A 55930-nucleotide genomic window follows, 5' to 3' on the forward strand; every position below is an offset into this window, starting at 1 on the left:
CACAGTGGAGGGTCACATCCGGTTCGAGGAGGTGTCCTTCACCTATCCCGGTGCGCCGGACCCTGCCCTCGACGGCGTGAGCTTCGAAATCCGGCCGGGGGAAACGGTCGCCGTCGTCGGCCGCAACGGCGCCGGGAAGTCGACCCTGTTCAAACTGCTGTGCCGGCTGTACGACCCGACCGGTGGACGGATCCTGCTCGACGGCGTCGACATCCGCGAGTACGACCCGGTGGAGCTGCGGCGGCAGATCAGCGCGATGTTCCAGGACTACGTGACCTATCAGGGCACCGCGTCCGAGAACATCGGGCTCGGCGATCTGACGCACCTCGTCGACCGGGAACGGATCGAGACGTCGGCGAAACGGGCCGGTGCCGACGAGCGGATCGAGCGCCTGCCCAGCGGCTACGACACCCCGCTCGGCCGCTGGTTCGACCAGGGCGTCAGCCTGTCCGGCGGCGAATGGCAGAAGATCGCGCTGGCCAGGGCGTTCCTGCGGGAGGCGCCGATCCTGATCCTCGACGAGCCCACCTCCGCCCTGGACGCGCAGGCCGAGCACGACCTCTTCTCGCGGCTGCGCGAACTTTCGGAGGGACGCACGACGCTGTACATCTCGCACCGGTTCTCCACCGTGCGGCAGGCGGAGCGGATTCTGTTGCTGGAGCACGGAAAGGTCGCCGAATACGGGACGCACGACGAGCTGATGGCGGCGAAGGCGGGCTACGCCGAGCTGTTCACGTTGCAGGCCGCCGCGTACCTCGACGAAGACTGACCATGCGGCGGATCATGGTCGTCGGCTGCAGCGGCGCCGGGAAGTCGACGTTCGCGCGACGGCTCGGCGCCGCGCTCGGCCTGCCGGTCACCCATCTCGACCGGCTCTACTGGCGGCCGGGCTGGACACCGGCGCCGGACGCCGAGTTCCACGCCGCGCAACAGGAGGTCACCGCGTCCGACGCCTGGGTGATCGACGGCAACTACGGATCGTCGATGCATCTCCGGCTCCCGCGAGCGGACACGATCGTCTTCCTCGACTACCCGCGCCGCGTCTGCCTACGTCGGGTGCTGATGCGATGCCTGCGCGAATACGGGCAGGACAAGCAGGCGCCCGGCTGCCCCGAAAGGCTGGATCTGGAGTTCTATTCCTACGTCTGGCGCTGGCCGAAGCACCATCGAGAGCGGACGGTGCGGCGGATCGCGGAGCAGGGGGCGCACGCGCGACGGGTCGTGCTGACCAGGCCACGCGAGGCGGAGGAGTTCCTTCGCCGGATCGGCTGACCGGGGGTTGGGAGCAAAACGGGCAAGCCGTACGTTGTCCAAGTATGGCTGTCGCGTTCCTGCTCTATGTCGTCGCCGAGATCGCCGCCGTGTGGGCGGTGGGCTCGGCCGTTGGCGTCCTCGGCACGATCGCGCTGCTCTTCGCCGGCGCGTTCGTCGGGTCATGGCTCGCGCGCCGTGAAGGCGGCCGCGCCTTCCGCGCGTTCGCCGAGTCCGCGCGGCTCGGCCGCCCCGCCGACGCGGAGAAGGAACTCACCGACGGGATGCTGATCGGGCTGGGCGGCCTGCTGATCCTGCTGCCCGGTTTCGTCAGCGACGTGATCGGCCTGCTGTTCATCCTGCCGCCGACGCGGAGTGTCGCGCGGAAGGTGTGGCAGAAGCGGATGGCACGCCGGGCGGTCAAGTTCGCCAACCGCACCCGCGGGCCGGTGATGGTCATGGACAGCGAGGTCGTCGTGGACGCGCCGCCCGCCGAGGCCGCCAAGAAGCAGCCGCCGGTGATCGAGGGCCGCATCGTCGAGGGCTAGGTACCGCTCGGCTTCGGGATGTCGAAGTACCCGCTGAACCGCACCGCCGGCGCGTACTCGCCCTTGACCTTCACCTTCCCCGTCACGAACATCGCCGCCACCGCCGCGTTGCCGGTGGCCATCCGGATGAAGTCGTCGACGGACAGCGTGATGGTGGTGTCCGGAGTGCGTGCGAGATCGGTGCTGGAAACGCAGACGCCGTCTTCGATGACCGTTTGAAAACGATCGAAACCGTCTTCTCCGTCACCATCGGTGAAACGCCACGCGACGACGAAGTCGACATGCCGTGCGCGTTCCGGAACGAAATGATCCGACATTCTGCGGAAAATCTCGTCGAGGAACGCCGAACGCAGTTCCGGATGATCGGCGATGGCCTTGAGCTGCTCCCGCGACGCGCGTTGCACGACGTCGACGAGCACCTCGGTCTCCAGTGAGCTCAGCTCGATGCCCGCACCGGTTTCGCCGAGCATGTGCAGGGTTTCCAGCACCTGGGTGAACTGCTCGGGGCTCAGTTTGGTGAGCTCGAGTTTCTCCGCGAAGGCGTTGACGACGTGTTCGCCGGCGGTGCGCGTTTTGTGCGGCCTCGACGGACGGGAAAGGCGTACCTTGTCCCGCCAGCGCCGGTTCGGAGAATTTCGGGGCACGGCACGGAAGTGTATCCGCTCCGCCGGGTTCAGGACGGTTTCGGAAGGTCGAAGAAACCGATCAGACCGGCCGCGAACGCCAGGTCACCTTTTACTTTGATCTTTCCGGTGACGAATAGCACAGCGGGCGTCGCCTGGTGGGTGATGAGCCGGAAGAAATCGACGGGCGCGATCGTGATCGTCACCCTCGGCTTCTCCCGCATGTCCCGGTCGACCGTGCACTCGCCGTGCGAGATCACCGTCTCGTAGCGGTCGTACCCACCCGCCCCGGTGCCGCCGGACAGCCGCCAGTGCACCACCGCGTGCAGGCTTTTCGCGCGGTCCTGCCGGATGTGGGCGCCCATACGGTCGAAGATCTCGCGCAGCACGCGTTCCCGGAGCGACCGTTCGGCGACGACGCTCTCGAGTTGCGCACGCGAGGCGCGCGCGACGAGGTTCGCGAAGCGGGCCGGGTCCACCTTGCGGAGGTCGAACGCCGGCGCAGATTCGGCGAGCCGTCCCAGTGCGGCCAGCAGCCGCCGGACGTCGTCCTTGCCGAGGTCCTTCGGGTCGATGGCGCCCGCGACCTCGTTGACGTCGAGAGAGTGCGCTTCGGCGGAATCCGGCTCGATCCGTTCCAGCACGTCGACCAGCGCGCGGCCGGTCAGCCCCACGATCTCGGTCATCTTCCCTCCAGTTCCCGCCTACCCGAGCGTAAGGCTACCCGCGAGTAGGTAAGCGGGCAAGCGTGCCGAAATCACCCTTGCCGGTGGTGGCCCGGTAGCGTCTTACGCGAACTAATGGGAGGTCCTGAGTGTCCGAGGAAGTGCCGCGTCCCGCCGAACGCGCCAAACGGCTGCCGAGAGCGGTGCGGGAACGCCAGATCCTGGACGCTGCGGTCTCGGTGTTCTCGCGCTACGGCTATCACTCCGCGTCGATGGACGAGATCTCCGAGGTCGCCGGCGTGTCCAAGCCGATGATCTACACCTACCTCGGGTCCAAGGAAGATCTCTTCGGCGCGTGCATCCGCCGCGAAGCCACCCGCCTGCTGGAGGCGGTGCAGGACGGGATCAAACCCGATCTGCCGCCCGACATGCAGCTTTGGCACGGCCTGCGCGCGTTCTACCGCTTCGTCGCCGACTACCGCGAGTCCTGGACGGTGCTGCACCGCCAGGCCATGACCGTCGGCGGCGCCTTCGCCGCGGAGATCACCGACATGCGCACCCGCGCGATCGAGCTGGTCGCCGCGCTGGTCGTCTCCGCCGGCACCCGCAAGGGCCTCGGCGAGCAGGCCGAGTTCTCCGGCGCCGGGCTGTCCGCCGCGCTGGTCGGGGCGGCCGAGTCGCTGGCCGACTGGGCGCTCGACCACCCCGACGTCTCCGACGGCGTGCTCGCCTCGTGGCTGATGAACCTGGTCTGGCTCGGGTTCAACGACCTGGTCGAGGGCGAGATCTGGAAGCCGTCAGAGAGCGACGACTGAGCCCTCCAGGTGCGGCTTCGGCTTGCGCGCGTTCCACAGTTCGAAAGCCCAGCCGTCGCCTTCACTCCAGGTGGTGAAAGCCGCCTTCGCGGGCAGCAGGACCGGCTGCTTGAACTTGACGTCGACGGTGAACGCCTCCGGGAGCCTGCCCTCGAACGCCGCGAGCGCGTGCGCCTTCGTCCACATGCCGTGCGCGATCGCCGCCGGGAAGCCGAACGCCTTCGCCGTGATCGGGTGCAGGTGGATCGGGTTGCGGTCGCCGGAGACCTCGGCGTAGCGGCGGCCGATGTCGCCGGGCACGTGCCAGATCGCGTTGGCCGTCGGCTGCGAGAGCTGGCCGCGCGAGGTCTTCTCGCCGCTGCCGCCGCCGCGGCGCAGATACGTGCTGACGTCCGTCCACGCAGGACTGTCGTTGACCAGCAGTTCGCTGACGACGTCGAACTGCTTGCCCTTCTCGTGCGGGCGCAGATCCTCGGCGCGCACGCGCAAGGTGAACGACTCGTCGAGCCGCAGCTGCCGGTGCTGGGTGATCCGGTTCGCGACGTGCACCATGCCCAGCAACGGGAACGGGAAGTCGGCCTCGGTCATCAGCGCCATCTGCAGCGGGAACGCGAGGATGTGCGGATACGTCGCCGGGAGCACGTCGTCCAGCCGGAATCCGCACACCTGGTTGTACGCGGCGAGGTGCGCCGGGTCGACGACGACGCCCTCGCGGACGAACTCGGTGCCCGGGAGCGTGTCCCCGCCGCTCTTGCGCAGCGAACCGAGCAACGCCTTGGGGTACAGCGAAGACAGACTCGGCGACTCGTGGAGTTCCTTGACGGCCATGCTCACGCCCCCAGCAGTGCCTGGCCGCAGACGCGGACCACGTTGCCGTTGACCGCGGCCGAAGCCGGGTTCGCGTACCAGGCGATCGTCTCGGCGACGTCGACCGGGAGCCCACCCTGGCCGAGGCTGGACAGCCGCCGCCCGGCCTCGCGGATGAACAGCGGGACGGCGGCGGTCATCTTGGTTTCGATGAAGCCGGGCGCGACGGCGTTGATCGTGGCGCCGTACTCGGCGAGCTTCGGCGCGCCGTCGTTCACCATGCCGATGACGCCCGCCTTGCTGGTGGCGTAGTTGGTCTGGCCGACGTTGCCCGCGATCCCGGCGATCGAGGAGACGCCGATGATCCGGCCGTTCTCGTGCAGCACCTTGTCGGCGAGGAGCTTTTCGTTCACCGCGAGCTGCGAGGCGAGGTTGACCGCGATGACCGAGTCCCAGCCGCCTTCGGTCATGTTGCCGAGCGTCTTGTCCCGCGTGATGCCCGCGTTGTGCACGACGATGTCGACGCCGCCGTGGCGCGTGGTCAGGTACTCGGCGAGCTTCTCCGGCGCGTCGGCGGCGGTGATGTCCAGCTGCAGCGACGAGCCGCCGACCTTGTTGGCCACCTTGGACAGGTCCGCGCCCTGCGCGGGGATGTCGAGCGCGACGACGTGGGCGCCGTCGCGGCCCAGCACCTCGGCGATGGCCGCGCCGATCCCGCGGGAAGCACCGGTGACCAGCGCGACCTTGCCTTCGAGGGGTTTCGTCCAGTCGGCCGGGGCGGAGGCGGTCTTGGTCTCGGTGCCCACGCGGATGACCTGGGCGTCCACGAAGGCGGACTTCGACGAAAGCAGGAACCGGAGCGTGGACTCGGTGGCCTCTTCGGCTCCTTCGGCGACGTACACGAGCTGGGCGGTCGCGCCGCGCTTCAATTCCTTACCGACGGAGCGAACGAAGCCTTCGAGAGCGCGCTGGGCGATCCGCTCGTGCCCTTCGGCCAGTTCCGGCGGCGTCCCGAGGACGACGACGCGGCCCGACGGCCCGACGCTCCGGATCACCGGGTGGAAGAAGTTGTAGACCTCGCGAAGCTGCTTCGGGTCCTTCACGCCTGTCGCGTCGAAGACGAGCGCGGCGTGCCTGTCGGCCGCCGTCGAGAGGACCTCGATGCCCGCGCGGTGCAGCTGCGCCTCGATCACCTTTTCGAGACGGCCGCCCGGCGCGGCACCCAGAAGTGCGGGACCCTCGAGAGCGGGCTGGCCGGGCTTGTACCGGCGAAGCGTGGCGGGGTTCGGCAGGCCGAGCTTCGGCACCACGAACTTCCCCACTGGGGATTTCGTGAACTGCTGGTACCTGTCAGCCATTACGTGCCTCCCGTGCAGTTTGCGTCACGTCGCAGTCTAACCTACTCGCTAGTAGGTTACAGTGTGAGAGAGCCTACGGAGGAGTGGAAAAAATGGCCACGAAAAGGACGGCACCCGTGCGCAAGGTCGCGATCATCGGCGGTAACCGGATCCCCTTCGCCCGCTCGAACGGTCCGTACGCGAAAGCGTCGAACCAGGACATGTTCACGGCCGCCCTCGACGGCCTGGTCAGCCGCTTCTCCCTGCAGGACGAGGTGATCGGCGAGGTCGCCGCCGGCGCCGTGCTCAAGCACGCGCGTGACTTCAACCTCGCCCGCGAAAGCGTGCTCGGCAGCAGGCTGAACCCCGCCACCCCGGCGTCCGACGTGCAGATGGCCTGCGGCACCGGCCTCCAGGCGATCATCAACGTCGCCAACAAGATCGCCCTCGGCCAGATCGACTCGGCCATCGCGGGCGGCGTCGACACGACGTCCGACGCGCCGCTGGCGGTCAACGACGACCTGCGCCAGATCCTGGTGCAGCTCAACGCCGCGAAGACGCTGCCCGAGCGGTTGAAGCTCGCCGCGAAGCTGCGCCCCGGCCACATCGTCCCCGAGATCCCGCGCAACTCCGAGCCGCGCACCGGCCTTTCCATGGGCGAGCACGCGGCGCTGACCGCGAAGGTCTGGGAGATCACCCGCGAGGCGCAGGACGAACTCGCCGCGACCAGCCACCAGCGGCTCGGCGCCGCGTACGACAAGGGCTTCTTCGACGACCTCGTCACGCCGTACCTGAAGCTGGCGCGTGATCAGAACCTGCGGCCGGACTCCAGCGTCGAGAAGCTCGCGAAGCTGAAGCCCGCCTTCGGTGGCCCCGAGGGCACGATGACCGCGGGCAACTCGACGCCGCTGTCCGACGGCGCGTCGACCGTCCTGCTCGCGACCGAGCAGTGGGCCAAGGCGCGGAAACTGCCGGTGCTGGCGTACCTGACGTTCTCGCAGACCGCGGCCGTCGACTACGTCCACGGCGACGAGGGCCTGCTGATGGCGCCCGCGTACGCCGTCCCGCAGATGCTCACGAGGGCCGGGCTCACTTTGCAGGACTTCGACTTCTACGAGATCCACGAGGCTTTCGCGTCGCAGGTGCTCGCCACCCTCAAGGCGTGGGAGGACCCGCAGTTCGCGAAGTCGAAGCTTGGCCTCGACGAACCTCTCGGCTCCATCGATCGGGCGAAGCTGAACGTCAACGGCTCCTCGCTGGCGGCCGGGCACCCGTTCGCCGCGACCGGTGGCCGTATCGTCGCCACCCTCGCGAAACTGTTGAACGAGAAGGGTTCCGGCCGCGGGCTCATCTCGATCTGCGCCGCGGGCGGCCAGGGCGTGACGGCTATCCTCGAGAAGTAAGCCGTTCGCCCGGAGCGGATCGGGGAAAAACCCCGGTGTCTTTGTCGGTGCCGGGGTCTAGGTTGGCCGCATGTTCGCAGTTCAGGCGAAAGCGCTGGTCAAAACCTACGGGTCCACACGCGCGCTCGACGGGGTCGATCTGTCGATCCCCCAGGGCAAGGTGCTCGGCCTGCTGGGGCCGAACGGTGCCGGGAAGACGACGACGGTCCGCATCCTGACCACGCTGCTTCGCCCGGATTCGGGCGAAGCGGAGGTGGCCGGGCACGACGTGCTGGCCCATCCCGACGCCGTCCGGCGGTCGATCGGGCTCTCCGGGCAGTACGCCGCCGTGGACGAGAACCTCACCGGCTTCGAGAACCTGTACATGGTCGGCAGGCTGTACGGGAGCAAGAAGGCCGCGGCGAAGTCGCGGGCACGTGAGCTGCTCGCCCGGTTCCGGCTGGAGGACGCGGCGGATCGTCCCGCCAAGACGTACTCCGGCGGGATGCGGCGGCGGCTCGACCTCGCGGGCGCGCTGGTCGCCGAGCCGACCGTGGTGATCCTCGACGAACCGACCACCGGGCTCGACCCGCGCGGCCGGATCGACACCTGGGAGGTCATCAAGGAGCTCGTCGCCGACGGCACCACCGTGCTGCTGACCACGCAGTATCTGGAGGAGGCGGATCAGCTCGCCGACTCGATCGTGGTGATCGACAAGGGGAAGGTCATCGCGCGCGGCACCGCCGACGAGCTCAAGCAGGAGATCGGCGGCGAGCGGCTGGAGCTCGTCGTGGCGAACGCGAGCGATCTCGCCATGACCACCCAGGTGCTGACCGAGGTCGGCTCGGGCACGCCGTCGGTCGACGAGCACACCCGCAAGGTCGACGTCCTGGTCGAGGGCGGTCCGAAGGCGTTGATCGAGGCACTGCGGCGGCTGGACGCGCAGGGCGTCGCCGTCCAGGACGTCGCGCTGCACCGGCCGACGCTCGATGACGTCTTCCTTTCGCTGACAGGGCACGCCACGGACGAGGGGGACAAGAAGTGAGCGCGGTCGCGAAGGCCTTTTCCGACGGTGGCGTGATCACCTGGCGGAACCTGAAGAACGTCCAGCGCAACCCGGACTGGCTGATGGCGGCGACCCTGCAGCCGATCATGTTCGTGCTGCTGTTCGCGTACGTCTTCGGCGACGCGATCGGCGGGGAAGCGGGCGGCCTCGCGTATCGCGAGTTCCTGATCGCGGGCATCTTCGCGCAGACGGTCGCGTTCAACTCGGCGTTCACCGTGATCGGCTTCGCGAACGACCTGCAGAAGGGCATCATCGACCGGTTCCGTTCGCTGCCGATCTCCCGGCTCGCGGTGATCTTCGGGCGGACGACGTCGGATCTGGTGATCAGCGTGGTCGCCCTGATCGTCATGTCGCTGTGCGGGCTGCTCGTCGGCTGGCGGATCCGCGGCAGTTTCCTCGACGCGGTGCTCGGCTACCTGGTGATGCTGATGTTCGCCTGGGCGCTGTCCTGGGTCGGCGCGTGGATCGGGCTCGTCGCGCGCAGCGTCGAGGTGGCGCAGAGCGCCGGGTTGATGTGGATGTTCCCGCTGAGCTTCATCTCGACGGCGTTCGTCCCGGCGGACAAGCTGCCGGGTGTGCTGAAGGCGATCGCGGACTGGAACCCGTTCACCGCGGTGATCAACTCGGCCCGTGACCTCTTCGGGAACCGCTTCGGCGCGGCACCGACGGGCTGGCCCGCCGAGCACGCCTCGCTGTACGCGATCCTGTGCTGCGTCGCCATCATCGCGATCTTCGCGCCGCTCGCGACGGCCCAGTACAAGAAGGTCGCGAGCCGCTAGGAAAAACTTCCGGGACGAAATGTCGAACCGCCGTCGAGCCGCTCGACGCGTCGGTGAAGGCGGGGTAGAAACAGCCCCGCCAAGACACTGAGGAGCAGCGATGCGGTTTCTGATGATGCACCGGCTCGACGAGAGCGCCCCGGAAGCCCGGAACCCGAGCAAGGAGTTCATCGAGAAGATGGGCGCCTTCATCGAGGACTCGTTCGAGAAGGGCATCCTGATCACGGCGGAGGGCGTGCACCCGTCGGAGAAGGGCGCGAAGGTCCGCAAGGGCCGCGGCGGCAAGATCACCGCGACCGACGGCCCGTTCACCGAGGCCAAGGAGGTCATCGGCGGGTTCGCGCTGTTCAACGCCAAGGACCTGGCCGAGGCCGTCTCGTTCGCCGAGTCCTACGCCGCGCTGTTCGACGAGATCGAGGTCGAGGTGCGCACCGTCGTCGAGGCGGAGGACATCGAGGCCCTCACCTCGTGACCCCGCGCGTTTAGTCCTCTGGATACGCCTCGCATCCAGAGGACTAAACGCGGGCGTTTACTTCGTGATGGCCTTCTCGGCCTTCTTCGCCAGCTTCTCGGCGCGCTTCTCCGTCTTGGAGGCGGCCCGCTTCGCGCGCCAGCCGAGCGACGGCTTGCCGGCGGTGTCGGCGGCGGCGAGCAGCAGGCCACCGGCCAGGCCGGCGTTCTTGATGAACTGGATCTGCTGCTGCTGACGTTCGGCCGGTTCGTTGATCTCCCAGAACCGGTGCGCGGCCAGCGTCGTCGGGACGAGGCTGCCGAGCAGCAGCAGCGAGGCCAGGCGCGGCGCCTTGCCGGCGGCGAGCGCGACCCCGGCCCCGACCTTCACCGCGGCGTCGATCCGGACGAGGGTGGCGGGGTCGCGCGGCACCGATTCCGGCACCACGCCCTCCAGCTTGTCGAAGGACTGGGTGAGGAACGGCTCCGCGGCTTTGGCGTGCCCCTGGGTGTCCCTCAGCGCGCCGATCCCACCGGAGATGAAGATCGCGGCGAGAAGCGGACGTGCGACGCGACGGAGAATCACGGTCGTAACCTTTCTGATCCGGACCCGGGAAACAAACCTAACCCCAGTCTTCCCGCCCGCCACGTCGCCGAACCGCGCTAACGGTGTATCCCGGAATATTTCTCTGGCACTAGATAGAGCTAGATTCCTCTAGCGGGCTCGATACGACTTCGGCAGCTTGAAACCGCGGTCCGCCGCGACCTCCCGCAGCCGGTCCGGGTAGTCGGTGATGATGCCGTCGACGCCGTCGTCGATGAGCTTGTGCATGGTGGCCGGGTCGTTGATCGTCCAGGGCACGACCTTGATCCCGGCCCGGTGCGCCTCGGTGACCAGGGCCTTCGTCGTGAAGGGCCGGTAGTCGGGGTCGCCCACCTTGCCGCCCTGCGGGTTGCCGTGCACCGGCGAGAGCGCCTTCGCGCCGAACGACTTCACCGCGCGGACGGGGCTGCCGCCGAAGTCGTCGATGTCGAGCCCGCCGAGCCACGGCGATTTGCCCGGCTGCCCGACCTGCAGGAACTCGGGCTGGGTCAGCGCGACCGTCGGGAGCCACGGCGCGACCTCGCGGAACCGCATCAGCGCGCCCCAGTCGAAGCTCTGGATCGAGACGTTGTGCGCGAACCCGCCGCGCACGATCTCGCGCACGGCCCGCTGGACGAACTGCTCACGCGGCGCCGTCTCGTGCGGCGCGGCGGCCTCGACCTTCGTCTCGATGTTGAACTTGAGACCCCAGGCGTGGTGGTCGCGGGCGAGCTGGAAGAGCTCGGCGAGCGTCGGCATCTTGGCGCCGGGGGAGAGCGTCTGGCCGGGATGCGCGGGCTGCCGGATCGAACCGCAGTCCAGCGTGCGGACCTGTGCGAACGTCAGGTCCTTCACGTATTTGCCGACGTACGGGTACGCCGGGTCGCCGGGCGTCGCGGGCGCGGTGTCGCGGCACTTCGCGGGGGTCGTCTTGCGGTCGTGGGTGATCACCTCGCGACCGTCCTTGGTGATCTGGATGTCGAGTTCGAGCGTGGTCACCCCCAGCTCCATCGCCTTGCCGAAGGACGCGAGCGTGCTCTCGACCGTGAGGCCGAGCCCGCCGCGGTGAGCCTGGATGTCGAAGGTGCGACGCGGATGCGCGTCGGCGACCCCGGCCGTCGTCAAGGTCAGCGCAGCGGCGATGACCAGCGCGAATGTCTTCATTCGTGAACCATGCCACGGACGGGTGAACTTCGATTGACTTTGACGCAACGTCAACCTCTACCTTCGTGGACATGCCGAACGAGAAGGAGTGGTCGATCCAGGACATCGCCCGCTCGGCCGGGACCACGAGCCGCACGCTGCGCCACTACGGCGACATCGGGCTGCTCGAACCGAGCCGGGTGGGGAGCAACGGATACCGCTACTACGACCAGGACGCGCTGGTGCGGCTGCAACGGATCCTGCTGCTTCGCGAACTCGGGCTGAGCCTGCCCGCGATCGGCGAAGTCCTCGAAGGGGAGCAGGACACGACAGCGGCGCTGCGCACGCACCTGAAGTGGCTGGAGCAGGAGCGACAGCGGCTCGGACGGCAGATCGAATCGGTCAGGACGACCTTGAAGAAGACAGAAAGAGGTGAACAACTGATGGCAACGGAAGTGTTCGACGGCTTCGACCACACGAAGTACGAGAAGGAGGTCACCGAACGCTGGGGCGCCGACGCCTACAAGCAGGGTGACCGGTGGTGGAAGTCGCTGAGCGCCGAGGACAAGAAGGCGCACCAGCAGGAGCAGAAGGACATCGCCGCCGCTTTCGGTGAGGCCCGTGCCAAGGGTCTGCCCGCCGACGGTGACGAGGCCCAGGCGATCACGCAGCGGCTGTACGAGTGGCTTCGGCCGGCCGTGCGTGCCGTGTCGAAGGGCTACTTCGCCGGTCTCGGGCAGCTGTACGTCGACGACCCGCGCTACGGGCAGTACGACGAGAAGCACGGCGAGGGGACCGCGGAGTACATCCGTGACGCGATGGCGGTCTACGCCGAGCGCAACCTGCGCGACTAGGAACGAGGGACGGGGCTGCAGACCCGTCCACTCGGAGTAACCGCAAGGTCTCCCGAAGGGCGCCCAGCGCCCGACGGAGACTTCATCGTCGCGCGCCTCTTTTTGGCCGAAGGCCACGGAAATGCGATGAAGAGGCGCCGATTTGATCAAGGTAGGGGCAGAGCGGAGCCGCGCCTCTTCGGCGCTTTTCCGTCAGCGCGACACGCCGTAGGCAAATATCACCGAATATCGGGCGAGAGCTAGAAACGCCGATAGCGTGTGAGAGTGGATCCCATCCGCAACCCCTTCGCCCCGGGCGCCGGTCAACGGCCGCCCGAGCTGGCAGGCCGCGTGCGCGAGCTCCAGGCCTTCGAGGTCGTGCTCGAACGGGTCGCCCGCGGGAGACCCGAACGCAGCCTGATGCTGACCGGCCTGCGTGGCGTGGGGAAGACCGTGCTGCTGGGCGAGCTGCGTTCGCGGGCCATCAAGCACGGCTGGGGCGCGGGCAAGATCGAAGCCCGCCCGGACACCGAACTTCGGCGGCCGCTGTCGGCCGCGTTGCACCGCGCGATCCGCGACCTCGCCGTGCGCCATCGCGCGCCGGACCGGGTCGAGCAGGTGCTCGGCGTGCTCAAGGCGTTCGCGCTGCGCGCCAACAAACCGGACGCGAAACTCCGTGACCGCTGGCAACCGGGCATCGACGTGCCCGCCGCTCAGGGCCGCGCAGATTCGGGCGACATCGAGATCGACTTGGTCGAGCTGTTCACCGAGGTCGCCGAGCTGGCGGCCGACGTCGGCACCGGGGTCGCGCTGCTGATCGACGAGATCCAGGACCTGCTGCCGGAGGACGTTTCCGCGCTCTGCGCCGCCTGCCACGAGCTGTCGCAGTCCGGGGCGCCGCTGGTCGTGGTCGGCGCGGGGCTGCCGCACGTACCCGCCGTCCTTTCGGCGTCGAAGTCGTACTCGGAACGCCTCTTCCGTTACGCGCGTATCGACCGGCTGGAGCGCGAAGACGCCGACCTCGCGGTGATGGCGCCCATCGAACGCGAGGACGCGGGCATCGAACCGGAGGCGCTGGACGCCCTGTTCGACGCGTCGGGCGGATATCCGTACTTCATCCAGGCCTACGGCAAGGCCGCCTGGGACGCCGCACCGGCGGATCCGATCACCGTGAAGGACGTCCAGGTCGCGGCGCCAGAGGCCGAATCGGAGCTCGCGGTCGGCTTCTTCGGCTCTCGCTACGAGCGCGCGACACCTGCCGAACGCGAGTACCTGCTCGCGATGGCCGAGCTGACCCAGGGCCGGGACGAGTCCGCCGGCACCGCCGATGTGGCCGTCTACCTGGGGCGGAAGCCTTCCTCGCTGTCTCCGGCGCGGGACAGCCTGATGAAGAAGGGCCTGGTGTACTCCGCCGAACGCGGGCACATCGCCTTCACCGTCCCGCACTTCGGCCACTACCTGCTCGGCCGGGACTAAGCCTCTCTCAGGCTGTATCGCGTAAATCCTAGAAAGCGGTAGAGAGTCCTACCGCCGCTTTGTCGCACCTTCGGCGTTACCAAGAAGTGACCGGCGCCACCAAATCTCTCCGGTTTTACGCTCTTGTTGCCGATGATTCATCGGCAGGTGTGCCAAGTCACCGGATAATCGTTGGCTTCCTTGTGAAAAAGGGTGCATACTAGAAGCACAGCCACGAAGACGCAAGATCTACTCCCAAGGGGATGACAAAACCGATGAACAACATCGCCGCCAAGCTCCGTGCCCGTCGCGCCGAGGCTCGTACTCGCCGGGCCCTGAACCGGGCGATCGACACCGCGGCCACCGCGACCGTTCGTCAGGAGCTCATCGCTATCTCCCAGGCGCGTCACACGCACATGCGCTGACCCGACAACAACCGTTGTAGGTGTCGCCCGTTCGAGTGACCTACGACACATAGTGCGTGAGGTGTAACGCCGCGGAACGCGGCGTCGATACCCACTACGACCCCGTGATGCTGGCGGACCCCCGACCTGGCAGCATCACGGGGTTTCCATATGTCCGGACCCGAAAGATTTCTTGCCTTCACCGCTTCGCGGGGTAACACTTGACCCAGTCAACGAATCTGTTGAGGTGGTCAAATGAATCGATCCGCGGACCGGGTGGCGACCGTCCGGGCCTTCAACCGCCTGTACACCGGCGTGATCGGCGTCCTCGACGAAGGACCGGCCGACGCCGAGTACTCCCTGAGCGAAGCCAGGGTCATCTTCGAACTCGCGCAGCAGGATTCGACCCAGGTCACCGACCTGCGCAAACGTCTCGACCTCGACGCCGGGTACGCGAGCAGGCTGCTCGCGAGGCTCGAAGGGCGAGGTCTCCTCACCCGCGAACGCAGTGACGAGGACGCACGCCGTCAGATCGTCCGGCTGACCGAGAACGGCCGTAAGGCGTTCGCCGTCCTCGACGAACGATCCGTGGGCCGGATCGGCTCGCTGCTCGGCAAGTTCGGCGAAGACGAGCAGAAACGGCTGCTCGGCGCCATGGACACGATCACCTCTCTGGTCGGCGAGCGCGCCTCGGATCCCGCGCTGGTCCTGCGCCCGCCCCGGCCGGGTGACTTCGGCTGGGTGGTCCACCGCCACGGCGCCCTCTACTCCCGCGAGTACGGCTGGGACGAACGTTTCGAAGCGCTCGTCGCCCGTGTCGTCGCGGAGTACGTCGACCGGCGCGGAGACCCGCGCCAAGCGGGCTGGATCGCCGAACTCGACGGCGAACGCGTCGGCAGCATCTTCTGCATGCCCGCCGAAGACGGCACCACCGCGAAGCTGCGGATGCTGCTCCTGGAACCGGCCGCGCGGGGACGTGGCGTCGGGAAACGCCTGGTCGCCGAATGCGTCGAGTTCGCGAGGGCCTCCGGCTACCAGGCGATGGAACTCTGGACGGTCTCGTTGCTGGAGGCGGCGCGGGCGATCTACCGGAAGGCCGGCTTCCAGCTGGTGAGCGAGGAGACGATCACGGGCTTCGGTTACGAGCTGACCGGGCAGACCTGGCGGCTGGAGCTGTGAGGTGTTCGTCGTCTACTGCCCCACCTGCGACCGCCGGTCCGTGGTCGGGGTCGGCTCGATCGATTTCGTCGACGACCTGACCCCGGGCATGATCTCCGTTTCCGGTCGCTGCCCGGATGGCCATTACGCCGTCCTCCTGACCGGGAAGGCCTTCGCGCCCCACGAACCGTGTGTGCGCGACGTCCGGCAGGTGTTGAAACGGCGGCGCCGCCGGACCAGGCTGAGTGCCTGGTTCGCGCGGCAGCGTGAACTGCACGACCGGCTCTTCCGCTACTGATGTCGATTCGCCGGGGGCTCGTTCGTCTAGGGACCATCGATCCCCAAGGAGGACACCATGCCCCACTACATCGGTTTCATCCGTTCCACCGCGGACTCGCACGACCACCTCGGCCCCGACGAAGCGCAACGTGTGCTCGAGAGCTATCTGGCCTGGGCGGACGAACGCACCAAGGAAGGCCGCTTCGTCGGCGGTGGTGGGCTGTCGAGGGGCGGCCGGGTGCTGCGCGGTTCCGGCGGTGAGGTCGGCGCGACCGACGGCCCGCACACCGAGGCCACCGAGATCGTCGGCGGCTACCAGGTGATCGAGGCCGCGGACCTCGATCAGGCGGAGAAGATCTTCGCGACGCATCCGCATCTGGCGTTCGGGCCGATCGAGGTGCGCAAGGTCGGCGAACGCGGTTGCGAGGACTGATGCGCCCGGCCGGCGTGGTGGAGCATCTGTTCCGGCACAGTGCCGGGCGGATCGTCGCCACGCTGGCCAGGGCACTCGGCCCCGAACGGCTGGACCTCGCCGAGGAGGCCGTAGCCGACGCGCTGGAACAGGCGCTGCGCACCTGGCCGCAGTGCGGTGTGCCGGACAACCCTCAGGGCTGGTTGTTCCGCGCCGCCCGGAACCGGGCGATGGACGTTGTCCGGCGCGAACAGACGTTGCGCGCCTTGCTGCCGCGGCTGGTGGAGCTCGACGGTCACGAGGACGGCCGGGGCACGGACGACGAACTCGTGCTGATGTTGCTGTGCTGCCATCCCGCGCTACCGACGGTCTCGCAGGTGGCGCTGACGTTGAAGACCGTCGGCGGGCTAGGGGTGAACGAGATCGCGGCGGCCCTGCTGACGAAACCGGCGACGGTGGCGCAGCGGCTCGTGCGGGCGAAGAAGTGGTTGCGGGAGTCGGGAAAGCCGCTTTCACTGCCGGGTCCGGACGCACTGGAGTCCAGAGTGGACAGTGTGCTGGCCGTGCTCTACCTGCTCTTCAACGAAGGCTACGACGCGACGACCGGAGAGGTCGCGGTCCGCGGCGAACTGTGCGGGGAGGCGATCCGGCTGGGGCGACTGCTGCTAGCTGAGCCGAAGACGGATCTGCCGAGGGTGCGGGCGCTGGTCGCGCTGATGCTGTTGCAGGGGAGCAGGCTGCCCGCGCGGGTCGACCGAGAGGGGGATCTGCTGCTGCTCGACGAGCAGGACCGGGACCGCTGGGATCACGCGATGATCGCCGAGGGGACGCGGCTGTTCGAGCGGGCGTGCACCGGGCCGGAGATGTCGGCGTACCACGTCGAGGCGGCGATCGCGCTGTGCCACAGCACCGCTTCGCCGCCGGACTGGCGCCGGATCGTCGGCCTGTACGACGATCTGCTGGCGCTGCGGCCGTCGCCGGTGGCGCGGCTGAACCGCGCGATCGCGCTTTCGATGGTGGACGGCGCCGCCGCCGGGATCGCGGAACTCGAAGCCATCGAGGCCGACCTGCCGGACTACACCCTGCTTCCCGCCGTGCTCGGCGCACTGTGGCTGCGGGCCGGCGACCCGGCGCGAGCCGCGGAACACTACCGGCGAGCGCTCGCGCTGCCCTGCTCGGAACCGCAACGCCGCTTCCTCACCCGACGCCTGACGGCCTGCTCCACAACGCCCTGACCAGCTCTTTTTGCTTTGCCCCGCGCGTTACCCCACCCCCCACCACTCCCAGGGGGGCGCGCCCCGCACCAGCGTATCGGGAGGGGGTGACGCGGGGTGGGTTTCGGTGGTCCAGGGGGCCGAGTTGTCCACAACGGTGGGTGGGTGTGGACAACTCGGGGTGGGTGTCTCGAAGGGGACCTTGGGGACGTTGAACGTCTCAAAGGGCCCCTTCAGGACTCGGAGATCCGGTGGGCGACGTCGAAGACATCCGCAGTTCACGCGGGCACGGTTACCTGGGGGAGTGAACTGGACGGCGTACGTCGACGGCTACTGCGAACGCCTCGCCCCCGGGCTCTGGGGCGAGCCGCTCAACAGCCTCAGCAATCTCGCGTTCCTGATCGCGGCCATCGCGGTCTGGCGGCAGCCGAAGGGCCGCGTGTTCGGCGCCCTTATCGGGCTGGTGTTCCTCGGCAGCACGGCATTCCATCTGCTCGCCACCCGCTGGTCCGCGGCCGCGGACACCGGCTTCATCCTGGTGTTCGTCCTGTACTACGCCGCCGTGTTCCCGCACGTGTTCTTCGGCGTCCGCCGACGGCTGGCCTGGCTCGGCATCCCCGTGTTCCTCGCCTTCACCGCCGTCGTCGCGTCGCTGGGCGGCGGGCTGTACCTGTCGGCGTTGATCGGGCTCGTGATCTTCGCGGTCATTCTCAGGGGTGAAGACCGTCGCAGGTTCGCGCTCGCCGCGGGCGTTTTCGGGGTGTCCCTTTCGTCCCGCACGGCCGACCACACCGTCTGCGGGAATTTCCCCGCCGGGACGCATTTCCTCTGGCACCTGCTGAACGGGCTCGTGCTCTTTCTCGCCGCGAACGCCGCGACGAAAAGGGCCGCGTCCCGGCAGGACGCGGCCCCTTCTCGAAGCTGACTCAGTGGACGCCGATTTCCCGGAGATCCTTGTCGTGTTCGTCGGCGTGATAGTCCGCGGCCTCGGTGTCGTCCGTGCCGTTGAAGACCTTCAGCTGCCGCGCGATCACCGTGAAGATCACGGCGATCAGCAGGTTCGCGATCAGCGCCACGAACCCGACGTAGATCTGCAGCTGCGAGCCGCTGAGCGGGTGCCAGCCGAAGATCGACAGATCGCCGAGCTTCAGCGCCGAGCCACCGAAGTGCGCCTTGCCGGTCGCCGGGTTGGGGATGTTGTAGAGCATGACCAGACCCCAGCCGATGCCGACCACCCAGCCGGCGATCAGGCCCCAGCGGTGGAACCACCGCGTGTAGAGCGAGATCGCGACCGCCGGCAGTGTCTGCAGGATCAGCACACCGCCGATGAGCTGTAGGTCGATCGAGAACTGCGGGTCGATGAACAGGATGAACGCCACCGCGCCGAACTTCACGATCAGCGAAGCGAGCTTGGCCTGCTTCGCCTCTTCGCCCGGCGTCGCGTTCTTCTTGATGTACTCCTTGTAGATATTGCGGGTCCACAGGTTGGCCGCCGCGATCGACATGATCGCCGCGGGCACCAGCGCGCCGATGCCGATCGCGGCGAACGCGATCCCGGCGAACCACGACGAGAACTGCGTGTCGAACAGCACCGGGACGACGGTGTTCGTGTCCGGCTTGCCGGTCGCGTTGTTGGTGATCGGCGAGACCGACGCGCTGATGGCGACATAGCCGAGCAGCGCCAGCAGGCCCAGCACCAGCGAGTACGCCGGCAGCGCGACCATGTTCCGCTTGATCACGCTGCGGCCGCGCGAGGCGAGCACGCTGGTGAGCGAGTGCGGGTACAGGAACAGCGCGAGCGCCGAGCCGAGGGCCAGCGTGGCGTACTGCAACTGGTTGTTGGCGTTGAGCAGAATGCCGTCCGCCTGCGAAGGCGTCTTGTCGAACTTCGCGTCGGCCGCGTCGAAGATCTCCGACCAGCCGCCGAGCTTCGAGGGCAGGTAGATGATCGCGACGATGATGACGAGATAGATCAGGATGTCCTTGACGAACGCGATCAGCGCGGGCGCGCGAAGTCCCGACTGGTAGGTGTAGACCGCCAGGATGATGAAGGCGACCAGCAGCGGCAGGTGGCCGACGATGCCGGAGCCGTTGATACCCATCGTCCGCAGCACGGCTTCGAGGCCGACGAGCTGCAGCGCGATGTACGGCATGGTCGCGACGATGCCGGTGATCGCGATCAGCAGCGCCAGCGTCGGCGAACCGAACCGGCCGCGGACGAAGTCGGCGGGCGTGACGTAGCCGCGGACACGCGAGACCGACCACATGCGCAGCGCCGGCATCAACACGATCGGGTAGACGATGATCGTGTACGGCAGCGCGAACAGGCCCATCGCGCCGGCGCTGAACATCAGCGCGGGGACCGCGACGAACGTGTAGGCCGTGTAGAGGTCACCGCCGAGCAGGAACCAGGTGATCCACGAGCCGAACTTGCGGCCGCCGAGACCCCATTCGTCCAGGTGGTCGAGGGTGTTGCCGGCCTTCCAGCGGGACGCGACGAAGCCGAGCACGGTGACCACCGCGAAGAGGATCGTGAAGATGATCAGCTCTGGCCATTGGATGTTGGTCACTTGACGTCCCCCTCGTCGAGCTCGTCCACGGACAGCCGGTCGGGACGCTCACTGGTCGGCTTGTCCTTGGTCATCACGTAGACGATCCAGGTGCACAGGACACCGACCGCGACGAACACGAACTGGAACCAGTAGAAGAACGGCATCCCGAACAGCCGGGGACCGTCCGAATTGAACAAGGACGTGATCAGCACCAGCAACGGGATGATCAACAGGAGGTTCCAGGGGCTGAACTGAAAACCCCTCACCTTCCCGTCTGCCTTACCTGACACCATCGGACCTCACCTAACGTTCCCGTACCCCCGGATGGTCCCGATGACCCTAGAACCTCTCCCCCGTCCGGGTCACGCGCGCCCGATATCGATTTGATCAGCGACGCCTCATCCGACGAAGGGCGGTTGCCGTCCCGGGCCCCGGCGGATATCAATAGCCGCAGTCGCGAACAGGAACTTCGCACGCATGATCAAAGGGGCATCGGATGAAGAAACTCCGCTATGCGGTGGTGATCCCGGCTGTCGCCGGCACCATGCTGGCCGGGTTCACGCCTGCGTTCGCAGGGCCGGAGGCTGCCGGGCAGCAGCCGCTGAACTCCACCAACATTCCGGCGAAGTACGCGGACCAGAAGCTGGACTGGCACAAGTGCACCGCCAGCGAGCTGCCGTCCGCGCCGCCTCCGGGGGCCGAGAACATCGAGTGTGCGACCTACCGCGCGCCGCGTAACTGGTACAAGACGAACGAGAACATCGACCTGACGATCGCCGTCAGCCGTCTCGCCGCCACCAGCGGCAAGGCGACGGCCAGCGTCATCACGAACCCGGGCGGCCCCGGCGCTCCGGGCCGTAACTTCCCGGCTCGCCTGCGTAACCAGACGAAGCTTCGCGCGAACCAGGAGATCATCGGTCTCGACCCGCGCGGCACCGGCAAGAGCACGAACATCACCTGCGGCAACGCGATCGGCACCGGTTCGGACCTCGACCCGCGCGACCGCAGCCGGGCGAACCTCAACCTGATCCTGGACGCCACCAAGTACGCGGCGGACTCCTGCCAGGTGAAGTCCGGCGAGCTGGGCCCGCTCATCAACACCGCGCAGACCATCCGCGACATCGACCTGCTGCGTGTCCTGCTGGGCCGCGACAAGATCAACTGGGTCGGCTACTCGGCGGGCACCTGGATGGGCGCGCACTACGCGCAGCAGTTCCCCACCCGGACCGGCCGCTTCCTGCTCGACTCCGCGACCGAGTTCACCACCACCTGGCAGAACTCGTTCGACTGGCAGCCGCTCGGCTTCGAGCGCCGCTGGCGTCAGGACTTCTTGCCGTGGATCGGCAAGTACGACAAGGTCTACGGCTTCGGCAAGACCGGTGAAGCCGCGCGCCAGACCTACGAGAAGGTCCGCTTCGCGCTGACCCAGAACCCGGTCGAGGTGGACGGCGTCCCGGTTTCGGCCAACGCCCTCGACTCGACCATCGCGTCGTACCTCTACTCGAAGCGCAACTTCACGGCGCTGGCCGACTACCTGGTCAACCTGAAGACGCTGACCGAGGGCACCTCGACGCAGCAGCAGAAGGCCTCGGCCGCGCAGAAGGTCAAGGCGGAGACGGTGGACGGTGACGGCGTCATCGGCCCGCAGCCGCTGTTCGTCCCGACCGACGGCGACTCCTACAACGCCAGCTTCTGGTCCATCCCCTGCAACGAGGGCCCGTGGTACGGCAACCGGAACAGCGTGATCCGGCAGTCGCAGAAGCTGATCGACCGTGATCTGCCGCTGCTTGGCGCGGGCTGGCTGATCCAGCCGTGCATCTTCTGGAAGAACAAGCCGGTCGACCTGCCGAAGCTCGACGGCCGCGGCGTCCCGCCGGTACTGATCGTCCAGTCGGTGAACGACCCGGCGACCCCGCTCGAGGGCGCGACCCGTGCGCACCGCGCGTTCGCCGGCTCGCGGATGATCACCGTGACCGGTGAGGGTGACCACGGTATCTACGCCGGCGGCAACGCGGGTGTGGACAAGGTCGTGGAGGACTACCTCGTCGACGGCAAGGTGCCGAACGACCAGAGCCTCCCCGGACTCCCACTTCCGGTGCCCGCGGGCGCCTGAAGCCACTAGGGATTGTGGCCCCGTCGAGTTTCGGCTCGGCGGGGCCCTTTTCTTGGGGTTGTCCACGACCTGTGCACAGAGTTGTCCACAGGCTGGGGGTAACTCGGCGGGGACAACTCCGCGGGCGGTGGTGGCGACCGGGTCGGATAGGCCGGATCGCGTGTGACTGGACGGACGACACGCGTGATTGAAGGCGTAACTCGCGTGATTGGGGGCGTAACTCGCGGGTGCCTGGGCGGGCCGGTATTAGTATTGGCGCCATGGTGCGAGTGCCGTTGACGGACGAGGAACGTGAACGCGGCGAGCGGCTGGGCCTGGCGCTCCGGGACGCGCGCGCGGCGTCGTCGCGGAGCATGGTCGAGGTCGCGGCGGAGGCCGGGATCTCGGTCGAGACGCTCCGGAAGATCGAGACCGGGCGGATCCCGACGCCCGCCTTCTTCACGGTGATGGCGATCGCGGACGCCGTCGGGCTGCCGCTGGACGCGCTGCGGGCGGCGGCCGAAGGCGGAGCCGACGAGGTCGCGGAAGCGAGCTAGGGGCGCAGGACGGCCAGGGCGTGTGCCCGGTCGTTCAGGTAGAGGAAGCCGTCGATCGGCAGGTCGAAGCTGTTCAGCAGGCTTTCCAGCGTGGCGTATTCGTCCACGCCCAGCCGCAGGTTCTCGTTCAACGCGTGCGCGACGAGGACGTCGGCCAGCTCTTCCCACTCACCCGACCAGTGCAGGGTGCGATAGAAGGCCAGGACGTCCGGCACGATCCGGTCGCCGATCTGGTCGAGGAGGCTGTCGCCGAAGAAGCTGATCCGGCCGGCGGCGAGGTCGGCGACGGTCGGGTTCGCCGGGTCGGCGGCCGTGTCGGGATTGCGGACCACGCCGGGGCCCGCCACCGGATAGCCCGTCTTGACGTTGCCGTTGTCCTCCACCAGCACGATCAGGTGCACGCCGTACCGTTCGCCGGCGCACCGCCAGCGGCCGTTGTGCATTCTGCGGCGGGGTTCGCTCGGATCGTTGGCGACGTCCTTGATCACCGCGATGATCTGCTCGTCGGTCCAGCCCGCGGGGAACTCGCTGGTCGCCCGCCGTCCCTTTCCCGGTGCGTGCCCGCCGCCCACTCGTGCTCCTTTCGTCGCATCGAGGGTAACCCGCGTTCGGAGTATCCGAATGATCCGAACGCGGGAACGGGTGACCTCAGGCGAACACGCTGAGCAAGACGGCGCCGACCGCGAGCACGTCGACTCCCCGCAGGGCCTGGAATCCGGCGGCCCCACCGCTGACGTCGTAGTTCATCGGCGGCCGGGTCGCCGTCCGCGCCGCGGCGACGACGGCGAGCGGGATCGCGAGCCACACCGGCCAGGCTGGGGAGACGCCGAGCGCCAGCGTCACCAGGCCGAGCAGGAGCCCCCAGACGAGGCCGAGCAGGGCGATCACCAGGCCGTTGACCAGCCGCAACTCCCAGTCGGACGCGCCGAGCCACCGCCTGCGGCCGGGGTTGCGCCACAGTTCGCCGAGCCCGCCGACGAACGGCACGAGCGCCGCGTACGCGCCGAGCGCGAACAGCGGCGCGGCCGGGATCGCCGGGAAGGCCAGGTGCGCGACGCCGACCAGGCACGCGATCACCACACTGGCCGCCGCGTAGCGCATCCGGCCGAGCACCCCGGCCCACGCGAGCCGCAGCGTCGTCGGACGCCGCAACGACACCCACGGCACCGGCTTCGACTCCGGGATCAGCAGCATGGGGTCCATGAAGACGGCGGCCATCGCCCGCAGGAGCCGCGCGTTCCAGCCGTCGACGAGTTCCTGACGGCCGACCCCGGACATCGGCTCGCCGCCGAAGGCCACCGCGACCGCCACCACGAACAACGCGCCGGCCAGCACCTCGACGGCGATCGGGCCCCAGCCGGCGGCGGCGAACGCCAGACCGGCCACGGCGAGCACGACCGGAGCGAGCGTTTCCCCGCGGATCGCCGTCCGCCGCGCGGTGACGGCGGCCAGGATCGCCCCGGACGCGGTCAGCGCCGACATCGCGATCCACACGTCCTTCGAGCCGCCGCCGATCGCGGTGACCAGCGCCCCGGTGTAGCCGACCACCAGGACCAGCCCGGCCCAGAGCGTCCACATCCGTTTGACGACGACTCGGCGCCTGTCGACGCGGGCGAAGTCCATCCACGTCAGCGCCGCCGGCTCGGCCCAGACGAAACCGCGGCGCAGCAGGCCGCGCCAGAACATCGCGCACAGCACGATCAGCAGCCCGAACACCGCCGGAAAGTCCACAACGGACTGTCCAAAAAGGAAGTCCCGGAGCTTCGGCAGGTTCTGGAAGGCGGTGAACAGCGCGCCGAACCCGAACAGGGCCAGGAAGGTCTGGTAGTCGCCGTTGAACAGGCCGCCGAATCGCTGACGCCCTGGGACGTGCGTGGGCGCTTTCGTCGTCACCACAGCTCAAGCGTGGAGTCGGCCGCTTCCAGCAGCGGGGGATGATGCGTGGCCACGACGACGGCGGCTCCGGCGGAGGTGGAGCGCTTGATCAACGATGTCAGCCATTCTTTCCCGGCGACATCGAGCGCCCGTTCGGGCTCGTCGAGCAGCAGGACGTCGTGCGGCCGCGCGGTCGCGCCGAGGAGCAGCAGACGACGGCGTTGCCCGGCCGAGAACTTGCCCGCGGTGACCTTCGCGCGTTCCGAAAGCCCCGCGTCCGCCAGAAGCGCGTCGAAGTCGCCGAGATCGGCCCCGAACGAGCCCTCCAGCAGTTCGAGATGCTGGAGCGGGGTCAGCTCGGCGAAGAAGTCGGAGTCGTCGAACAGCACGGAAACCTTGCGGCGAAAGGAAACGTCGCGTTCGTCGGGTTTACCGCCCGCGACGACGACGCGGCCCCGTTGCGGGGTCTGCGTTCCGTACAGGCATCGCAACAGGGTCGATTTCCCGACCCCGTTGGGGCCGACGATGACGGCGCATTCGCCCGCCTCCACTTCGAAATCGAGTCCGTCGAACAGCCAGTGCTCCCCGGCCTGCACGCCGAGCCCTCGTACGTCGATCATTTGCCGCGCAACAACTCGATCACCGGCGCGAGCGCGTCCATGTTGTGCTCCAGCACGGTGAAATAGGTGAAACCGAACCGCTCGCGATGCGCCAGGATCTGTTCGGCGATCTGCTCGTGGGTGCCGACCAGAGCCGTCGGAAGTTCGGCCAATTGCTCGACGGTGAGCTTGCCGTCGAGCAGCTCCCGCAGGCTCTCCAAACCCTCTTGCCGGTCTTCGACCACGGCGACGAAATGCGAGAGGATATTGAATTCGGCCTCGCGTCCGTTCAGTTTTCCGCGGACGAAGTTCACCCGCTCTTCGATTCCGGCCGCGTCCTCGACGGCGAGCGCGCCGCCGTCGGGAACGGCCGCCGTGCCGGTGAATCCGATGATGTCGGCGTGTTCGGCGGCGAGCGTGAGCAGCCTGTCGCCGCGGCCGGCGATCATCAGCGGCGGGCCCGGCTTCTGCACCGTCGGCGGTTTGTGGCTTTCGTCGGCATAGAGCCGGTTGAGCACCTTGATGGTGTTTTCGAGATGGTCGACGCGCTTTCCGGCGCGCGGGAACTCCATTCCCGCCGCTTCGAATTCGGCTTTCACGTAACCGGCCCCCAGGCCGAGCTCCAGCCTGCCCTCGGTGAACTGGTCCGTGCCGGTGACGTCGCGGGCGAGCAGCACCGGGTTGTAGAAGGCGGTGTTGATGACGAAGGTGTTGAGCCGCGGACGGGTCGTCACCTCGGCGGCGAGCACGAGGGCCGGGAACGGCGGCGCCATGCCGAGATGGTCGGCCGCGCCGATCACGTCGAAGCCGAGGTCCTCGGCCTTGCGGCACTTCTCGACCCACGCCGCACGGGTCTCCGGGACGACCATGTTGACGCCGAATCTGACCATGCCGCCACGGTACCGAGACCGAAAGAAGAAGGCCTCATCCTCGGGAATGACTCCGAGGATGAGGCCTTCTCCGGCGTTCGGGCGATCAGCCGAGGCGCTGCTTCAACGCGTCGAGCTCGTCACGCAGGGAAGCCGGGACCTTGTCGCCGATCTTCTCGAACCACTCCTCGATGAGCGGCAGTTCCTGGCGCCACTCTTCGGCGGAGACGTCGAGCGCGGCCTGGATGTCGGCCAGCGGCTCCTTGAGGCCGTCGGTGTCGAGGTCCTCGGCGTTCGGCACGAAACCGACCGGGGTCTCGTTCGCGTTGCCCTTGCCCTCGACGCGCTCGATGACCCACTTCAGGATCCGCGAGTTCTCGCCGAAGCCCGGCCACAGGAAGCGGCCGTCGTCGCCACGGCGGAACCAGTTGACGTAGAAGATCTTCGGCAGCTTGTCCGCGTCGGCGTTCTTGCCGAGGTCCAGCCAGTGCTTGAAGTAGTCACCGGCGTGGTAGCCGAGGAACGGCAGCATCGCCATCGGGTCGCGGCGCACGTTGCCGACCGCGCCGGCGGCGGCCGCGGTGGTCTCCGACGACATGGTGGCGCCCATGAACACGCCGTGCTGCCAGTCGCGGGCCTCGTTCACCAGCGGGACCGTGGTCTTGCGGCGGCCGCCGAACAGGATCGCCGAGATCGGCACGCCCTGCGGGTCGTCCCACTCGGGCGCGAGGATCGGGCACTGCGACATCGGCGTGCAGTAACGCGAGTTCGGGTGCGCGGCCTTCTCTTCCGACTCCGGCGTCCAGTCCTGCTTCTTCCAGGAGGTGGCGTGCGCGGGCTTCTCGCCCATGCCCTCCCACCAGACGTCGCCGTCGTCGGTGAGCGCGACGTTCGTGTAGACCGTGTTGCCCTTTTCGATGGTGCGCATCGCGTTGGGGTTGGTGTGCCAGTCGGTGCCCGGCGCGACGCCGAAGAAGCCGAACTCCGGGTTCACCGCGTACAGGCGGCCGTCCTCGCCGAACCGCATCCACGCGATGTCGTCACCGAGGGTCTCGGCGCGCCAGCCGGGGATGGTCGGCTGCAGCATGGCGAGGTTGGTCTTGCCGCAGGCGCTCGGGAACGCCGCCGCGACGTAGTGGACCTTGTCCTCGGGCGAGATCAGCTTGAGGATCAGCATGTGCTCGGCCAGCCAGCCCTCGTCGCGGGCGATGACCGAGCCGATGCGCAGCGAGTAGCACTTCTTGCCGAGCAGCGAGTTGCCGCCGTAGCCGGAGCCGTAGCTCCAGATCTCGCGGGTCTCGGGGAAGTGCGAGATGTACTTGGTGGTGTTGCACGGCCACGAGACGTCCTCCTGGCCCGGCTCCAGCGGCGCGCCGACGGAGTGCAGGGCGGGGACGAACTCGCGCTCGGTGCCGTCCTCGGTGACGAACTTGTCCAGCGCGGCCTTGCCGGCGCGGGTCATCACGCGCATGGAGGCGACGACGTAGGCGAAGTCGGTGATCTCGATGCCGAGCTTGGGGTCCTCGGCTCCAAGGGGGCCCATGCAGAAGGGGATGACGTACATCGTGCGACCGCGCATGCAGCCGCGGTACAGCTCGGTCATCGTGGCCTTCATCTCGGCCGGGTCCATCCAGTTGTTGGTGGGACCGGCGTCGGATTCGTTCTCGGAACAGATGAAGGTGCGCTCTTCGACGCGGGCGACGTCATTCGGGTCGGAAGCGGCCCAGTACGAGTTGGGCTTCGCGTCGAGCTGCACGAACGTGCCGGCGGAGACCAGCTCGGCGTTGATCCGGGCGGCTTCTTCGTCGGACCCGTCGACCCACACCACACGGTCCGGAGTGGTCAGTTCGGCGACCTCCCGGACCCAGGACAGCACGCCACTGTGCGTCGTCGGCGCATTTTCCAGTCCAGGGATGGCGACTGCGGTCATCTCTACTCCTGACTTCCGACGGCAGAAGCCCACACCGGGAACGACGCTGTTCCGATGCGGGCTTCGATGCCGGCGACCGAATGGCTTCGCACACCGGCGGGAAAGCCGGTGTGCAGGTTTTGGGATTCCCCGAGAGTAGCCGGATGACCGGCAGGTAACCGAGAGCTGACCTGTCGGTTCTCTCACAAGAACGATAAGGGAATCGATTCAGTATCACCGGAATGGGCCATACGCAGAAATTCTTCCGGTGACCGATGGCACAGCGGCCGGACGAATCGGACATGAGAAAGCCCGGCACGAACTCTCGTGCCGGGCCGTTCTGTGACCAGGATTACAGGAATGACCTCTTCGAATTGGCCTGGACCATTCTTGTATTGGTCCAGGCCATTTCGGGAATCAGTTGGGGCTGATCCACTGGCCGGTGGCGGAATCGATCTTCGCCACACCTTCGAGTGTTTCGGTGCCCGCGCCACCCCACGCCGCGTCGCCGGCCGGGTCACCGCCGGTCGCCGGGACGCTCGCGAAGGCCGCGCCGATGTCGTTGTTGACCACGCCGCTGCCGACCTCGGTCCACTGGCCGGGCCCGGTGTGCTCGTAGGTCTTCGAGTTGCCGGAGGCGTCGGTCTCCACCGCGATGTCGGCGCTGCCGTCGCCGTCCTTGTCGGTGAAGGCGATCGTGCGGCCGTCCTCCGTCTGGACGACGGCGGTGTCGGGGGTCCCGTCACCGTCCGTGTCGATGGTGGGCGGGCCGACCTCGACGTCACCGCTGGGCATGTCGGCGTGCATGGTGCCGCTGGTGCCCGCGTCGGAACCGTCGTCGTTGCCACCGCCACCGGCCTCGACCCAGGAGCCGGAAGCCTCGTCGTAGACGGCCTCCTGGACGACCTTGCCGTTCTCGTCGAGCACCGCGTACTGGTCGGCGTCGCCGTCGCCGTCGGTGTCGACGAACGCCTGGCCGGTGCCGTCCTCGTGCTGGATGACCGCGGCGTCGTTGACGCCGTCCTTGTCGAGGTCGTAGTTGAGCTCGGCCTGGTACTCCTCGCCGTCAACGTGGACGGTGACCGCTTCGGTGGAGCCCGACTCGGTGTCCGTGCCGCCGCTCTCGTCGACCCACATGGGATAACCCCCTCGTTGACCTGCTGGTGTGTCGAAGCTTATGACTCACCGTAGGCCGGTTCGGTTCCGGTCCACAACAGGACCGCCCGGGTCAGGCGTCGCGCAGTGACCGAATGCGACCGAGCAGTGCCTCGGCGCGGTCCCGGCCGTCCGAGACGTCCTTCAGGCGCTTCGCGACGACGGAGATCTTCTTCGCCCGTTCCTGCGCGCCCATCTTGATCGTCTTGTCGACTTCCTTCAGCTCCGCCTCGATCGCGTCGATGCGGCGGCCGAGGGCTTCGTCGAGCGCCATCGACAGCTGCTGTTCGGCCTCGATCAGCTGCTCCGCGACGAGCTGGTCCAGCGTGGACCGCGCGTCGGCGATCGCCTCGACCAGCCACTGCTTCATATGCTGCTTGTCGGACGCGTGTTTGCGGGTCCGCGCCATCCACCAGCCGGCGCCGAGGCCGATGATGATCGTGGCCGGCAGGATCACCGGGTTCAGGATCGCGACCCCCGCCAGCGGCAGCGCGGCGACCTTCCCGGCGCCGAGGCCACCGGAAACCCCCATGAAGATGAGCAGTTTGTCCTCGGCCGTCGGCGGTTTCTTGTCCGGCGGGCGCAGCACGACCGGCGGGCCGCCCGCCCTGGCGAACTGACCGCGGATGATTTCCAGCTCTTCGGGCGAGAACAGCTCCGAAAGCGCGACGTTGGTGACCTGGTTGAGCCGTTGTGAGAGCAGCATCGAGATGCGCTGCGATGTCGTCTGCAACGCGATATCGACCTGCTGGGGCAGCGCGGCGAGGGCGTCGCGCTTCGCGCCGTCGATCAGCTGACGGAAATGCGTCGACGCGTCGCGCATCTGCCTGCTGGTTTCGTGCCCGACCTCGACACGGGTCCGCTGAATCTCCGCGCGCAGTTTCAGCTGCCAGCCCCGTGTCGAAGACCGGCGCTCGGTGGTCAGGTCGTCTCGGCGCTGGCGCAACTGCTCGGCCTCGGCCTCACCGGCGGACAGCGCGCGGCTTTCCGCCTGGAGCTTCGCCTTGAGCTCGCCGAGCGCGCTCGACAACGCGCGCAGGGTGTTGGCCTCGCCCAGCATCGCCGAGCGGCCGACCAGCATCTCCTGCAGCGCGCCCTGGAGCGCGGCGATCCCGGCCTTCTCGCGCAGCATCGTGGCCATCTGCTCGTTCGGGGCCTTGGCCGCCGTCTCGAACATGCGCGCGGACACCGGGTGGAACACCGCGTCGGCGAACCGGGGAGCGTGTTCGGCGAGCAGCCGCCGGTCGGCTTCGAGGACCTCGCGCCAGCCGCGGAACTGGTCGGTCTTGGTCAGCGCGAACAGCACGGTCTCGACGCGTTCGCCCATGTCGTGCAGGAACTGCAGCTCCTGCGCGGTGAACGGCGACGACGAGTCCACGACGAACAGCAGCGCGGTGGCGCCGGCGGCGGCCTCCTTCGCCAGCTCGCCGTGCATCGAGTCGAGCCCGCCGACGCCCGGCGTGTCCACAATGGACACTCGTTCGAGCAGCGGGACCGGGCCGGAGACCTCGACGTAGCGCGGCGGGATCTGCCCTTCCGGCAGCTCGTGCGCGGCCGAGACCCAGTGGATCAGGTCGTTCAGGTTGATCGGCACCGGCGCCAGCTGGCCCGGATAGCAGGCCTGCGCGGACCACTGCTCGGCGTGCTCGAAGACGAGATACGTCGCGGTGGCGACGTCGGCGTCCACAGGGGACAGTCCCGGCATGGACAGGAGCGCGTTCACGAGCGAGCTCTTGCCGCGGTTGGTCTCGCCGACCACCACGACCGACGGCTTCTTCGGCCGCGCCTTCCGGATGTCCTCGACCCATTTCGCGGCCTGGGGATCGGCTTCGCGGACGATCGTGAGCAGCTGTTCACGCGTGCTCTTGACGACCGCGGGCAGGTTGGCCGCCGCGCTCGGAGCGGTCACTGGGCCTTCTTCGCGTAGACGATGACGATCGGCGCGCGCAGGACCCGCTCGTGATCGGCGAACCCGACCACCTCGGTCTCCGCGACGAGCCCTTCGAGCGCCGGGTCCTCGGTTGCGACCGCGCCGCCCGCCTCGTGCACGGCGGGGTCGAACCGCTCGCCGTCCGGGCGCAGGGCACGGACGCCGATCCCGGCGAGACCGTGTTCGAGCCGCTCGACGACGCCGCCGCTGCGCGCGCGATCGAGGGCGTACAGGCAGAGCTGGATCAGCGCCTGCCTGTCGGCGAGAGCCTGTTCGAGGTCGGCCGGACCCGTGGTCGTGGACTCCACATCGGTGTTCGACGCGGCTTCGACGGCCTCGGTTCCCTCGGACGGCGAAGTCTCTCCGTCCGCTTCGGCGATGATCGCCGCGGAGATCTGACCGGTCGGCACGTCGTCCGGATTCACGTCTTCGACCGCCTTCTTGCGCAGCCAGGCACCCACCCGAATCGACCCCCGTAACTGGTGTCCCGGGCCTACCGATCAGCCCGGGGAGATTTCACCAGTGTCGGGCACGGGCCCGTCGGCCGGGGGCGGAATCGGCAGAACAGGACGGAGGAATCTGGCGATCAGCTCCTTCATCACCGCGAGTTCCGCCACCGGATCGAGGTCCGGCTCCAGAATCACGCGGGAAAGCGGCGCGTCGACCAAGGCGACGAGCCAGCTGGCCACCGTCCGCGGATCGAACCCGGGATCGATCCGGCCCGCCTCCATCGCCCGCGTCACCAGGCCGACGAGACCGTCACGCAGCGCGCGGTCGTTGCCCTGGATGAGCCTGGCCAGGTCGGCGTCGCGGGAACACTGCGCGGCGACCTCGAGGACGAGCTTGGCGATGACCGGATGCAGAAGCTGTTCCGACACGTGGGTGATGACCTGGAGGATGGCTTCCCCCGGGTCCTCGATCTCTTCGGCGGCCGCGATCATGGCCGCGGTCTCGTCGGCGTCCTGCTCGAAGATGCCGACGAACACCGCGCGCTTGTTCGGGAAGTAGTGGAACAGGCTGCCGGTGCTGATCCCCGCGGCGCGGCAGATCTCCGCCGTCGTCGTCTTCTCGAAGCCCTTCATCGCGAAACAGCCCGCGGCGGCGTCGAGGATGGCGCGGCGTTTCGCCTCGTGCTTTTCCGGGTCGACCGTCCTCATTTCACCGGCGGGGGCTCGTCGAGCCACGGGTAGCCGTGGTCGAGGAAGGCCTTGGCGACGGCCTTGCGGTCGACGTCGCCCTTCTGCCGCACCAGCTCCCGGCCGTCCGCGGCGAGCAGGACGAGCTCCTTCCCGTCGAGGAAGACGGCCTCCAGCTCCGCTTCGTACGCGCGGCTGCGGCCTTTGGTGGTCAGCGTGATGCGCGTCGGCGTCACCTTGACGATCAGCCGCTCGTGCGCCCAGACCGCGGCGAAGAACAGTCCGAGGACCAGGCCGACGCCGATGCCGGTGACCGTGCCCCAGGGCTGGGGGATCTCCGAGACGAGCTTGAAGGGGCCCTTGAACGGGACCCAGCTCAGGGACGCCACCCAGCCCGAGATCGAGTGGAGGAACCAGCCGAGCGCGGCCCCGGCCAGCGGGCAGCCGATCCAGGAGGCCGTGCGCAGCCACTGGGGCTCGTCGACGATCGTTTCCATGCGCTCATTATTAGACCGAGCGCTCGGTTTATCAATCTCGGGTGCATTTAGTCGCGGATCTGCTGCCAGATGAGGAAGTACGCCCGGTGCACGACGTGCGCGACGCGGCTCTGGGCGGGCGTCGCACCGAAGGACGCGAAGGAGCGCCACCAGCCGGCGCGCTCCAGGGCGTGGGCCGCCAGCTCGGCGCGCGGAGCACCCGGCTTGCCCAGCTGGGCGCCGATGTCCGCGTTGCTGCCGACCCGCAGGACCTCCTCGGACAGGTCCTCGGGCATGTCGACGGCGCCGGACGCGACCAGCGTGAGCGCTTCGAGCAGCCGCAGCTGGTGCGCCTCGGGCTTGGCGAGCAGGACCTCGATCGCGTCGTGGACGCGCTGCCGCTCGGCCGGGTCGCCGGACGCGTGGGCCAGCGCGGTGACCGAGGCCAGCGCGGCCGCCGCCTTGATGCCGTCGGCGCGGGCGGCGAAGACGATGCTCAGCCGCTGGCGGACGGCTTCGAGCCCGGAGGCGTCGAGCAGCTTCCGGCGCAGCGAGCCCGCGGTGATCTCGGGTTCCTTGCGGATCGCCTCGACGGCGTACCGCACGCCGAACAGGTCCAGTTTCTCCAGCAGCCGCAGCCGGGTGCCCGCCGCGACGTCGCATTCCCAGCTGGTGAAGATGTCCGCCGAGATCAGCATGGTCTCGAGGATGTCGTCGTCCATCTCGGCCAGCTGCCGCAGCGCTTCGGCGTCGGGCGAGGTGAACCCGCCGGACTCGGCCGACTCCGCGATCAGCCCGATCACCGGCAGCACGTCCGCGACGCGGGGCTTCAACGTCGCGGCCTGCTTCTCCGACAGGAGCGTCGCGGCCTTCCACACGTCGCCGCCCGAGCCTTCGACCGACTCCGGCGCGATGGTGTCCGCCTTGTTGAGCACCGCGATCGCGTTGACCGGGCCCGCCTCGCGGCTCGCGGTCGCGGCGGTGAACGCGGCGAGCGCCTGCTGGTCGTCGGCGCGCACGCCCTGGGTGACCACGTAAAGCACAGCCTCGGCGCCGGCGACGGCGTTGCGCGAGGTGTCGTCGAGCTCGTCAGAGCCTTCTTCGTCAGCTTCGTCGTCTTCGGGTTTGCGGTGCTTCGCCGCGCCCAGCAGCTCCTCGGTTCGCGACACCGAAGCGGCGTCGAGCGAGCCGAGGCCCGGGGTGTCGATCACGGTCATGCCCTGCAGGACCGCGTTGGTGAGGTACGCCTCGATATGGGAGACCTTGTCGATGTCGATGCCCAGTTCGGCCGGGATCATCCCGTCGGCGGAGAAGGGCAGCACCTGTTTGCGGCCGTCGTTGAAGACGATCTCGACCCGGTCGACCGTGCCGTACTGGAACCTGGTCACCAGCCGGGTGCACTCGCCGACGTCGGTCGGCGCGACCCGGCGCCCGATCAGGGCGTTGACCAGGGTGGACTTCCCCGATTTGATCCGGCCCGCGACGGCGACCTGCAGCGGGCCGCCCAGGCGTCGCAGCACCTCGGCGAAACCGGCCGCGGTCCGCGCGGACACCTGGGGCTGGAGGCGGTGGCAGAGGTTCGCCACCGACATCGACAGCGGGCCGGCGAGACGGCCCTGCTCCGTCGCTGAGGTCACGGTGCCCACCCCTCCCAGTCGTCGAGCACACCGAGGGGAATCGTGCCATGCCGCTCATCCTCGGGTCGCACCGAAGGTGGTACCGGCGACCGACGCGCGGGCGGCACCGGCCGACATAGTGTTACCAGGTGCGACGGTTGAGCCTCTGGATGCGTGCCCACCCCATGGCCGGGGACAGTTTCATAGCCGTCGTCCTGCTGCTGACCGACCTGCTGTTCTTCGTGGCGGCGGCCGAGACGCCGGAAGTCCCGATGCCGCCCTGGTACGTGGTCCTGCCGCTGGACGTGGTGATGGTCGCCCCGCTGGTCTTCCGGCGGAAGGCGACGCTGTGGTCGGCGTACCTGGTGCTGCTGATCGGCATCCCGCACAGCGCGCTGGAACTCGGCGCGGCGAGCGGGCTGGCGATGATGATCAGCATCTACTCGGTGCTGGTCTACGTCGGGCGCAAACAGGGCCTGTTGTACCTGGTGATCACGCTGGTCACCTCGGCGATCCAGCTGTGGGCCGACCCACCGGAGGACGTGTGGGTGCTGGCGATCATCGGCGTCTTCTCCAGCGCACTGTGCTGGACGCTCGGCGAGTTCGCCGGCGCGAGGCGCGCCTATCACGAGGAGGTGGAAGCCAGGTTGCATCTACTTGAGACGGAACGGGACCAGGCGACCAGGATCGCCGTCGGCGAGGAACGCGGACGTATCGCCCGTGAGCTGCACGACGTGGTCGCGCACGCGGTGAGCGTGATGGTCGTGCAGGCCGACGGCGCGTCCTACGCGGTCGACGGGAATCCCGAGATGGCGAAACGGGCCCTGCAGACGATTTCGGAGACCGGCCGCGGCGCGCTCGCCGAGCTGCGGCGGCTGCTGGACGTGCTCCGCAGCGACGGCGACGACGAGCCGCGCGTGCCGCAGCCCGACGCCAGCGCGGTGACCGACCTCGCGGACCGGATCCGGCAGGCGGGGGTGCCGGTGACGCTGGCGATCGGGCCGGACGCGCTGGCCGGCCTGCCCGCCGGGGTGTCCCTCGGCGTGTACCGGATCGTGCAGGAGTCGCTGACGAACACGCTGAAACACGCCGGCCAGGGCGCGCAGGCCGAGGTGGTGGTGCGGCGGGAGGCGGACGTGATCGACGTCAAGGTCACCGACGACGGCGCCGGCCGCGCAAGACAGCTGGTGCCCATGGCGGCGAAGCACGCCGCGCCGCCGCGGAAACTCACCGTCCCCGGTGGGAACGGATTGATCGGAATGAGGGAACGGGCGAACGTCTTCGGCGGCACGCTGGAGGTCGGGCCCGCCCCCGGTGGAGGGTGGCAGGTGCACGCGAGGCTCCCGGTTAGGTTGGCGACGTGATACGGGTGGTGGTCGTCGACGACCAGGAATTGATGCGCGTCGGGTTCCGGATGGTCCTGGGCGCGCAGGCCGACATCGACGTCGTCGGCGAGGCGGGTGACGGCGCACAGGCCATCCGGCTGGCCGAGGAACTGCGGCCCGACGTCGTGCTGATGGACGTCCGGATGCCGGTGCTGGACGGGGTCGAGGCGACGAAGCGGATCGTCGAGGCCGGGACGGCGCGGGTGCTCGTGATGACGACGTTCGACCTGGACGAGTACGTCTATTCGGCGTTGCAGGGCGGGGCGAGCGGGTTCCTGCTGAAGGACACGCAGCCGGATCACCTCGTGTCGGCGCTGCGGGCGGTCGCTTCGGGTGACGCCGTGGTCTCGCCGTCGGTCACCCGGCGGCTGCTCGACCGGTTCGTCGGCGGCGGCGGGAAGCCGATGCGGGACGCGGCGGAGCTCGACGTCCTCACCGAACGGGAGCGGGAGGTGCTCGTGCTGATCGCGAAGGGCCTTTCGAACCTGGAGATCGCCGAGACGCTGTTCCTGTCCGAGGCGACGGTGAAGACGCACGTCGGGCGGATCCTGTCGAAGCTGGACCTGCGGGACCGGGTGCAGGCCGTGGTGCTCGCCTACGAGACCGGGCTGGCGCGTCCCGGGGTCAGCTGAAGTCGCGCGGGAAAGTGGTCATTCGGTGAGCACTTTGCGGCGGATGCTTGTCCTCAGAGCCACTACTTGAGGAGAAGGAAATGCTGCGAGGTCTCACCACCACCACGTTCTACGCCGACGACATGGCCGCCGCGATCGAGTGGTACTCCGAGCTCTTCGGCATCGAGCCGTACTTCGTCCGCAACGGCCCCGACGGGACGCCGGCGTACGTCGAGTACCGGATCGGCGACTACCAGCACGAGTTCGGCCTGGTCCGGGGTGACTTCCGGCCGCCGCTGGCCCAGCCCGGTCCTGGTGGCGCCATCGCGAACTGGGCCGTCGACAACGTCGAGGACGCCTTCGCTCAGCTGCTCGCGAAGGGTGCGAAGGAGTACGAGCCGGTCATCGAGCGCGGGCCGGGCTTCGTGACCGCGGCCGTCGTCGACCCGTTCGGCAACGTCCTCGGCGTCATGTTCAACCAGCACTACCTGGACGTGCTGGCCGGGAAGAAATAGCTCCCCGGCCGGCACTGGACGGAAGGTTGCGAAAGCCACTTTCGCAACCAGGCGAGCCCTGCCTCGCCCGCTGACGTGCCGCTAGGTGTGTCGCGAAAGCCACTTTCGCAACCAGGCGAGCCCTGCCTCGCCCGCTGACGTGCCGCTAGGTGTGTCGCGAAAGCCACTTTCGCAACCAGGCGAGCCCTGCCTCGCCCGCTGACGTGCCGCTAGGTGTGTCGCGAAAGCCACTTTCGCGACGTCTGACGTCGCGAAAGTGGCTTTCGCGACACGGGCCGGCGGCCGGTCCCTCAGCGGTACAGCGAATGATCCGCCGTCGCCTCGTCCTTGCCCGCGTCCCGGACTTCGGCCATCCACTTGCCGAAGTCGGGGCGTGAGCCGTCGACGTCGGTCAGGCCGTACTCGTTCATCAGCGTCCACGACGCGAGCGTCTTGCCCGCGAATCGCGCGACCTCCGGATCGGTCGCCAGCTTCGCGACACCGCGCCCGAGCAGCGCCGGCGTCTCCGAGATGGCGAAGTCGACCGGAGCGGACTTACCGACCGCGTCCCGCCACGTCTCCTCGGTGACCCCGAAGTGGTCGAGCATCGCTTCCGAACGCAGGAAGCCCGGCGTGACGGTCATGCCGACGCAGCCGTACTTCTTCAGTTCGGCGCCGAGCGCCCGGCCGATCGCGCGGATCCCGCATTTCGCGAGGAAGTACGGGATCCCCGCGCCGACGTACTCGTCGTGGTCGCCGTCGGTGACCTCGATGACGAGACCGCCTTCCCGCCGCACGACCAGCGGGAGAAGCCGGTGCAGCGCGATCAGGTGCGTGTCGATCGCGTTGTGCACCAGCGTGAGCGCGTCGTCGAGGCTGGAGTCCCAGTACGCCCCCTCGAAGTCCGCGTACTGGTCGCCACCCCAGACGTCGTCGACCAGTACGTCGATCCGGCCGTCCACTTCGGACTCGATCCGCGTCTTCAGTGCGTCCACATCGGACACCACGGTGAAGTCGGTCCGGACGGCGATCCCCCGGCCACCCGCCGCGTCCACGAGCTCGGCGGTGTCTTCGATCGTCTCCGAACGCTTCATCGGCGACTGGTGCTCACGCGTCGTACGGCCGGTGACGAACACCGTCCAGCCGAGCCTGCCCAGTTCCACCGCGATCGCCCGGCCGCATCCCCGCGTCGCCCCCGCGACCACGGCCACCTTCTGCTCCATTCAGGACACTCCCTTCCACGCGGTCAGCACCGCGTCCACGTCTTGCCCCATCCGTTCGGTGATCCGGCCCTTCGGCCGGATCGACCAGTCCAGCGCGGCCCCGTTCGCCACCCCCAGCAGCACCCGCGCCGCACGGACGACACCCGGCGCACCCGGGAGGTCACGCGCCGCGACGCGCGTCAGCCGCCGCAATTCCGCTTCCACGGCGGTGAAATGTTCACCGAGCAGAGCGCGCAGCTCCGGATCCCCGATGTCGACGCCGAGCTGCCCGAGATGGTTCGCCGCCGTCTCCGCGTCGCCCAACCCCTCGTAGACCACGACGACCGCCGCGCGCAGCGCCTCCACCGGATCGGCCAGCTCGCCGCATTCCCGCATCCGTTCCACGACGGACCGCGTGTTCGCCCGGCTCAACGCCAGCAGAAGACCGTTCTTCGAACCAAATCGCTGGGCCACGGTGCCGACCGCGACGCCGGCCTCAGCCGCCACCTGGGCCAGCGTGAAACCCGGGCCGACCATGCCGATCACGGTTCCCGCCGCGGTCAGCAGCCGTTCGTCGGTGATGCTCCGGGGCCTCGCCATGCCATTATTGAACCACGGTTCATTAACCCTGGCGAATCAGGGTCACTCTCAGGGGTATCACCGATCGCGTACGCCGCCGGAAGACGGCAAGGTACGTCTCAGGTCGGGTACCAGGTTGGCACCTCAGGATGACGCGCTCGGCCACCCACATGGACGACGATTGTTCTCGCAGTCGCCGAGGGGAGCAGACATGATCGAGGCAGCGGGCCTCACCAAGCGGTACGGCAAGACACTGGCGGTGAACGACCTGTCCTTCTCCGTCGCGCCGGGGGAGGTCACCGGTTTCCTCGGCCCGAACGGGGCGGGCAAGTCGACGACCATGCGGATGATCCTCGGCCTGGACAACCCGACCGCCGGCCAGGTGCGCATCGGGGGCAAGCTCTACCGCGAGCTGAAAGATCCACTGCGGACGGTCGGCGCGCTGCTGGACGCCAAATGGGTCCACCCCAACCGGTCGGCGCGGGCGCATCTGCGCTGGATGGCGAAGTCCAACAAGATCGCGGAGAGCCGGGTCGACGAGGTGCTCGAGATCGTCGGGCTCACCAGCGTCGCCGGGAAGCGCGCCGGCGGGTTCTCCCTCGGCATGTCGCAGCGGCTGGGGATCGCGGCGGCCCTGCTGGGCGACCCGGAGGTGCTCCTCTTCGACGAGCCGGTCAACGGTCTCGACCCCGAGGGCATCCTCTGGATCCGGAAGTTCATGCACCGGCTGGCCGACGAAGGCCGCACGGTGTTCGTTTCCTCGCACCTCCTCTCGGAGATGGCGCTGACCGCGAGCCACCTGGTCGTGATCGGCAAGGGGCAGCTGATCTCCCAGTCCTCCACCGAGGACTTCGTGGCCCGGGCCGCCGAGAACACGGTCAAGGTCCGGTCGCCGCAGCTGCCCGCGCTGCGCGCCGCGCTGACGCAGGCGAGTGCTCAGGTCACCGACGCCGAACGAGCGATCGTCGTGTCCGGTTTGGACAGTGAGAAGATCGGCGAGATCGCCGCGGCCAACCAGATCGTGCTGCACGAGCTCAGCCCGCAGACCGGCTCCTTGGAGCAGGCCTTCATGCAGATCACCGGCGATTCGGTCGAGTACCACACCGGTCTCGAAGCCGAAGCCGCCGAAGTGGTCTCCGCCGCCCAGTAGCCGTCACTCTTCGAGGAAAGAAAAGCCATGACTCTGCTCGCCGTGGAACGCATCAAGCTGTTCACCACACGCTCACCCTGGTGGTGCGCGCTGATCACCCTCGCGGTCGTGGTCGGCTTCGCCGCCATCTTCGCCGGCGCCGCGCCGTCGGGGGAATTCACCGACGTCGGCATGTCCCAGTTCGGCTACGTCTTCGGGATGACCGTGGTCATGGTGCTCGCCGCGCTGTCGGTGACCACCGAATACCGATTCGGCACCATCCGCACCACCTTCCAGGCCGTGCCGAACCGCCGCGCCGCGCTGCTGGCGAAGACCGGCGTCGTCGCGACGCTCTCGCTGGTGATCGGCGAGATCGCCGCCTTCGGCGCCTGGGCACTCGCCTCGATCATGCGGCCGGAGGATCTGGCGCTGAACACCACCGCCGAGTGGATCAGCGTCGCCGGGGTCGGCCTGGTGTTCGCCCTCGCCTCGGTGATCGCGGTCGCCGTCGGCATCCTGATCCGGCAGAGCGCCGGCGCCATCTCGCTCCTGCTGATCTACACGCTCGCGGTCGAGAACCTGATCCAGCTCATCCCGAAGATCGGCAGGGACATCTACGACTGGATGCCGTTCCACGTCGCGGACCGGTTCCTCACCGGCTCGGGTCCCGCGGCGGCGAACGCGCCGCTGAGCCAGGCCGGGTCGCTCGCCTACTTCGCCGGTTTCGCGCTGGTGCTGCTGGTCATCTCGCTGGTCGTCGCCGACAAGCGCGACGCGTAAGAAGCTTCCACAGGGGAGAAAGCCGGATGCCTCGCTCGGGGGAGTGAGACATCCGGACGGGGAGAAAAAGGGGAACAAGGACCGGGCCGCCTATCGGGGGGCAGCCCGGTCCTTTCCCGCGTAATGTCGGAATCCACTGGAGGGAGGGCTGATGATCGAGGCCACCGGACTCACGAAACGCTACGGCGACAAGCTCGCCGTCGACGCACTTTCCTTCACCGCCGAAGCCGGCCGGGTGACGGGATTCCTCGGCCCCAACGGGGCGGGGAAGTCCACCACCATGCGGATGATGCTCGGGCTCGACAACCCCACGTCGGGCTCGGTGACCATCGACGGTATGGCCTACCGCGAGCTTCGTGATCCACTTCGGACGGTCGGTGGCATGATCGACGCCACCTGGCGGCATCCCGGCCGCACCGCCCGCGAGCACCTCCGGTGGATCGCCGCGACGAACGGCCTGCCGGACAAGCGGGTCGACGAGGTCCTCCGGCTGGTCGGGCTCGACTCGGTCGCCCGCAAACGGGCCGGGCAGTTCTCGCTCGGGATGTCGCAGCGGCTCGGGATCGCCACGGCGCTGCTGGGGGACCCCCGGGTGCTGCTGTTCGACGAGCCGGTCAACGGTCTCGACCCCGAGGGAATCGTCTGGATCAGGAAGCTGATGCACGCGCTTGCCGCCGAGGGGCGCACCGTGTTCGTGTCCAGCCACCTCCTGCCGGAGATGGCGCAGACCGCGCAGGACCTCGTCGTGATCGGCCGGGGGAAGCTGATCTACCAGGGCACGATGGAGGAGTTCGTCGGCCGGGCGAAGGGCCTCGGCGTGCGGGTCCGCAGCCCGCATCTGCCCGAGCTCCGGACCGCGCTCACCGACAAGGGCGCCGAGTTCCGCGAAGAGGACGGCGCGCTCGTCGTGTCCGAAATGGACAGTGACACCATCGGAGAACTCGCGTTCGCCGCCGGCGCGACCCTCCACGAGCTGAAGCCGCTCGCCGGCTCGCTCGAACAGGCGTACATGCAACTCACCGCCGAGGCCGTCGAGTACGGCGCCGGCGTACCGGAGGTGGCCCGATGACCGCGGCGAACATGCTCCGCGCGGAGCGGATCAAGCTGCTGAGCACGCGCGCTCCCTGGTGGTGCGCGGCCATCGCGGTGGTGGTCGCGCTCGCCTACACCGCGCTCTTCTTCGGCTTCGTGCCGCTCGAAGGCCAGACGGACGTCAACTCGACGCAGGTCGCGAGCGCGCTCGGCCGCACCGTCGTGCTGGTCCTCGCCATCCTCGCGGCGGCGACGGAGTTCAACTGGGGCACGATGAAGCTCACCTTCCAGGCGGTGCCGTCGCGTGTACCCGCACTGCTGGCGAAGGGCGCCGTCGTCGGCGTGTTCTCCGGGCTGATCGGGCTGCTGGTGGGCTTCGGCTCGTGGGCGATCGCGTACCTGATCAAACCGGCCGCCGACCTGGGCCTGGCCTCGGGCGCCGACTGGCGTGCGGTGGCGGGCCAGGGCCTGACCTTCTTCCTGACCGGTCTGCTCGGCGTCGGCCTCGGGCTGCTGTTCCGCAGCCCCGCGTTCGCGCTCGGGTTCGCGCTGGCGTGGACGCAGGTGCTCGAGGGGCTCGTCGTGCTGATTCCGAAAGTGGGCGACGACATCTACCAGTGGATGCCGTTCTTCGCGGCGAATCAGTTTTCCGGGCCGGATCTCACGGTGTCGATGTTGAAACTCGAACCGCCGCTGGGGCCGTGGGGTTATCTGGCTTATTTCGGCGGTATCTGTGTGGTTGTCTATGCGGCCGGGCTGATGATCACCCATCGAAGGGATGCGTGAGCTTTTACCGCGGCCAAAGGAGTTAAGTCCACGTTAAGAGGCTGTGGCTTCTCTCACAGGGAGCGGACATACTGTTCCAGACCGGGCAATGCTCGGGATGAGCCTATTTTTCGGCTCTCGGCCCCGGAGGTGATCCTTGACGGTGGATTCCGGTCAGGGAGTGGAACGCATGATCCCGCAAGCCCGCACGGAAAATACGCAGCCCCGGCTCGAGCCCATGCTCGACCTCGAATGGTCACAGGCGATCGAACTGCCCCGCACGGTCGCGTCCGCGACCCGGCCATCCGATATCCGCCGCGCGTGGGTACACCGCGCGCCCGAAGATCTCGTTGTCGCGTTGTACCGCGCGTCCAGTGGAATGCACGGCGAAATCCCCGCGCCGTGGTGGCTTCGCGCCGTCGTGGAAGGCAGGCTCGAATCGCGGGAACTCGGTTTCCGCATCGAAGATCGGATCGCCGGTCTGCTCGGCAGGCGGCCCGGCTGGGAATTCGTCCCGTGGGCCGCGGACGGAGAATCCGGTTACTGGGAGTTCATGCCCTCTGAACGCGGAGCGTCCGGGCATTCGATCCCGACCACGGTGCTGAACACCAGCCGCCACGACGGCTGGATCGACGTTCTCCCCGCCCATTCCAGTACGACGCCGTCGCCGATCGCGGTCGCGGGATTCGCGGGGCTGCGCTCGCGGCTGGGGGAGTTCGAAGCCGTCCGGTAACCGCCGCGTTTAATGGGCTGGTGGAAAACGAGGACCAGCCACGGATGCGCAGCGTGGTCAGCTATGTCAAACGCGGCGGCCGGATGACCGTCGGGCAGCAGCGAGCCTGGAACGAACTCTGGCCGTCGCTCGGCCGCACCGTCGGCGAACTGCCCGAAGGACCGGTGGACTTCGACGACTGGTTCGGCAGGCAGGCGCCGGTGATGGTGGAGATCGGTTCGGGCATGGGCGAGACCACGTCCCAGCTCGCCGCCGCCGCGCCGGAACTCAACTACGTCGCGGTCGAGGTCTACGACCCGGGGCTCGGCCAGCTGATGTTGCGCGCCGAGAAGCTCGGGGTGAAGAACCTGCGGCTGATGCACGGCGACGCCGTCGTGCTGCTGACCTCGCACGTGGAGCCGGGCTCGCTGGCGGGCGTCCGGCTGTTCTTCCCGGACCCGTGGCCGAAGAAACGGCACCACAAGCGGCGGATCGTGCAGCCGGAGTTCGTCTCGCTGGTGGCCTCGCGGCTCGCGCCGGGCGGCACCTTCCACATGGCGACCGACTGGGAGAACTACGCCGAGCAGATGATGGAGGTCTGCTCGGCCGAGCCGCTCCTGCGCAACCGGTACGCCGGCGAACCCGGCGGCTGGGCGCCGCGGCCGGAGTGGCGGCCGATCACGAAGTTCGAGAACCGCGCCGACGTCGAAGGCCGGATCTCGCACGACCTGATCTTCGAGCGGATCTAGCGCGTACAGAAAGGGCCGGTCAGGACGTCCCCACGTCCCTGACCGGCCCTTCCTTCACACCCCCGGCGCCTCGGAACGCCCCCTGCGCGTCCCCGGTGCCCGTTCGTCCCTCCCCCGACAGAGAGACGACCGGGCACCCGGCCCGTGGGTGGATCACCACCGACTCCACCCACGAGACCTGCCCGCCCGGGCGCCATGACGCCATTCGGGCGAATCTTTTACTCGTCGGCCAGAGGCTCCGACTGCACCCGCTTGAGCGCCGGGGTCGAGACGGACGCCCCGAGCAACGCCACCCCGATTCCCAGCACCACGGGCGCGAGCAGCCACGGGCTCAGCACGACCGCGTCCTTCTCGACCAGGCTGTAGAGCCCCATGCCGACACCGATCCCGACCGCCCCCGCGCCGAGGGTGGCCACCATCGCGGGCAGGGCCGCTTCCATCCGCAGCGCCCTCGCCAGCACCCGGACCGGTGTCCCGGCCGCGATGAGCGCCCCGAAGGTGCGGCGGCGGTCCATCACCGAGCCCGCGGTCGCCACGGCCGCGCTGCACCCGGCGAGCACGCCGGCGGCGATCAGGCCGATCACGGTGACCCGGCGCAGGTCGCCGAGCTCCTGCTGCTGGCCGATCAGGTGCAGGCCGCGGCTGCCGACCTCCTGGCCGGGTGCCGCCCCGACCAGCGCGGTCCGCACGACCTCGGCGTTCTCCGCGGTGGTCGGCACGATCACGTCGAAGCGCTCCGGCGTGACGCCCGCCGGCACCAGGGCCGGGTCGATGACGATCGTGCTGGACGTGTCCTCGTCGCCTTGCGGGAAGAGGTGCACGGGCGCCTTCGGATCCAGCGGCGGACCGGCCTTGTCGTACTCCGACAGCACGCGGTACTCCGCCGGGTTGATGGCGTACCTGCTGTAGATCGCGGGTCCCGGTTGGCAGGAGCCGCCGAGATTCACCCGCAGGAGTTTCGAGGCGTCTTCGCAGGTCATCACGAAGGCCCGGTTCAAATTCTGTGAGCGGGTGCCCGGCTCGCCGGTGGACAGGTAGACCTGCCCGACCGAGACGGCCTTCTCGGTGATGCCGTAGCGAGCGAGGGACGCGTTGGTCTGATCGGCGACCTGCTGGGCCTGGGTCGCGTCGGCCTGGGCGTAGAGGACGTTGTCCTTGAAGGTCCGGCCGCCGCCCGCCATCGACTCGAACGAGGGCAGCAGGGTGAGCGCCATCGAACCGGTGAAGACGGCCAGCACGACACCCGCGGTGGCGCGGTAGGCGCTCTTCGGGTCGTCGCGGAGCCTGCGTCCGGCCAGCAGTGACGCCGGTTTGCGCCAGATCCGGACGAACGTGCCGCCGACCGCCGAGGTGACCCACGGTCCGATGATCGCGGCCGACCCGACCAGCAGGAACAACCCGAGCATCACCATCGGCAGGCTGGCGTTGTCCTGGGTGACCGCGAAGAGGAAGAAGGCACCGGCCACGGGGACCGCGAGCAGCCGCCACCAGTGCAGCGGTTTGCGAGCGTGTGCCGAAGCCGCGAACAGCGGCGTCTTCAGCACCCGGCGGATGCCGAGGACCCCGGCGAGGACGACCAGCAGCGGGATCGCCACGGCGACCGCGATGGTCGAGCCCGCCGAAAGGCTGAAGTCCGAGGCGAGCCAGGTTCCGCCGCCCCACGGGACGAACGTCGAGAGGCCTTGGAGCGCCGGTGCCACGAGGATGCCGAGCAGCGCGCCGACCGTGGCGGACAGCGCCGTCTCGGCGGCGACGATCTTCGTCACCTGGCCGGGAGTCGCCCCGGCCAGCCGCAGCGCCGCCATCCGCAGCTCACGCCGGGCGGCGGTGAGCCTGGCCGAAGACGCGACGAGCACCAGGCTGGGCACGAGCAGGACGATCACCCCGACCCAGGCGAGCAGTTCGAGCAGCGGGTCCGGCTTCGCTTCCTTGTTGGGGAAGCCGTCCGCGGCCATCGCCGTCTGCGGCATCGATTCCGGGGTGTGGCCGACGACGGCGACCAGCTGCTCCGGATACATCAGCGATTCGGGTCCGAGCGCGTCGACGAGTTTGCCGAACCGGTCCCCGAGCTGCGCCTGCGGTGTCGACTGGATCAGTTTCCCGAGGGCGGGGGAGACGATCGACTCGCCGGGGGCCGGCAGCCGCGGGATGCCCGGCGGGAGGCTGAGCATCGGCGAAGTGCCGGTCAAGGCGATGTCGACGCGGGTGATCTCACGGTCGCCCGAGTAGTCCTTGTTCGCCGCCATGAGCAGCGGAGCCGGGCGCTGGCTCTCCCCGGACTGCGAGTAGTAGCTGCCGATGTCCTGCCAGATCGCCCGCTGCGAACGGGCCTGCGTGGCACCGGGAAGTGAGGCGAGCAGGAGCACCAGACTGGTCGCGACGGCGACCCCGACCGCGGTGAGGATGGCCGACGTGCGGGTCCGGCGGTCGACCCGGAGCACCCGCATGGCCAGCTGGAAGCTGTTCATTACGCGGCCAGCCTCGTCGCGATCAGCCCGTCCCGGATGGAGACGGTGCGCGGCATGGCTTCGGCGAGCTCGCGGTCGTGGGTCACCACGATCACCGCGGCACCGCTGTCGGCGGCCGCGGCGAGCAGCGCGTCCATGGTGGCGCGGCCGGTGCGGGTGTCGAGCGCGCCGGTCGGCTCGTCGGCGAAGATCACCTTCGGCCGGTGGGTAAGCGCGCGTGCGATCGCGACGCGCTGCGCCTCGCCGCCGGAGAGCTCACCGGGGCGGCGCTTCTCCTTGCCCGCGAGGCCGAGCTTCGCCAGCCATTCGCGGCCGGCCTCGATGGATTCCTTGCGGCCCTTGCCACCCAGCAGCGACGGCAGCGCGACGTTCTCCTCGGCGCTCAGTTCCGCGACGAGCATCCCGGACTGGAACACGAAGCCGAACTCGGTGCGCCGCAGCTCGCTGCGCTTGCGCTCGTTGAGCTGGTCGACGCGCTGCCCGGCCAGGAAGATCTGCCCGGAGTCGGCGCGGAGGATCCCGGCGAGCACGTGCAGCAGGGAGGTCTTGCCCGAGCCGGAGGGCCCGACGATGGCGACCGCGTCACCCGCCTGGATGTCGATGTCGATCCCGGCCAGCGCGTGCTGCGTGCCGTACCGCTTCACCAGCCCGCGGCCCGAAAGCACCGGCTGCCCTGTCCACTGTGGATCCACCACCGTGATTCTCCCTAGTCAGTCACTTGTGTTCTGCTTCGGGAAAGAGCTTCGCGGTGGAGCACGTGTGTCCACTTCGGGCAGACGGCCAGTGCTGATCACCCGCGCATCGGCCGATCGGCCGACCCGGCTCGGGCCGGTCGGCCAAGGTGCGGACGCGTGCCGATCCTCTACCGTCACGGTGTGACAGCAGGTCCGGCCCAGAACAAGTTCCCCGCGCGGGTGAGTGCGCTCGCGCGACGTATCGGCATACCCGCCGTCGTCCTGCTGGCCGCGCTCGTGTTCGACCTGGTCTTCGTGACCGACGCCGCCTTCGACGACACGGGCCCGCGCGGGATCGATCTCCTGCTCTTCCCCGGCATCTTCGCGATGGTGTTCTGCGCGCTCTGGGCGCAGAAGCGGGCCGCCGTCGCCGCCGTCGCGGCCTCGGTCGTGCTGGTGGCGTACACGCTGGTCGTCCGGTACTTCAACATCCCGACCTACTCGAGCGTGCTCGCCCATCTGTCCATCACCGAGGTGGTCGCGGGGGTCGAGGTCCTGTTCTACGCCGCGCGCCGGACGCGGCCGGGTGTCGCGTTCGCCGTGATCACCGGCCTGGTGCTGGCCACGCTGACCGCGGTGTCGGGCCGGTATTACTACGGCAGCGAGTCGAACGGCACCATGGCGCAGGCGATGCTGTTCGGCGGCATCCTGCTGGGCGGCACGCTGCTCTTCGCGATCCCCGGCCGCGACCGGACGGCGCATCCGAAGAACTACGAGAAGCTGCAGAAGCTCAACAAGCTGGTGATGGGCCAATGGCCGCTCATCGGCCTGCTGGGTGTCGCGCTGATCCTGGAGTTCGGCTTCACCTACGAGAGCGGGGCGCACGGCTTCCCGATCCTGGTCTGCTCGATCGTCGCGGCGATCATCGCCGTCGCCGCGCCGCGGCGGCCCGCCGACGCGATGGTCGCGCTCACCGCCGTCATGCTGCTTTCGGCGCTGGTGACGCCGTTCCTCCGGCTCCGCTACGAGTACACCACGCCCGGTGGGGTGCCGGGGACGCAGATCGTCGCGGGGATGGGACTGGTCGTCACCCTGGTCCGGGCGGTCGGGCTGAGCAAGGCCGTGCCCCGGATCGTGGGGCTTTCGGCCGTGGTCGCCGTGGCCTCGATCCTCAACACCAAACGGCCGGGCCCAAGGCTGATGACCGACCCGGACGAGATCGCCGGTCTCGCCGTGGCCGCGGTGCTGTTGCTCGGCATCTCGGTGGCGGTCGGCTTGGCGCTGCGTTCGCGGGATTCGGAGCGCACGCAGGTCATCCAGTCGGCGATCACCGACGCGCAGACGTCGGAGCGGATGGCGCTGGCGCGGGAACTGCACGACGTGGTCGCCCACCACGTCACCGGGATCGTCGTGCAGGCGCAGGCGGCGAAGATGATGGGCGAGAAGAATCCGCAGGTCGCGGTCGAGGCGATGGGCCGGATCGAGGACGCCGGGGTGGAGGCGCTCGCGGCGATGCGGCGGCTCGTGCGGAGTATGCGCGGTGACGCCCCGGCCGGGAGCAGCGAGTTCAGCGAACAGGCCACCACCGATCTCGCCGCCGACCTGCGGACGCTGATCGAACGGTCGAACCACGGCGTGAAGACGTCGATGAAGCTCGAACTGCCGCCGAACGTGCCGCACGAGGTCGGGCGGTCGGCGTTGCGGCTGGTGCAGGAGTCGCTGACGAACATCGGCAAGCACGCGTCCGGCGCGAAGGAGGCGCTGGTCATCGCCGAGGTGAAGGAGAACGAACTGCACCTCCAGGTGACCGACGACGGACGCGAGCCACAGCGCCGTCCGGCCGGCGGGTCGGGCGGCTACGGTCTGATCGGCATGCGCGAACGGGTCGCCCTGCTGCACGGCCGGCTCTCCGCCGGACGGGTGCCGGGCGGCGGATGGCGCGTCGAAGCGTGGCTACCACTTGAAGGAGAAGAGTGATCCGGGTACTGATCGCCGACGACCAGGACATGGTGCGGATCGGCTTCCGGATGATCCTGGACGCACAGGACGACATCGAGGTGGTCGCCGACGTGCCGGACGGCGTCTCGGCGGTCGCCAAGGCGCGCGAACTGCGGCCGGACGTCTGCCTGCTGGACATCCGCATGCCGGGGATCGACGGGCTCGAGGTCACCAAGCAGCTGGCTGGCCCGGACGTCGCCGATCCGCTGAAGGTCGTGGTGGTCACGACGTTCGACCTCGACGAATACGTGCACACCGCGCTGCGGAACGGCGCGAGCGGGTTCCTGCTGAAGGACGCCGGCCCCGCGCTGCTGATCGAAGCCGTGCGCGCGGCGGCGCGCGGGGACGCGCTGGTGTCGCCGCAAATCACCGTCCGGTTGCTGAAGCATTTCGACGGCGGGACGGTGAAGCGCGACGTCACCCCGCCTTCGGAACCGCTGACCGCGCGGGAGCTGGACGTGGTCAAGGCGGCCGCGAAGGGGCTGACGAACACCGAGATCGGGGCCGAGCTGTTCCTGTCGCTGTCCACGGTGAAGACGCATCTGGCGTCGGTGCAGGGGAAGGTCGGCGCGCGGAACCGGGTGGAGATCGCGGCGTGGGCGTGGCGTAGCGGCGTCGTGGACTGAGCGGCGCGAGAGGCCTTTTCGTTGAAGTCGGGCCTTTAGGCCGAAGGCCCCGCTATTTCGGAGGCGGGGCGCCGGTATAGCGATAGTGCCGTTCACGCGCAAGCTGCGTCCTGGCGACGAGATAGCGGTCGGCGCGATAAAGAGCACCCGTAAGCTCCATTCATGCAACGCCGTTTCCACGCTCCTGTCGTTCTCCCCGCCGACCCCGCTTGCTCGTTGCTGCGTGACGCCGTGGTCGACGTGGACGAGACGGGCCGCGTCACCCATGTCGGTCCCCTGTCCGGGGCCCCCGAATCGTCCGCTCCCGTGACCCGGTTGAGCGGCATCCTCCTGCCCGGTCTGGTCAACGCGCACGCGCACAGCCCGATGACGCTGCTGCGCGGGATGGGCGGCGACCTGCCGCTGCTGCCGTGGCTGACCGAGATCATCTGGCCCGCCGAGGCGAAGCTGGAGCCCGCCGACATCCGCACCGGCATGATGCTGGGCTCGATCGAGATGCTGCGGCACGGCGTCACGACCAGCGCGGAGATGTACTTCGAAGGCGACCAGCTCGCCGACGCGGTGCTCGCCACCGGTGGCCGGGTGGTGCTGGGCCCGCCGATCATGGAACTGCCGGGGATGGATTGGCGCGCGATGCTGAAGAGCATCGAACGCTGGATCGACACCGACGGTCTCCGGTTCGGGCCCGGCGAACGCATCGAGGTCGGTTACGGGCCGCACTCGGCGTACATGCTGAACGAGGAAGCGCTGCGGGCGACCGCGGAATCGGCGGCCGAGCGTGGCGCGCTGGTGCAGATCCACGTGGCCGAGGCGGCGCTCGAAGACGTCAAACAGCGGGAAGCGCACGGTTCGGTGCCCGCGCTGCTGGAGAAGGTCGGGATGCTGCGGGGCCGGACGCTGGCCGCGCACGCCATCCACCTGTCCGACGAGGACATCGCGCTGTTCGCCGCGCGCGGCGTCGGGATGGCGCACTGTCCCGGGTCGAACGCGAAGCTCGCCTCGGGCATCGCGCGCGTGACGGAGCTGCGGAAGGCGGGCGTCGCGATCGGGCTCGGCACGGACGGCCCGGCGTCGAACGACGACATCGACCTGTGGGAGGAACTGCAGCTCTCGGCGATGTTCGCGCGGCTCGCGACCGGTGACTCGACCGTGCTGACCGCGGCCGACGCGTTCCTGCTCGGCACCCGCGGCGGCGCGGACGCGCTGGGCCGGACCGACATCGGCGCGCTGGAAACCGGCCGGTGGGCGGACATGGTGCACGTCGACCTCGACGACCCGGCCTTCGCGACCGGCATCGACGTGCCCGACACGCAACTGCTCGCGAACCTGGTGTGGGCCGCGGGCTCACGCCGCGTCCGCGACGTGTGGGTGGCGGGCGAACAGGTCGTCGGCGACGGCGAACCCCTGCGGGTCGACCGCGCCAAGGTGCAAGCCGAAGTCGCCCACACCTCCGCACGCCTTCGCTCTTAACTCACCTACCCAGCCCCCCACCCGTCCCAGGGGGCGGCCCCGAGGCCAGTCTATCGGGGGTGGGGGCTGGGGCCGGCGGAAAAGCGCTGGTCAGAGGGGAGTTGTCCACAACGGCGACGGGGTGTGGACAAGTGGGTGCGAGCTGTTCCCGATGACGTCAGACCAGGCCGCGCGGCCGGAGGGTCACGTCGGTCGGGTGCGCGTCACTGGTCGCGGAGACCGCGGCGAAGACTGCGGCAGCGACGGATTCGGGGCGCAGGAAGCGTTCGGGCTCGTACTCGCGGCCCTCGTCGGCGACGATCGCCTGCTGCATCTCGGTGTCCGTGCGGCCGGGGTAGATCGACGTCACCCGAAGCGCGGACTCCTCCTCGCGCAGCGAGTCGGCGAAGGCCCGGACGGCGAACTTGCTCGCCGCGTACGGCCCCCAACCCGGCCGCGCGTTCTGCCCGGCGCCCGAGTTGATCACGACGACGTGCCCCTTCGAAGCGCGCAGCGCGGGCAGCAACAGCCTGGTCAGGCTGACGACGCCCAGGACGTTGACCTCGAAGTTCGCCCGCCAATCGGCGTCGGTCGCGGTCTCGACCGTGCCGAGCCGCGCCACGCCCGCCGAGTGCACCAGCACGTCCAGCTCGCCGATTTCGGCGGCCGCCGTCTCCAGCGCGTCGGTGTCGGTCAGGTCGATCGGCCACGGCTTCGCCTCGGGCAGGGTGCCCGCCAGCTCGCCGAGCGCCTCGGCGTCGCGGCCGCCGAGCAGCAACCGGTGGGTCGGAGCGAGCGCGCGGGCGGTCGCGGCACCGATGCCGCGGGTGGCGCCGGTGACGAGAGCGAGGGGTAGATCAGCCATACCGTCACGCTAGTGGTTCGGTTCTGGACCGCCGGCGCGTGTCCAGACGGCGAACTCGCGTGATCAGATGGCCGACACGCGTGATTGGACGGACGACACGCGTGATCAGACGGCGAACACACGTGATCAGAGGCGTAACTCGCGTGATTGAAGACGTAACTCGCGTGATCAGGGGGCGCACACGACGGGAGGGGTCGCCACGCGCGGGAACCGGACGGAACCGCGGGTGAAGGAACCGGCGAGGTTGTCCGCGAAGCGGCCGGCCGTCAGGGGGTCCCGCACCGACGCGTCGATCGCTACGAGAGCCGGGCAGTCGAGCGCCGCTCGGGCGGCGGCGATGTCCGCGGAGCGGACCGGGCCGCCGTCGGCGATCGGGAGCCGCGCCGAATTCGCCAGCTCCCAGACCGGCGGCAGCCATTTCTGGTGGCCGGGGCGGCCGTTGGGGAGCGACGTCGAATGCGCGGCGAACGGGTTCGCGAGGCCGTAACCGTCGCGCAGCCGCATGTCGAGCGGGATCAGCAGGCCGAGCGCGCCCATGCTGTCCGCCGCGACGGTCACGTACGGCCGGTCCGACGGGTACGCGTACCAGCGCCGGGTCGTGTAGTCCTGGATCAGCACCGCCGGACCTGTCACGCCGCGGATTGCGGCCAGCGCCGACGGCATCAGCGGGTGGTCGGCATAGTCCTCCGCCAGGACCGGGTGTTCGTGCCCCGTCGACCGCGACCAGAACGCCCGCTCGTCCGTGACGCCAACAGCGCGCGGAGAATCCGAGTACGCCGGACGGAGCGACGCGGCGGCCACGAACGCCCAGATCCCGACGGCGACCAGAAGTGCCATGGTCACCCTCGTCACCGGCAGGGCCAGCACCGGCAAGAGCAGGCAGAACAACGCCGGGAGCAGCATGCGCCCGTGCATGAAATCACCGCCCACCCGGATCACGTACAACGCGAGCAGCACCGCTCCGGCCACCGGAACCGCGGTCAGCACCACGAAGGTTCTGTCCATAGTGGACGAGACCGTGACGACCGCGGCGGCGAGCAGCAGCAACGGGAGCCACAGCCAGTACGGCTGGACGAGGTCGGCCAGGTACGCCCATCCGCGAGCCCAGTTCGCCTCCGACGCCTCCTTGACCAGTGCGGTGTTCGGCGTCAGCAGACCGTAGTAGCCCATCCGGAACACCTGATACGCCAACGGGAGCGCGACCGCCACGGCCATCAGACCCACCGCGCGGCGTCGTCCTGGCCGCGCGAGGACGAGCAACGCCACCAAGGCGACGGCGCTGAAGAGCGCGAGATCGGGCCGCACCAACGGTCCCAGCCCGGCAACCAGCGCGACCGGCCAGGTGCGCAGATCGTCCATTGTGGACGCGCGGCGGACGAGCAACCACCAGGTACCGCCCAGCCACAAGGTGATCAGCCCGGTTTCGAGCCCGGACGTCGCGAAGTCGCGGAACGGCGGCAGCGCGCAGACCACCAGCGCCCCGGCAGGCGCGAGTCCGTGGAACGCCAGCGGCTGGTAGAGCCGCCGCGCGCCGTCCAGGCCGAAGAACAACCCTGCGACCGAGAAGACCAGCCCGGTCGCCACGGAGACCCATTCCAGCGGCACCCCCGGGATCAGCCCGAGGACGCTCAGGACGGCCGTCCACAAAGGACTGGTGTTGGTCTCGACCCGCTCGCCGACGTTGAACACCGGCCCGTTGCCCGCGAGGATCTGACGGACCGTCCGCAGCACGATCAGCCCGTCGTCGCTCATCCAGCGGCGGCGCCAGGCCAGCTCGGCGTAGACCATCAGCACCAGGCCGAACCCGAACCACGTCCAGGTCGACGACCTCAGGTACCAGGCGCGCGAAGGCCAGCCGGGCGTGCTCTCACCCGTGGTCGCGTTCGTCTGCGTCATGGCCCCGCCCGGCTCGGTTGCGTGCGCAGCAGATCAGGCCCGCGGCCCGCGAGTCAAACCGCGCGGACGGACAGGCAGGACTGTGGCCATTTCCTCCCTTCCATGGTCAGCCGCGCGGTGACCTCGAAGCCCGCCTGCCCGAGCAGGTCCGCGACCTGGCCGGGGTCCAGCAGGTAGGCGTCGTAGGTGACCGGGTGGCCATACGCCGTCTCCGGGCTCAGCCGCTCGTCACCGACGTGGAACCCGAGCAGCAGACGACCACCGGGCGCGAGCGTGCGACGGAACTCCGCGAACAGCGCCGGGAGCTCCTCCGGCGGCAGGTGGAAGATCGACCACCAGGCGACGAGACCACCCAACGACCCGTCCGGGAAATCCAGGGCGGTCATCGAGCCGACCGAAAACCGCTGGTCAGGGTGTTGACGACGGGCGACCTCGACCATTTTCGGCGACAAGTCGACACCGGTGACGTCGACGCCGAGCGACGCCAGGTGGGCGGTGACGTGGCCGGGACCGCAGCCGACGTCGACGACCGGGCCGCGCACCTGCTCGGCGAAGGCGGCGAGCATCGCGCGGCTGATCGGCTCCTGGTCGAAGAGCGGCTTGATCCGCGCCGCGTAGTCCTCGGCGACGGTGTCGTAGGACTCGCGGGTGGCGTCGAGATGGGAAGTCACGGTGAGCGACGTTAGCGGCACCCACCGACAATTCGCGCCGACGAACGCGCGTCAAGACGGGTGCGAACGGACAACACGCGTGATTGGAGGCGTGACTCGCGTGATTGGGGGCGCAACTCGCGTGATTGGGGGCGTGACTCGCGTGGTTGGAGGGCGATCACGGGTCGAGCAGGCCGGCGTCCCTGGTCAGGTCTTCCGGCGAGGCGGGCGAGGCCGCCGGCGTGCAGCCGGTCGCGGGGTCCGCCGCCGAATCGGTGCCGTTGTAGTGCGCGGCGCCGGAGCGGGTCAGCTGACGTGAGCCGACGTCGAAGCACACCTGGTACGAGCCCGGGATCACCCGTTCGAAGGCGTATCGCCCGTCCGGGCCGGTCACGGTGGAGCCGACCTCTTTGCCGGAAGCGTCCTTCAGGGTCACCTTCACGTCCGGGACGCCGAGTTCGTCGCGGCTCTGGAGACCGTCCTTGTCCTTGTCCAGCCACACGAAGTCGCCCAGCCTGCTCAGCGGCGCGACGAGACCCGCGGAGAGCGTCAGGTCCTGCCGCTTGCGAGGGCCGACGGTGGTGGTCGCGGTGCAGCCGGTCGCCGGGTCGGCGTCCGAATCCTTCGTGTCGTCGCCTGTGTCCTTCGCCGTGTACGTGAACGGAAGTCCGGCGATGTCGAAGCAGACCTGGTAAATGCCGTCTTTCAGCTTGGCGAAGCGGTATTTGCCGCCGGCGTCGGTGGCGACCGTCCCGAGCGCCTTGCCCGACGCGTCCTTCAAAGTCGCCTTCACGCCTTGAACGCCCGGCTCCCCGGCGTCCTGCAACCCGTTCCGGTCGAGGTCGTTCCAGACGAACTCGCCGATCTCGTCGATCGCGGGCGGCGGGGTGACCTTGATGGTGGTGGTCGCCGTCTTCTTCGGCAGAGTCCCGCTGGAGACGGTCACGGTGCTGACGTGGCCGTTGTCCGCCTCGGTGACGTTCTTGTGGTCGCAGGTGACGGTCGCCGACTTGCCCGCTTCGAGGGTCGCGATCGGGGCGGGGTTCGCGTCGCAGTACGGGTCTTCGACCTTGATGGCGGTCAGCGTCGTGGTGCCGTCGTTGGTGACGGTGAACCGGTAGTTCGCGGTGGTACCCGCCTCCAGGGTGGCCGTGGCACCCCAGGCGCCGCTCGCCGGATCCCGCACCTCCGCCTTCGCCGAGAACGAGTCGACCCGCAGGTGGACGCAGTCCCACATGACCCAGTTGCGGTCGGTGGCGGCGAAGAACTTCACCGAACCGGCCGACTGCGGGGCGATCGACGGTGGGAAATCCTGCCGGGCCAGTTCGCCGTCGGCCTCGACGGCGTGCACGACCTTGAGCTTGTTCTCGAGGACGACCTTGCCGGACCCGTTGTAGAACCGCAGCCCCGTCTCCTGGACGGCGTCCGCGCGCTGGACGTTCGTGCCGGTCCAATCGGTCAGGGTGTAGACGCCGCCGGGCACGAACTTCATCGCCGCGTAGGCGGTGCTGATCATCTTGTCCGGGGTCGAGATCAGGGCGTATTTGCCCCCGTCGGACTGATATCCGCTGGCCGTCGACAGCCGGGGCTGCTTGCTCCTCGGCGTGCCGGGAGGCACCGGGGCGGCCGGGTTGAACGTGTACCCGGCGGGTGGGCTGCCCTGCTCGACGCTCGGATTCGGCGCGACGCCGCCGGTGCAGCCGGACGGGACGGTCGCCGCCTGCGCGTACGAAGGGACGAAGCCGGAGACGAGCGCGCCCGCCACCATCACCACCATTGCCCGTTTCACAGGGCTGAAGCTAATGAGCGCGACCGGCTTCCGTCATCACCGAACGGTGTCGTCCGGCGCCCCGATCAGGCAGAACAAGTCTCGCCGAGAGTGATCGGGGCGCCGGA

At 68.9% G+C, this 55930-nt stretch carries 57 protein-coding genes (1 of these 57 only partly in view); 30 read left to right on the top strand and 27 right to left on the bottom strand.

Annotated features, from left to right (window positions below; all coding sequences use genetic code 11):
* The 3 genes in view from H4W30_RS38140 to H4W30_RS38150 are tightly spaced (at most 44 nt apart) and all read left to right on the top strand, a layout consistent with a single transcriptional unit that may run on beyond the window.
* Positions 1–769 carry the 3' end of an ABC transporter ATP-binding protein gene (locus tag H4W30_RS38140; protein ID WP_192747963.1) on the top strand. 1175 nt of this gene lie to the left of the window's left edge, so the window shows 769 of its 1944 coding nt (coding positions 1176–1944); the start codon falls outside the window, past its left edge; it ends in the stop codon at positions 767–769.
* Positions 770–771: 2 nt separating this feature from the next.
* Positions 772–1272, top strand: a complete 501-nt coding sequence (locus tag H4W30_RS38145) for a P-loop NTPase family protein (protein WP_192747199.1) — start codon at positions 772–774, stop codon at positions 1270–1272.
* Positions 1273–1316: 44 nt separating this feature from the next.
* The gene (locus tag H4W30_RS38150) at positions 1317–1799 is read left to right on the top strand and encodes an FxsA family protein (RefSeq protein WP_192747200.1); all 483 of its coding nucleotides are present in this window, start codon (positions 1317–1319) and stop codon (positions 1797–1799) included.
* On the opposite strand, the gene H4W30_RS38155 is transcribed toward H4W30_RS38150, so the two are convergent.
* Positions 1796–2443, bottom strand: a complete 648-nt coding sequence (locus H4W30_RS38155) for an SCP2 sterol-binding domain-containing protein (RefSeq protein ID WP_378234548.1) — start codon at positions 2441–2443, stop codon at positions 1796–1798. The genes H4W30_RS38150 and H4W30_RS38155 overlap by 4 nt on opposite strands.
* A 29-nt stretch (positions 2444–2472) precedes the next feature.
* A complete protein-coding gene (locus H4W30_RS38160) occupies positions 2473–3108 on the bottom strand; it encodes an SCP2 sterol-binding domain-containing protein (protein WP_192747201.1) in 636 nt (211 codons plus the stop codon).
* Positions 3109–3236: 128 nt separating this feature from the next.
* Here H4W30_RS38160 and H4W30_RS38165 point away from each other — a divergent pair, with 128 nt between their 5' ends.
* Positions 3237–3902, top strand: a complete 666-nt coding sequence (locus H4W30_RS38165) for a TetR/AcrR family transcriptional regulator (protein WP_007032385.1) — start codon at positions 3237–3239, stop codon at positions 3900–3902.
* Here the strand turns inward: H4W30_RS38165 and H4W30_RS38170 are convergent.
* Positions 3885–4730: a MaoC family dehydratase gene (locus tag H4W30_RS38170; RefSeq protein ID WP_192747202.1), complete on the bottom strand. Its 846-nt coding sequence runs from the start codon at positions 4728–4730 to the stop codon at positions 3885–3887. The genes H4W30_RS38165 and H4W30_RS38170 overlap by 18 nt on opposite strands.
* 2 nt (positions 4731–4732) lie before the next feature.
* The gene (locus tag H4W30_RS38175; RefSeq protein WP_192747203.1) at positions 4733–6067 is read right to left on the bottom strand and encodes a 3-oxoacyl-ACP reductase; all 1335 of its coding nucleotides are present in this window, start codon (positions 6065–6067) and stop codon (positions 4733–4735) included.
* 92 nt (positions 6068–6159) lie between these two features.
* Here H4W30_RS38175 and H4W30_RS38180 point away from each other — a divergent pair, with 92 nt between their 5' ends.
* From H4W30_RS38180 to H4W30_RS38195, 4 genes are all read left to right on the top strand, one after another.
* Positions 6160–7449: an acetyl-CoA C-acetyltransferase gene (locus tag H4W30_RS38180; protein ID WP_192747204.1), complete on the top strand. Its 1290-nt coding sequence runs from the start codon at positions 6160–6162 to the stop codon at positions 7447–7449.
* Between the two features lie 70 nt (positions 7450–7519).
* Positions 7520–8473 carry an ATP-binding cassette domain-containing protein gene (locus tag H4W30_RS38185; RefSeq protein ID WP_192747205.1) on the top strand — a complete coding sequence of 318 codons (954 nt, stop codon included), beginning with the start codon at positions 7520–7522 and terminating at the stop codon, positions 8471–8473.
* A complete protein-coding gene (locus H4W30_RS38190) occupies positions 8470–9273 on the top strand; it encodes an ABC transporter permease (protein ID WP_034314193.1) in 804 nt (267 codons plus the stop codon). The genes H4W30_RS38185 and H4W30_RS38190 overlap by 4 nt, the downstream gene beginning before the upstream one ends.
* A gap of 100 nt (positions 9274–9373) precedes the next feature.
* Positions 9374–9745 carry a YciI family protein gene (locus H4W30_RS38195; RefSeq protein WP_192747206.1) on the top strand — a complete coding sequence of 124 codons (372 nt, stop codon included), beginning with the start codon at positions 9374–9376 and terminating at the stop codon, positions 9743–9745.
* 57 nt (positions 9746–9802) lie between these two features.
* On the opposite strand, the gene H4W30_RS38200 is transcribed toward H4W30_RS38195, so the two are convergent.
* Together H4W30_RS38200 and H4W30_RS38205 are read right to left on the bottom strand one after the other, a co-directional pair.
* Positions 9803–10309, bottom strand: a complete 507-nt coding sequence (locus tag H4W30_RS38200; protein ID WP_192747207.1) for a DoxX family membrane protein — start codon at positions 10307–10309, stop codon at positions 9803–9805.
* A gap of 129 nt (positions 10310–10438) precedes the next feature.
* Positions 10439–11470 (bottom strand): glycerophosphodiester phosphodiesterase family protein, encoded by a 1032-nt coding sequence (locus tag H4W30_RS38205; RefSeq protein WP_192747208.1) that lies wholly within the window; start codon positions 11468–11470, stop codon positions 10439–10441.
* 71 nt (positions 11471–11541) lie between these two features.
* On the opposite strand from H4W30_RS38205, the gene H4W30_RS38210 reads away from it, so the two are divergent.
* The 8 genes from H4W30_RS38210 (at position 11542) to H4W30_RS38245 (ending at position 18129) form a co-directional block, all read left to right on the top strand.
* Positions 11542–12303 (top strand): MerR family transcriptional regulator, encoded by a 762-nt coding sequence (locus H4W30_RS38210; RefSeq protein ID WP_192747209.1) that lies wholly within the window; start codon positions 11542–11544, stop codon positions 12301–12303.
* 264 nt (positions 12304–12567) lie between these two features.
* Positions 12568–13758 carry an ATP-binding protein gene (locus H4W30_RS38215; protein WP_007032375.1) on the top strand — a complete coding sequence of 397 codons (1191 nt, stop codon included), beginning with the start codon at positions 12568–12570 and terminating at the stop codon, positions 13756–13758.
* A 254-nt stretch (positions 13759–14012) separates the two neighbouring features.
* Positions 14013–14162, top strand: coding sequence for a hypothetical protein (locus H4W30_RS38220; protein ID WP_007032374.1), 150 nt, complete (start codon positions 14013–14015; stop codon positions 14160–14162).
* A gap of 234 nt (positions 14163–14396) precedes the next feature.
* Positions 14397–15320 (top strand): bifunctional helix-turn-helix transcriptional regulator/GNAT family N-acetyltransferase, encoded by a 924-nt coding sequence (locus H4W30_RS38225; RefSeq protein WP_192747210.1) that lies wholly within the window; start codon positions 14397–14399, stop codon positions 15318–15320.
* Between the two features lies 1 nt (position 15321).
* Positions 15322–15597 (top strand): hypothetical protein, encoded by a 276-nt coding sequence (locus H4W30_RS38230; RefSeq protein WP_192747211.1) that lies wholly within the window; start codon positions 15322–15324, stop codon positions 15595–15597.
* Positions 15598–15654: 57 nt separating this feature from the next.
* A complete protein-coding gene (locus H4W30_RS38235; protein WP_126736194.1) occupies positions 15655–16011 on the top strand; it encodes a YciI family protein in 357 nt (118 codons plus the stop codon).
* Positions 16011–17225 carry an RNA polymerase sigma factor gene (locus H4W30_RS38240; RefSeq protein ID WP_225950785.1) on the top strand — a complete coding sequence of 405 codons (1215 nt, stop codon included), beginning with the start codon at positions 16011–16013 and terminating at the stop codon, positions 17223–17225. Before H4W30_RS38235 ends, H4W30_RS38240 begins: the two co-directional genes overlap by 1 nt.
* Before the next feature lie 283 nt (positions 17226–17508).
* Positions 17509–18129, top strand: a complete 621-nt coding sequence (locus tag H4W30_RS38245) for a hypothetical protein (RefSeq protein ID WP_192747212.1) — start codon at positions 17509–17511, stop codon at positions 18127–18129.
* Position 18130: 1 nt separating this feature from the next.
* Here H4W30_RS38245 and mctP read toward each other — a convergent pair whose 3' ends face one another.
* Complete coding sequence (gene mctP, locus H4W30_RS38250) at positions 18131–19774, bottom strand: monocarboxylate uptake permease MctP (protein ID WP_192747213.1); 1644 nt, start codon at positions 19772–19774, stop codon at positions 18131–18133.
* Positions 19771–20049: a DUF3311 domain-containing protein gene (locus H4W30_RS38255; protein ID WP_192747214.1), complete on the bottom strand. Its 279-nt coding sequence runs from the start codon at positions 20047–20049 to the stop codon at positions 19771–19773. Before H4W30_RS38255 ends, mctP begins: the two co-directional genes overlap by 4 nt.
* A gap of 203 nt (positions 20050–20252) precedes the next feature.
* Here H4W30_RS38255 and H4W30_RS38260 point away from each other — a divergent pair, with 203 nt between their 5' ends.
* Both H4W30_RS38260 and H4W30_RS38265 read left to right on the top strand, forming a co-directional pair.
* Entirely contained in the window at positions 20253–21869 is a 1617-nt protein-coding gene (locus H4W30_RS38260) for an alpha/beta hydrolase (RefSeq protein ID WP_192747215.1), read from the top strand.
* A 260-nt stretch (positions 21870–22129) separates the two neighbouring features.
* Complete coding sequence (locus H4W30_RS38265; protein WP_192747216.1) at positions 22130–22405, top strand: helix-turn-helix domain-containing protein; 276 nt, start codon at positions 22130–22132, stop codon at positions 22403–22405.
* Here the strand turns inward: H4W30_RS38265 and H4W30_RS38270 are convergent.
* From H4W30_RS38270 to H4W30_RS38320, 11 genes are all read right to left on the bottom strand, one after another.
* Positions 22402–22977 (bottom strand): EndoU domain-containing protein, encoded by a 576-nt coding sequence (locus H4W30_RS38270; protein ID WP_318780750.1) that lies wholly within the window; start codon positions 22975–22977, stop codon positions 22402–22404. The two genes, H4W30_RS38265 and H4W30_RS38270, sit on opposite strands and share 4 nt — an antisense overlap.
* 76 nt (positions 22978–23053) lie before the next feature.
* On the bottom strand, positions 23054–24301 hold the full coding sequence (locus H4W30_RS38275) for a DUF6297 family protein (RefSeq protein WP_192747217.1): 1248 nt from the start codon (positions 24299–24301) through the stop codon (positions 23054–23056).
* The gene (locus tag H4W30_RS38280) at positions 24295–24900 is read right to left on the bottom strand and encodes an ABC transporter ATP-binding protein (protein WP_192747218.1); all 606 of its coding nucleotides are present in this window, start codon (positions 24898–24900) and stop codon (positions 24295–24297) included. The genes H4W30_RS38275 and H4W30_RS38280 overlap by 7 nt, the downstream gene beginning before the upstream one ends.
* Entirely contained in the window at positions 24897–25769 is an 873-nt protein-coding gene (locus H4W30_RS38285) for an LLM class F420-dependent oxidoreductase (protein WP_192747219.1), read from the bottom strand. Before H4W30_RS38285 ends, H4W30_RS38280 begins: the two co-directional genes overlap by 4 nt.
* 85 nt (positions 25770–25854) lie before the next feature.
* The gene (locus H4W30_RS38290; protein ID WP_192747220.1) at positions 25855–27678 is read right to left on the bottom strand and encodes a phosphoenolpyruvate carboxykinase (GTP); all 1824 of its coding nucleotides are present in this window, start codon (positions 27676–27678) and stop codon (positions 25855–25857) included.
* A gap of 396 nt (positions 27679–28074) precedes the next feature.
* Complete coding sequence (locus H4W30_RS38295; protein WP_192747221.1) at positions 28075–28794, bottom strand: DUF6802 family protein; 720 nt, start codon at positions 28792–28794, stop codon at positions 28075–28077.
* Positions 28795–28885: 91 nt separating this feature from the next.
* Positions 28886–30721, bottom strand: coding sequence for a dynamin family protein (locus H4W30_RS38300; protein ID WP_192747222.1), 1836 nt, complete (start codon positions 30719–30721; stop codon positions 28886–28888).
* Positions 30718–31203: a nucleotide exchange factor GrpE gene (grpE, locus tag H4W30_RS38305; protein WP_192747223.1), complete on the bottom strand. Its 486-nt coding sequence runs from the start codon at positions 31201–31203 to the stop codon at positions 30718–30720. The genes H4W30_RS38300 and grpE overlap by 4 nt, the downstream gene beginning before the upstream one ends.
* A 39-nt stretch (positions 31204–31242) precedes the next feature.
* Positions 31243–31899 (bottom strand): TetR/AcrR family transcriptional regulator, encoded by a 657-nt coding sequence (locus H4W30_RS38310; RefSeq protein WP_192747224.1) that lies wholly within the window; start codon positions 31897–31899, stop codon positions 31243–31245.
* Positions 31896–32375, bottom strand: a complete 480-nt coding sequence (locus H4W30_RS38315) for a YqeB family protein (protein WP_192747225.1) — start codon at positions 32373–32375, stop codon at positions 31896–31898. Before H4W30_RS38315 ends, H4W30_RS38310 begins: the two co-directional genes overlap by 4 nt.
* A gap of 47 nt (positions 32376–32422) precedes the next feature.
* The gene (locus H4W30_RS38320; protein WP_192747967.1) at positions 32423–33946 is read right to left on the bottom strand and encodes a dynamin family protein; all 1524 of its coding nucleotides are present in this window, start codon (positions 33944–33946) and stop codon (positions 32423–32425) included.
* Positions 33947–34140: 194 nt separating this feature from the next.
* On the opposite strand from H4W30_RS38320, the gene H4W30_RS38325 reads away from it, so the two are divergent.
* The 3 genes from H4W30_RS38325 to H4W30_RS38335 all read left to right on the top strand — a co-directional run bounded on the left by H4W30_RS38325 (position 34141) and on the right by H4W30_RS38335 (position 36481).
* A complete protein-coding gene (locus H4W30_RS38325) occupies positions 34141–35334 on the top strand; it encodes a sensor histidine kinase (RefSeq protein ID WP_455423578.1) in 1194 nt (397 codons plus the stop codon).
* The gene (locus H4W30_RS38330; RefSeq protein ID WP_037307422.1) at positions 35331–35987 is read left to right on the top strand and encodes a response regulator; all 657 of its coding nucleotides are present in this window, start codon (positions 35331–35333) and stop codon (positions 35985–35987) included. Before H4W30_RS38325 ends, H4W30_RS38330 begins: the two co-directional genes overlap by 4 nt.
* An 80-nt stretch (positions 35988–36067) precedes the next feature.
* On the top strand, positions 36068–36481 hold the full coding sequence (locus tag H4W30_RS38335; RefSeq protein ID WP_192747226.1) for a VOC family protein: 414 nt from the start codon (positions 36068–36070) through the stop codon (positions 36479–36481).
* Between the two features lie 290 nt (positions 36482–36771).
* On the opposite strand, the gene H4W30_RS38340 is transcribed toward H4W30_RS38335, so the two are convergent.
* A complete protein-coding gene (locus H4W30_RS38340; protein WP_192747227.1) occupies positions 36772–37683 on the bottom strand; it encodes an SDR family oxidoreductase in 912 nt (303 codons plus the stop codon).
* Complete coding sequence (locus H4W30_RS38345; protein WP_126737421.1) at positions 37684–38262, bottom strand: TetR/AcrR family transcriptional regulator; 579 nt, start codon at positions 38260–38262, stop codon at positions 37684–37686.
* Between the two features lie 190 nt (positions 38263–38452).
* On the opposite strand from H4W30_RS38345, the gene H4W30_RS38350 reads away from it, so the two are divergent.
* From H4W30_RS38350 to trmB, 6 genes are all read left to right on the top strand, one after another.
* Positions 38453–39391 carry an ABC transporter ATP-binding protein gene (locus tag H4W30_RS38350; protein WP_192747228.1) on the top strand — a complete coding sequence of 313 codons (939 nt, stop codon included), beginning with the start codon at positions 38453–38455 and terminating at the stop codon, positions 39389–39391.
* Between the two features lie 27 nt (positions 39392–39418).
* Complete coding sequence (locus H4W30_RS38355; RefSeq protein WP_192747229.1) at positions 39419–40150, top strand: ABC transporter permease; 732 nt, start codon at positions 39419–39421, stop codon at positions 40148–40150.
* 151 nt (positions 40151–40301) lie between these two features.
* On the top strand, positions 40302–41219 hold the full coding sequence (locus tag H4W30_RS38360) for an ABC transporter ATP-binding protein (RefSeq protein WP_192747230.1): 918 nt from the start codon (positions 40302–40304) through the stop codon (positions 41217–41219).
* Positions 41216–41968, top strand: a complete 753-nt coding sequence (locus tag H4W30_RS38365) for a hypothetical protein (protein ID WP_192747231.1) — start codon at positions 41216–41218, stop codon at positions 41966–41968. The genes H4W30_RS38360 and H4W30_RS38365 overlap by 4 nt, the downstream gene beginning before the upstream one ends.
* A gap of 169 nt (positions 41969–42137) precedes the next feature.
* Positions 42138–42680, top strand: a complete 543-nt coding sequence (locus H4W30_RS38370) for a hypothetical protein (RefSeq protein ID WP_225950786.1) — start codon at positions 42138–42140, stop codon at positions 42678–42680.
* Between the two features lie 44 nt (positions 42681–42724).
* A complete protein-coding gene (trmB, locus tag H4W30_RS38375; protein ID WP_225950880.1) occupies positions 42725–43408 on the top strand; it encodes a tRNA (guanosine(46)-N7)-methyltransferase TrmB in 684 nt (227 codons plus the stop codon).
* A gap of 218 nt (positions 43409–43626) precedes the next feature.
* Here the strand turns inward: trmB and H4W30_RS38380 are convergent, their stop codons facing one another.
* Both H4W30_RS38380 and H4W30_RS38385 read right to left on the bottom strand, forming a co-directional pair.
* Entirely contained in the window at positions 43627–45876 is a 2250-nt protein-coding gene (locus tag H4W30_RS38380) for an FtsX-like permease family protein (RefSeq protein WP_192747233.1), read from the bottom strand.
* A complete protein-coding gene (locus H4W30_RS38385) occupies positions 45876–46571 on the bottom strand; it encodes an ABC transporter ATP-binding protein (protein ID WP_016338261.1) in 696 nt (231 codons plus the stop codon). Before H4W30_RS38385 ends, H4W30_RS38380 begins: the two co-directional genes overlap by 1 nt.
* 180 nt (positions 46572–46751) lie before the next feature.
* On the opposite strand from H4W30_RS38385, the gene H4W30_RS38390 reads away from it, so the two are divergent.
* From H4W30_RS38390 to H4W30_RS38400, 3 genes are all read left to right on the top strand, one after another.
* The gene (locus H4W30_RS38390; protein WP_192747234.1) at positions 46752–48527 is read left to right on the top strand and encodes a sensor histidine kinase; all 1776 of its coding nucleotides are present in this window, start codon (positions 46752–46754) and stop codon (positions 48525–48527) included.
* Positions 48524–49174, top strand: coding sequence for a response regulator (locus H4W30_RS38395; protein WP_126737430.1), 651 nt, complete (start codon positions 48524–48526; stop codon positions 49172–49174). Before H4W30_RS38390 ends, H4W30_RS38395 begins: the two co-directional genes overlap by 4 nt.
* Before the next feature lie 162 nt (positions 49175–49336).
* Positions 49337–50644 carry an amidohydrolase family protein gene (locus H4W30_RS38400; protein ID WP_192747235.1) on the top strand — a complete coding sequence of 436 codons (1308 nt, stop codon included), beginning with the start codon at positions 49337–49339 and terminating at the stop codon, positions 50642–50644.
* A 157-nt stretch (positions 50645–50801) separates the two neighbouring features.
* On the opposite strand, the gene H4W30_RS38405 is transcribed toward H4W30_RS38400, so the two are convergent.
* The 4 genes from H4W30_RS38405 to H4W30_RS38420 form a co-directional block, all read right to left on the bottom strand.
* Entirely contained in the window at positions 50802–51488 is a 687-nt protein-coding gene (locus H4W30_RS38405; RefSeq protein ID WP_192747236.1) for an SDR family oxidoreductase, read from the bottom strand.
* Between the two features lie 168 nt (positions 51489–51656).
* Positions 51657–53384: a hypothetical protein gene (locus tag H4W30_RS38410; RefSeq protein WP_192747237.1), complete on the bottom strand. Its 1728-nt coding sequence runs from the start codon at positions 53382–53384 to the stop codon at positions 51657–51659.
* A 53-nt stretch (positions 53385–53437) separates the two neighbouring features.
* Positions 53438–54055: a class I SAM-dependent DNA methyltransferase gene (locus tag H4W30_RS38415; protein ID WP_192747238.1), complete on the bottom strand. Its 618-nt coding sequence runs from the start codon at positions 54053–54055 to the stop codon at positions 53438–53440.
* A 157-nt stretch (positions 54056–54212) separates the two neighbouring features.
* On the bottom strand, positions 54213–55811 hold the full coding sequence (locus H4W30_RS38420) for a DUF7850 domain-containing protein (protein WP_225950884.1): 1599 nt from the start codon (positions 55809–55811) through the stop codon (positions 54213–54215).
* Positions 55812–55930 lie beyond the last annotated feature (119 nt).

The organism is Amycolatopsis roodepoortensis (genome assembly GCF_014873915.1).
GTDB lineage: Bacteria > Actinomycetota > Actinomycetes > Mycobacteriales > Pseudonocardiaceae > Amycolatopsis > Amycolatopsis roodepoortensis.

What these genes read in the sequence shown, in the direction of transcription:
- H4W30_RS38145 (WP_192747199.1), top strand. Translation starts at nt 772, where the DNA reads ATGCGGCGGATCATGGTCGTCGGCTGCAGCGGCGCCGGGAAGTCGACG.
- H4W30_RS38150 (WP_192747200.1), top strand. Translation starts at nt 1,317, where the DNA reads ATGGCTGTCGCGTTCCTGCTCTATGTCGTCGCCGAGATCGCCGCCGTG.
- H4W30_RS38160 (WP_192747201.1), bottom strand. Translation starts at nt 3,108, where the DNA reads ATGACCGAGATCGTGGGGCTGACCGGCCGCGCGCTGGTCGACGTGCTG.
- H4W30_RS38170 (WP_192747202.1), bottom strand. Translation starts at nt 4,730, where the DNA reads ATGGCCGTCAAGGAACTCCACGAGTCGCCGAGTCTGTCTTCGCTGTAC.
- H4W30_RS38175 (WP_192747203.1), bottom strand. Translation starts at nt 6,067, where the DNA reads ATGGCTGACAGGTACCAGCAGTTCACGAAATCCCCAGTGGGGAAGTTC.
- H4W30_RS38180 (WP_192747204.1), top strand. Translation starts at nt 6,160, where the DNA reads ATGGCCACGAAAAGGACGGCACCCGTGCGCAAGGTCGCGATCATCGGC.
- H4W30_RS38185 (WP_192747205.1), top strand. Translation starts at nt 7,520, where the DNA reads ATGTTCGCAGTTCAGGCGAAAGCGCTGGTCAAAACCTACGGGTCCACA.
- H4W30_RS38195 (WP_192747206.1), top strand. Translation starts at nt 9,374, where the DNA reads ATGCGGTTTCTGATGATGCACCGGCTCGACGAGAGCGCCCCGGAAGCC.
- H4W30_RS38205 (WP_192747208.1), bottom strand. Translation starts at nt 11,470, where the DNA reads ATGAAGACATTCGCGCTGGTCATCGCCGCTGCGCTGACCTTGACGACG.
- H4W30_RS38210 (WP_192747209.1), top strand. Translation starts at nt 11,542, where the DNA reads ATGCCGAACGAGAAGGAGTGGTCGATCCAGGACATCGCCCGCTCGGCC.
- H4W30_RS38220 (WP_007032374.1), top strand. Translation starts at nt 14,013, where the DNA reads ATGAACAACATCGCCGCCAAGCTCCGTGCCCGTCGCGCCGAGGCTCGT.
- H4W30_RS38225 (WP_192747210.1), top strand. Translation starts at nt 14,397, where the DNA reads ATGAATCGATCCGCGGACCGGGTGGCGACCGTCCGGGCCTTCAACCGC.
- H4W30_RS38235 (WP_126736194.1), top strand. Translation starts at nt 15,655, where the DNA reads ATGCCCCACTACATCGGTTTCATCCGTTCCACCGCGGACTCGCACGAC.
- H4W30_RS38240 (WP_225950785.1), top strand. Translation starts at nt 16,011, where the DNA reads ATGCGCCCGGCCGGCGTGGTGGAGCATCTGTTCCGGCACAGTGCCGGG.
- H4W30_RS38255 (WP_192747214.1), bottom strand. Translation starts at nt 20,049, where the DNA reads ATGGTGTCAGGTAAGGCAGACGGGAAGGTGAGGGGTTTTCAGTTCAGC.
- H4W30_RS38260 (WP_192747215.1), top strand. Translation starts at nt 20,253, where the DNA reads ATGAAGAAACTCCGCTATGCGGTGGTGATCCCGGCTGTCGCCGGCACC.
- H4W30_RS38265 (WP_192747216.1), top strand. Translation starts at nt 22,130, where the DNA reads ATGGTGCGAGTGCCGTTGACGGACGAGGAACGTGAACGCGGCGAGCGG.
- H4W30_RS38280 (WP_192747218.1), bottom strand. Translation starts at nt 24,900, where the DNA reads ATGATCGACGTACGAGGGCTCGGCGTGCAGGCCGGGGAGCACTGGCTG.
- H4W30_RS38285 (WP_192747219.1), bottom strand. Translation starts at nt 25,769, where the DNA reads ATGGTCAGATTCGGCGTCAACATGGTCGTCCCGGAGACCCGTGCGGCG.
- H4W30_RS38290 (WP_192747220.1), bottom strand. Translation starts at nt 27,678, where the DNA reads ATGACCGCAGTCGCCATCCCTGGACTGGAAAATGCGCCGACGACGCAC.
- H4W30_RS38295 (WP_192747221.1), bottom strand. Translation starts at nt 28,794, where the DNA reads ATGTGGGTCGACGAGAGCGGCGGCACGGACACCGAGTCGGGCTCCACC.
- H4W30_RS38310 (WP_192747224.1), bottom strand. Translation starts at nt 31,899, where the DNA reads ATGAGGACGGTCGACCCGGAAAAGCACGAGGCGAAACGCCGCGCCATC.
- H4W30_RS38315 (WP_192747225.1), bottom strand. Translation starts at nt 32,375, where the DNA reads ATGGAAACGATCGTCGACGAGCCCCAGTGGCTGCGCACGGCCTCCTGG.
- H4W30_RS38320 (WP_192747967.1), bottom strand. Translation starts at nt 33,946, where the DNA reads ATGTCGGTGGCGAACCTCTGCCACCGCCTCCAGCCCCAGGTGTCCGCG.
- H4W30_RS38325 (WP_455423578.1), top strand. Translation starts at nt 34,141, where the DNA reads ATGCGTGCCCACCCCATGGCCGGGGACAGTTTCATAGCCGTCGTCCTG.
- H4W30_RS38335 (WP_192747226.1), top strand. Translation starts at nt 36,068, where the DNA reads ATGCTGCGAGGTCTCACCACCACCACGTTCTACGCCGACGACATGGCC.
- H4W30_RS38340 (WP_192747227.1), bottom strand. Translation starts at nt 37,683, where the DNA reads ATGGAGCAGAAGGTGGCCGTGGTCGCGGGGGCGACGCGGGGATGCGGC.
- H4W30_RS38345 (WP_126737421.1), bottom strand. Translation starts at nt 38,262, where the DNA reads ATGGCGAGGCCCCGGAGCATCACCGACGAACGGCTGCTGACCGCGGCG.
- H4W30_RS38350 (WP_192747228.1), top strand. Translation starts at nt 38,453, where the DNA reads ATGATCGAGGCAGCGGGCCTCACCAAGCGGTACGGCAAGACACTGGCG.
- H4W30_RS38355 (WP_192747229.1), top strand. Translation starts at nt 39,419, where the DNA reads ATGACTCTGCTCGCCGTGGAACGCATCAAGCTGTTCACCACACGCTCA.
- H4W30_RS38360 (WP_192747230.1), top strand. Translation starts at nt 40,302, where the DNA reads ATGATCGAGGCCACCGGACTCACGAAACGCTACGGCGACAAGCTCGCC.
- H4W30_RS38365 (WP_192747231.1), top strand. Translation starts at nt 41,216, where the DNA reads ATGACCGCGGCGAACATGCTCCGCGCGGAGCGGATCAAGCTGCTGAGC.
- H4W30_RS38370 (WP_225950786.1), top strand. Translation starts at nt 42,138, where the DNA reads ATGATCCCGCAAGCCCGCACGGAAAATACGCAGCCCCGGCTCGAGCCC.
- trmB (WP_225950880.1), top strand. Translation starts at nt 42,725, where the DNA reads ATGCGCAGCGTGGTCAGCTATGTCAAACGCGGCGGCCGGATGACCGTC.
- H4W30_RS38380 (WP_192747233.1), bottom strand. Translation starts at nt 45,876, where the DNA reads ATGAACAGCTTCCAGCTGGCCATGCGGGTGCTCCGGGTCGACCGCCGG.
- H4W30_RS38400 (WP_192747235.1), top strand. Translation starts at nt 49,337, where the DNA reads ATGCAACGCCGTTTCCACGCTCCTGTCGTTCTCCCCGCCGACCCCGCT.
- H4W30_RS38405 (WP_192747236.1), bottom strand. Translation starts at nt 51,488, where the DNA reads ATGGCTGATCTACCCCTCGCTCTCGTCACCGGCGCCACCCGCGGCATC.
- H4W30_RS38410 (WP_192747237.1), bottom strand. Translation starts at nt 53,384, where the DNA reads ATGACGCAGACGAACGCGACCACGGGTGAGAGCACGCCCGGCTGGCCT.
- H4W30_RS38420 (WP_225950884.1), bottom strand. Translation starts at nt 55,811, where the DNA reads ATGGTGGTGATGGTGGCGGGCGCGCTCGTCTCCGGCTTCGTCCCTTCG.